Origin of the sequence: Streptomyces coryli, assembly GCF_011044975.1 — a bacterium.
Classification (GTDB): domain Bacteria; phylum Actinomycetota; class Actinomycetes; order Streptomycetales; family Streptomycetaceae; genus Streptomyces; species Streptomyces coryli.
The window spans coordinates 1-54,381 of the sequence record NZ_JAAKZV010000024.1 but is presented as its reverse complement, the minus strand read 5'-3'; the positions used below and the strand labels follow the sequence as shown (position 1 = coordinate 54,381).

The window sequence follows — 54,381 nt, the reverse complement described above, 5'->3', positions numbered from 1 at the left end:
GGCTTTGCGGGCGGCCGGGGCCGCGCGGGGGCCCGAGGCGAACGCGGCCATCGAGGCCGAGGGCCCGCCCGGCGCGACCCTCCCCGCCGAACTGCCCGCCGGCTGCGCGGCGGAGCCGTCTGCCGACGGCGCGGTCCGCATCACCGTGCCCGAGCCCGAGGTGAACGCCGCCCTGCGCGCGCTGCTCGACGCCCGGCCGCCGTGGCGCATCCGGTCGGTCAATCCGGTGCCTCCGGTCGACCCAGTCAACCCCAGCGACCCGTCCGACCCGGCACAGGGAGACCCTCGGTGATCGCCCTCCTCCGCTACGACGCCGCCCTCCTCCTCCGCTCCCAGCGCTGGTTGCCGCCGGTCCTCCTCTACGCGGTCATCGTCGGCATCGGGGTCCGCGCCGGTGACCCCGTCCTGGACTCCCTCGGCTTCGCCGCCGCCGCGCTGCTGCCGGTCACTGCGTGGCTGGTGCGTGTCTGTGTCAATGCCGAGCCGGACGCGGCGCGGGCCGTCGCGGCGGCGGCTCAGCGGCCCTGGCGGGTGCATCTGGCGGCGGTCGCGACGGGGCTGTTCGCCGCCGTCGCGCTCGGCGCGGTCGGTACGGCGGTCACCGCCGCGATCAGCGACGGTCCCGAGGGTGCCGGGCCCGTCGTACGCACCGCGGGGTCCGGGCTGATAGCTGCGACGGCGTGCGCGCTGGTCGGGACGGCGGTCGGCGCGCTGTGCAACCGGCCGCTGCTGCGCCGCCCCGGCTGGTCCGTGCCCGCCACGGCGCTGTCGGCGCTCGCGGTACTGGTGGCCGGCGGCTCGCCGGCGAACGCCGCGGTCTCCGACCTGGTCGCCGCATCGCGCCAGGGCACGATCCCAGTGCCGTGGCTGCCCCTCGCGGGCGCAGCTGCCGCCGCGGCGGTGGCGGTCGGCGTGGCTTGCGCGGCCGCCGCCCGGCGGGGTTGAGTGCCCCCATGTCCGCCACACCCACCGAAGACGAGCCCCGCGCCGACTGCGTGCACTGCGGCGAGCCCACCGAGTACCCGGCCTCTCGCAAGGGCGTCACGCTCTGTCCCGTATGCGAATGGCACGAGGCGCAGCGGACCGCCTGCTCCGGGTGATGCCCGCCTAGCTCGCCATCAGGTCCGACACCTTTACGAAGCGGTACCCCTGCGCCCGCAGCTTCGGGACGATCTTGCGTACCGCCTCCTCTGTCACCGGTGCCGCGCTGCGCGTGCAGTGCATGACCACCACCGAGCCGGGGCGGACGCCGTCGAGTACCTCCGTCGCCACCGCCTCCGCGTCCGTCGCGAAGGCGTCGCCGCTCTCGGTGTCCCACTGGACCGCTGTGATCCCGAGCGGGGCGAGCGCGCGCAGTGAGCGGTCGTTGTAGCAGCCGCCGGGGAAGCGGAAGTACGGCACGGTGTTGCGCACCCCGGCGCGCCGGAAGGCGGCACTCGCGCGTTCGACGTCGGCGCGCATCCTGTCCTGCTCCAGGCTCGGCAGGCCGAAGCACTTCGACGGGGTGAAGGCGTAGTGCGAGTAGGAGTGGTTGGCGACCTCGAAGAGGTCGTTACGGCCGATGGCGCGGGCCTGGTCCTGGTACTGCGAGGCCCAGGCGCCCGTCATGAAGATCGTCGACGGGACCTTCAGGCGCTTCAGGGTGGAGATCAGCTGCGGGTTGTCGAAGCGCTCGCCGCCCGCGGCCCGTTCGCCCTGGTCGGCGGTCATGTCGGCGTCGAAGGTGAGCGCCACGACCTTCTCGGCGCGGCCGCCGTGCCGCCACACCGGCGCGAGGGCGCGCTTCTTCGCGGCGTGGCGGGCGTGCGGGGCCTTCTGCTCGGCGGTGGTGGAGGGCGACGGCTCGTGGGTCCCGGGGGACGAGGGCGTGCCGCAGGCGGTGAGGAGCACGGCGGCGGCGGCGGTGAATACGGCGGCGAGGCGGGAAGCGCGGATCATAGGGGGAACGTAAAGTCGCACCGCAGGGCATGCGCGCCGTGGTCTTCGGATGGCCTACGCACCGGGGTGACGGTGCGTCATACGGCTTACGGCCGCGGGTTCACGACCGCTCCGCCAGCAGCCGCTCCCGGCACGCCGCCACGTCGAAGTCCGCCTCCGGGTAACGCGGGTCGAGCTCCCGCAGCTGCTCAAGCAGCAGCCGCGACACCGCCCAGTTGCGGTACCACTTGCGGTCGGCCGGGATCACGTACCACGGCGCCTGCGGCGTCGAGCAGCGCGACAGCACCTCGGCGTACGCGGCCTGGTAGTCGTCCCAGTGCTGCCGCTCCTCGATGTCGCCCGGGTTGAACTTCCAGTACTTGTCCGGGTTGTCGAGCCGGGCCAGCAGCCGCTCGTGCTGCTTGTCCTTGCTGATGTGCAGGAAGCACTTGACGACCGTGACGCCGTCGTCCGCCAGCGACTGCTCGAAGCGGTTGATCTCGTCGTAGCGGCCCGACCAGACGTCCTTCGGGACCAGCTCGTGGACGCGGACGATGAGCACGTCCTCGTAGTGCGAGCGGTCGAAGATGCCGATCTCGCCCGCCTCGGGGAGCTCTTTCCGGATGCGCCACAGGAAGTGGTGCTTGCGCTCCTCGTCCGTCGGCTGCTTGAAGGCGCGGATACGGCAGCCGGAGGGGTTGAAGAGCCCGATCACATGCTTGACGGTGCCGCCCTTGCCGGAGGTGTCTATGCCCTGCAGCACGAGCAGCAGCCGGCGGCGGTCGCCCGCGGTGGAGGCGGCGTAGAGCCGCTCCTGGAGATGGGCGAGCTCCGCGCCCATGGCGGCGATGGCCTCGCGGCCCGCGGCCTTCTTCTGCGGTCCTGCGGGGGTGGCGCGGGCATCGTACGCGGCGAGGTCGACCTGCCGGCCGGGGGCTACGCGCAGCAGCTCACGCAGGTCGTCGACCCGCGCCTTCTTGTCCTTGGCCATCGCGATCTCCTTCGCCGGCGCTGCCGCCTGGTCCGATCTTCCGTCGCACCAGGCGGCAGCGCCATCCGGGAAGGGGGCCCGGGGGCGGAGCCCCCGGATTTCTTCAGCGGCGGCCCCCGGCGGAGCCGGCTAGTGCTTCCAGGGCCCCGTCACCGCGAATGTGGTGCCGGGGTTGTAGCAGTTCACATACATCGTCTCGCCGTCCGGCGAGAAGGTGACGCCCGCGAACTCGCCCCACTCCGGGGCTTCAGGCGTGCCGATGTTCTGCGCGTTCCGCGCCATCGCGTACACCTCGCCGCCCCGCGACAGCCCGTACACATGCTGCGCCCCCTCCCCGTCCTCGCACACCATCAGGCCGCCGCTGGGCGCCAGCGCGATGTTGTCCGGCTCCTCGCCCGGCAGCTGCAGGTCGGAGTCCGGGCCGAAGACGATGACGAGGGTGAGCCGCTTGGAGCTCGGGGTGTACTTCCAGATCTGGCCGTAGTGGTCGGCGGCCGAGCCCTCCGCCGACTTGGCGAAGCTGGCGACGAAGTAGACGCTGCGCCCGCCCCAGTAGCACCCCTCGAGCTTCTGGGAATGGGTGATGCCCTTCGCACCGAAGTCCTGCAGCCGGATCGGCGTCTCCTTCGCCAGCGGGTCGGGCACGTCGACCCACTCCACGTTGTCGAAGGTGGCGCCGGTCTCCTGCACGGACGACAGGTCCGGCACCCCCGGCACCCGCATGGCCTGCAGCTTGCCGCCGGCCTGCAGCGATCCCATGCCGCCGAGCGGCTTCTTCGGCAGGAAGCGGTAGAAGAGCCCGAACGGCTTCTGGAACGCGTCCTCGGTCTCGTAGACCACGCCGTTGGACGGGTCGATGGCGATCGCCTCGTGCTGGAAGCGGCCCATGTCGGTGAGCGGCACCGCACCGCCCAGCTTGCGGGTGTCGGTCGGGTGCACCTCGAAGATGAAGCCGTGGTCCTTGGTGTAGCCGTTGGTGCCGGCCTTGTCCTCGTTCTCCTCGCAGGTCAGCCAGGTGCCCCAGAGGGACGGGCCGCCGGCGCAGTTGACCGCGGTGCCGGCGATGGCGGTGTGCTCGTCCAGGACGTTGTTACGGCTGTCCAGGTGCAGCGAGGTGCAGCCGCCCATGCCGTTCGGGTCGTAGGTAATGCCGTCGACGGCAGGGACCCGGATCTTGCCGTTGTGCCGGTTCTCGTGGTTGCGGACGAGGTGGCGGGTGCCGCGGCGGCCGCGGAGGGTCGTCATCCCGTCGAAATTGGTCGGCACCGGGCCTTCGCCGGAGCTCATCGGTTCGCCCTCGCGGGACAGAACCTTGTACTTGAACCCCTTCGGCAGGTCGAGCAGGCCGTTGGGATCCTTGATCAGATCGCCGTACCCGGTGCCGGCCGCGAAGGCGGAGCCGGCGAAGAGCTCGGAGAGGGCACCGGAGAAAGCGATACCGGCGCCCGCGGCGCCGGTACGGGCGAGCATCTGACGGCGTGTCGTTGACATCTGCAGTTCAACTCCCTGCTGGCGGACAGGAATCTGGGCTGCTTGTGTGTACCACCCAGATGAACCGCGTGTGAACTAGGCGGGCTGAAGTTTCTACGCGGGTAGCAGTCCCTGACCGTCCCTGGCCAGGGCGGTCAGCCGGGATATCGCGCGGAAGTACTTCTTTCGGTACCCACCGGCGAGCATCTCCTCGCTGAACAGCCGGTCGAAGGCGACGCCAGAGGCGAGCACGGGTATCTCCCGGTCGTACAGCCGGTCCGCGAGCACCACCAGACGCAGCGCGGTCGCCTGGTCCGGCACCTCCTTGACCCCGGTCAGGCACACGGCGCGGATGCCGTCGGTGAGCGCCCCGTACCGGCTCGGGTGCACCTCGGCGAGATGCTGCAGCAGGGCCGGGAAGGGGTCGAGGGTGGCGCCGTCGGTCGCGTGCGACGCCTTGATCACCGCTTCCTCGGCCGCCGGCGCGGGCGCGGCGGGAAGGCCCCGGTGGCGGTAGTCCTCGCCGTCGATACGGAGCGGGCGGAAGTGCGCGGACAGGCCCTGGATCTCGCGCAGGAAGTCCGCGGCCGCGAACCGGCCCTCGCCGAGCTTGCCGGGCAGCGTGTTGGAGGTCGCCGCCAGCGCCACGCCGGCCTCGACGAGCTTGCCGAGCAGCGTCGATACGAGCACGGTGTCGCCGGGGTCGTCGAGCTCGAACTCGTCGATGCACAGCAGCCGGTGGCCGCCGAGCGTCTGCACGGTCTTCTGGAAGCCGAGCGCGCCGACGAGGTTGGTCAGCTCGACGAAGGTGCCGAACGCCTTCTTCTCGGGCGGCGCGTCGGTGGCGTGCCAGAGGGAGGCGAGCAGGTGGGTCTTGCCGACGCCGTAGCCGCCGTCGAGGTAGACGCCGCGCGGGCCCTTGGGCGCCGCGGGGGCCTTGCGGAACCAGCCGCGCTTCTTGGCGGGCTCGCCGCTGCCGAGGCCCGCGGCGAAGTCCGACAGCACCTTGACCGCCTCGGCCTGGCTGGGCTGCGCGGGGTCGGGCTCGTATGTCGCGAAGCGCACGGCGTCGAAGCGCGGCGGCGGCACCATCTCCGCCACCAGCCGCTCGGGCGGGACATGCGGACGGCGCTCGCAGAGGGCCGCGGGTATGTGACCGGCGGGCTGGGACTCGGGGGACGTTGGCACGTACACATTTTACGGCGCGATCCGGAGCCCGCCGGACCCGGTCAGGACCGGCGTGGGGCATGCCACACTGCCCCCTATGCGACGTCTGTTCCCCTCTACCCCCGATCCGGCTGCCGCGGCTGAGTCTTTTACGGACCGTGAGTGGAGCCTCGACGAGCTCGCCGACGCGTATGCCTACCCGCCCGGAGAGCCCGTCTGGCTGCGGGCCAACATGGTGGCCTCGCTGGACGGCGCGGCCCACCACGGCGGCCGCTCGAAGCCGCTGTCCAGCGAGGCCGACATGCGCGTCTTCGGCGTGCTGCGGGGCCTGGCGGACGCGGTCGTGGTCGGTGCGGAAACGGTACGCCAGGAGGGTTACCGGCCCGCCCGCGCCCGCGATGCCTTCGCCGCCCGCCGGGCGGCGGCCGGGCAGACCCCGGCGCCGGCGGTGGTGGTGCTCTCGGCCGGTCTCGACCTGGACTTCACGCTGCCGCTCTTCTCCGCTCCGCTGACGCCTACGCTGCTGGTCACCGGGGCTTTGGCGCCGGAGGAGCGGGTCCGGGCGGCCCGTAAGGCAGGGGTGGAGGTGATCGTCGCCGGCGAGGCCGCGGGCGCCGATCCGGCCCGTATGAGGACGGCGCTCGCCGAGCGCGGTCTCACCCGGCTGCTGACCGAGGGCGGGCCGACGCTGCTGGGGCGGATCACGGCGGCCGGGGCGCTGGACGAGCTGTGTCTGTCCATCGCGCCGCGGGTGGTCGTGGGGGACGCGCCGCGGATCATGGGCGGCGGGGTGGCGCTGGAGACCCCGGCCGACTTCGCGCTGGAGTCGGTGCTGGAAGAGGCCGGGTTCCTCTACACCCGCTACCGTCGTCCCTGAGAAATATCTGGAATCTGTCGTTCCGCTTTGCTGGGTATGGGCAGACTAAGGCCGCAGGATCGTTTCTGAGGAGATGGGGCGCCCGTCGTGTTCACTACTGTGTTGATGATCGAGAAGCCCCTGGTTCCCGTGGACGTCGAGATGGTCACGACGCTGCACGGCGACGAACCGGTGAGCTTCGTCGTCCTGCTGCAGCCGCGGGGGGACCAGGACCGGCTGCTGCGTGCGCTCGACGACGTAGCACTCGGGGAACTGGAAGAAGCCGTGCACGAGGGGGACGAGCCGGAGGGTGACGCCGCGACCCACTCAGCGCGGATTTCGCTCGAGCACTCGCTGAAGTCGCTGCGCGACACCGGGGCCGAGGCCGTCGGCCAGATCATGGGCGGCGACCCGCTGCAGCTGCTCCGCTCGGTGGTCGAGGAGACCAACGCCGACGAAGTGATCGTGCTGACGGCCCCGCACCTGGTGGAGGAGTTCTTCCACCGGGACTGGGCGTCCCGGGCCCGGCACAAGGTCGGCGTCCCGGTGCTGAAGCTGTTCGCTCACAACGACGTGTAGCGGGAAACCTGCAGGTGACCTGGCGTGCGGCCGCACGCCAGGTCACGCATGCGAGAATCGGGCCCGACAGACCAGTCCTGTTTTTGGCCCGGCCCCGAGGAGCAGCGCGCATGGCACCGGCGATCCCCACCGACCTGGACCGCCCCCACTTCATCGGCATCGGCGGCGCGGGCATGTCGGGCATCGCCAAGATCCTCACCCAGCGCGGCGCCCGGGTCGCGGGCAGCGACTCCCGCGAGTCCGCGACGGCGGCCTCGCTGCGCGCCCTCGGCGCCACCGTCCACATCGGGCACGACGCGGCGCACCTGGCGCCGGACGCCTCGTCGATCGTCGTCTCGTCGGCGATCCGGGAGGACAACCCGGAGCTGGTGGCGGCGCGGGAGCGCGGCATTCCGGTCGTGCACCGCTCGGACGCCCTCGCCGCCGTGATGGAAGGCCTGCGCCCCATCGCGGTGGCCGGCACCCACGGCAAGACGACCACCACCTCGATGCTGGCGGTGTCGCTGCGCACCCTCGGCCTCGACCCGTCGTACGCGATCGGCGGCGACCTCGACGAGCCCGGCTCCAATGCCCACCACGGCGCCGGCGAGATCTTCGTCGCCGAGGCGGACGAGTCGGACCGCAGCTTCCACAAGTACGCGCCCGAGGTCGCGATCATCCTCAACGTGGAGCTCGACCACCACGCCAACTACGCTTCGATGGACGAGATCTACGAGTCCTTCGAGACCTTCGTGGGCCGCGTCGTCCCCGGCGGCACGCTGGTGCTGTCGGCCGACCACGAGGGCGCGCGGGTGCTGCGCGAGCGCCTGGCGCCCGGCTCGGTCCGGGTCGTCACGTACGGCGAGGCGGAGGACGCGGACGTCCGCGTCCTGTCGATCACCCCGCTGGGGCTGACGAGCCGGGTCACGGTGGCGATGGACGACGGCGACCGGGAGCTCACCTTCACGGTCTCCGTCCCCGGCCGGCACTACGCCCTGAACGCCGTCGCCGCCCTGGCCGCGGGCGCCGCCCTCGGCGTACCGGCGACCGAGCTGGCTCCGGCCCTCGCCTCGTACACCGGTGTGAAGCGCCGGCTGCAGCTCAAGGGCGAGGCGGCGGGCGTCCAGGTCATCGACTCGTACGCCCACCACCCCACCGAGATGACCGCCGACCTGGAGGCGATCCGCGGCGCGGCCGACGGCGCTCGCGTCCTGGTCCTCTTCCAGCCGCATCTCTTTTCCCGCACCCAGGAGCTCGGCAAGGAGATGGGCCAGTCGCTGGCCCTCGCCGACGCCTCGGTGGTCCTCGACATCTACCCGGCCCGCGAGGACCCGGTCCCCGGCGTGACCAGCGCGCTCATCGTCGACGCGGCGCGTGCTGAAGGCGCGGACGTGACGCATGTCGCGGAGAAGCCGGCCGCCGTCGAGGCGATTGTGGGAATGGCGAAGCCGGGCGACCTGGTTCTGACGATGGGCGCCGGGGACGTGACGGACCTCGGCCCGCAGATCTTGACCCGTCTCCAGGAGGGCTGAAGTGTCTTCTTACGACATCGACAAGCCGGAAGAGCAGTGGCGCGAGGAGCTGACCCCGGCGGAATACCAGGTCCTCCGCGAGGCGGGCACGGAGCCGGCCTTCACCGGCGAGTACACGGACACCAAGACGACCGGCGTCTACAACTGCCGCGCCTGCGGCGCCGAACTGTTCCGCTCCGACACGAAGTTCGAGAGCCACTGCGGCTGGCCGAGCTTCTACGACCCGTCGGACTCGGACGCGGTGGAGCTCATCGAGGACCGCTCGCACGGCATGGTGCGGACCGAGGTGCGCTGCGCGCGGTGCGGCTCGCACCTGGGCCATGTCTTCCGGGGCGAGGGCTATCCGACGCCTACGGACGAGCGGTACTGCATCAACTCGATCTCGCTTCAGCTGGTGCCGGACGAGGACTGATGGGACGTCGCGAGGGTGGCGATCTGGGCGCGTGACGCGTAGCCCAGTTTGCCTCTGACGTGTTCGACGTGTGAGTCCACGGTGCGTTTGGAGATGGTCAGCCGTTCCGCGATGCGGCGGTTGGAGAGGCCTTCGGCGATCAGCGCGGCGATCTCCCGTTCCCGTACGGTCAGCATGGCCCAGCCGCCGCGGGTCCGTCCTGCCCGCTCCTTCGTGGCCGCGGCGTGCGGGGCGCTGACGGCGCGGTCCACCGCCGCCTGCAGCGGCAGCGCGGCTCCGGCGGCGTACAGCTTCTCGTAGCGGCGGGTGCCGAGGGCGGTGCGTGCCGCGGCCACCGCCTCGTCGTGGGCCTGGTGCATGGCGGGGATGCCGAGCCGCGGGTCGTGGAACCTCTCCCACAGCCGGTCCGCCGCGGCGAGCAGCGGCACCGCCCGCTCGAAGCGGCCTTCGGCGGCGGCGATCCAGCCGAAGGTGTCGATGGAGAAGGCGATGCCCTGGGCGTGGTCGATCTCCATGCACATCGCGACGGCCGAGCGCAGCACGGCCGCGGCTTCGTCGTGGCGGCCGAGGCCCCACAGCGCGGCCCCGCGGATCCAGCCGACCCAGCCCTGCACCCAGCGCTCGCCCAGCGGCTCCAGGATGGGCTGGGTCTCGTCGAAGGTCGCCAGTGCCTTGTCGTACTCGCCGGCGCACAGATACGACCCGCACATCGTGCCGAGCATCCAGGCCTCGCCGCCGCGCTCGCCGAGGGTGGCGAACCGCTCGCGGGCGTCTTTGAGCTGGTCGAGCGCCCAGTCGAGTTCGCCGGTCAGGGTGTGCGCGAGGCCCTGGTTGAAGATGACGTACGCGGCGTCGAGGCGGCCGCCGCCCTCGTCGGCCGCGTCCCGCGCCTGCTGGGTCAGCTCCAGGCCGCGGGCGTGCGCGCCCGACATGAGGCTGAGGTGGCCGGCGACCCGCAGGGCGGTCGCCCGGTCCGGATGCGGTCCCGGGCACTGGGCGAGCAGCCGCTCCAGCCAGTACAGGCCCTCGTCGTGGCGGCCGGTGCACAGCCACATCCCCCACAGCGCGGAGACCAGCCGCAGGCCGGTCCCGGCCGCACCGGGTTCGGTGCGGCAGAACTCCAGAGCCGAGCGCAGGCTGGCCCGTTCGTGCCAGGCCGCCCGCATCCACGCCACCTGATCGCCGGTCAGCCAGCGGGCGTCGAACTCCTCGGCCAGCGCGAGGCAGTGGTCGCGGTGCCGGGTGCGGTACTCGAGCTCCGCGCCGCTCTCGGCCAGCCGCTCCCTGCCGTACTCACGGATGGTGTCGAGCATGCGATAGCGGGCGTCGCTGCCGTCGCCCTCGTCGTCGAGGCGGAGCACGATCGCCTTGTCCACCAGGCCGATCAGGCACTCCAGGATCTCGTCGGCGGGCAGCCGCGGGCCCGCGCACACCTCTTCGGCGGCGGTCAGCTCGAACTCGCCCGCGAAGACCGACAGCCGGATCCAGAGCAGCTGCTCCTGCTCGCTGCACAGGCCGTGGCTCCAGTCGATGGCGGTGCGCAGGGTCTGGTGCCGGGGCAGGACGCTGCGGCTGCCGCCGGACAGCAGCCGGAAGCGGTCGTCGAGCCGGGCGAGGAGCTGCTCCAGGGACAGCGCCCGCAGCCGTACCGCCGCGAGCTCGATGGCCAGCGGGATGCCGTCGAGGCGGTGGCAGAGCCGGGCGACCGGCTCGCGGTTGGCGTCGGTGAGCCCGAAGCCGCGGACCACGGCGGCCGCGCGCTCCGCGAACAGCAGCATGGCGTCGCTGGGTTCGGCGCCCGACAGGGTCTCCTCGTCGGGGTCGATCACGGGCAGCGGCATGACCTGCAGCACGCTCTCGCCTGGCGCGTCCAGCGGCTGCCGGCTGGTCGTCAGCACCCGCACCTGCGGGCAATAGCGCAGCACGGACTGCACGAACACGGCGCAGGCGTCGACGAGATGCTCGCAGGTGTCCAGGACGATGAGCAGCCGCTTGCGCCCGAAGTAGGCGATGAGCGTCTCCAGCAGGGAGCGCGTGCTGCGCTCGGACTGCTCCGGCAGCTGTACGGCCGCCGCGACCGCGTTGGCCAGCAGCTCCGGGTCGCGCAGCTCGGACAGCTCCACGAAGTACACGCCGTCGGGGCAGTGCTCGGCCACCCGCCGGGCGGTGCTGAGCGCGAGCCGGGTCTTGCCGACCCCGCCCGCGCCCATCAAGGTGACCAGCCGTTCCTGCCCCAATGCCGCCGACACTTCGGCCAGTTCGGCCTCCCGCCCGATGAAACGGGTGAGCTCGGCGGGCAGCCCCGCGCTCACGTCCGGGCTGCGGTCCGACTGCATGGGCTGTGCGAAGCCGTCCATGACTCCCCTTCGGCGGCAGGGGCGGATACGAGCCCGGAGTTCACTCTAGGTATTGCGGCTGCTGCTTGGCGTGGGGCTTCGCGAGGTGCTCCTTTGTGATCACCCGTCGTCGATTTGGGACCGATCGGGACTGTCGCGGCTCAGTTGACGCGCTCGAACGGTGTCGGAGTCGCGCCCGTCCAGCGGTAGAGGTAGGCCTCGCCCTCCTGCTTGGTGACGCCGTCCTCCTCGACGGCGCGCCCCTCGGCGACGTAATAGCGGCCGTCGCCCAGGGCGTCGAAGCCGTAGTTGCCGTGGAACTCCCAGCCGCGGACGCCGGTGGCCGGGTCGTGCAGGCCGGCCTTGCGGAGGGTGAGGAGCTTGCCGGTCTCCGGCTGCTGCTGGCCCTTGATCTCGCCGCGGCGCGGCTCGGCGGAGCCGTCGACGGTGAAGAAGGAGTAGTTGGGGAAGCCCGCCTTCTTGCCCTGGTAGACCGCCATGATCCAGTTCCGGGTGTACGGGTCGTACTGGAGGTTCTGCACGCCGTACGTGGTGTTGCCCGTATACGCGAAGTACTTGCCGTCGTAGCGCTTCGGGCCGCTGCGGTGCGGGTCGGCCTGGGAGAGCGGGCGCTCGTACGCGGCCCAGTCGCTCACGTCGTACGACAGGACCACCTGGTGGTCGTTGTCGGTGCGGGTGGTGTTGGAGTAGACGCCGTAGGCGACCATCAGCTTCTGCTCGCCGCCCCGCTTGCCGAATTCCGGGCCGAAGGAGACGCCGTCGATGCCGCTGCAGCCGTAGCGGTGGTCGGGGGTGTCGGCGGTGTCGCCGTCGAAGACGCCGTTGCCGTCCATGTCCGCGGTGAAGTCCTTGCCGACCTCGCCGAGGTGGACGGCGGTCATGACGCCGTCGGTCTCGGCGTTCATGCCGATCCGGTTGATCTTCGACACGTCGAAAATCGCGATGTAGAAGGCCTCTTCCGCCTTGTATTCGAGCGAGCCGTAGACCCGGCCGTCGCGGTCGTTGAGGTCGATGTCGCCGAGGTGTCCGGTGAGCCCCTCGACGGTGCCGAGGACCTTGCCGTCGAGGTCGGTCTTGACCAGCATCTGGGTGAACGACCAGTAGACGAAGCCGCGTTCCTTGTCCACGGTCACGCCCTGGACGTGGCTGGTCGGCCAGGCGCCGCCGTGGATGTGGGACGGGAGGGAGCTGCTTCCGGAGTCGGCGGCCACACCGGGGGCGGGGGCGGTGAGGAGGAGGGCCGGGATCGTGATCCCGGCGATGACAGCCGCTCTGGCCGTTCCAACGAGCTTGCCGCGCATGCGAGGTCCTTTCAGGAGGTCACGGGGTCGCGACGTCACGGGATCACGGGTTTATTGAGCGCCAGCAAAGCGGGACTGTCGTCCCGGAGAACTAGTTCGTTCAAGCCGCAGTTGGCCAGGTAGGGGAAGGCCCGGCGGTAGTCGCCCAGCGGCATGCCCAGCAGCCGGCACAGCGCGAGCCGGATCGCGGTCGAGTGGGCCACGATGAGGACCCGGCCCTCCCGGTGTTCGGCGCGCAGATCGGCGAGGAAGGCGAGATAGCGCTCGGCGGCCGCCGCCGGGTCCTCGCCCTCGGGGAAGTGGTTCGCCACCGGGTCGGCCTCGAAGGCCTTGAGCTCGCCCGGCAGCCGCTGCCGCATCTCGCCGCGGGTCAGCCCCTCGGCGATGCCGAAGTCCAGCTCGCGCAGCCGGGGATCGAGGCGCAGCGGCAGCCCGGCCCGGGTGGCGCTCTCCCCGGCGGTCTCCCGGCAGCGCAGCATCGGGGAGGACCAGACCGCCGCCAGCTCCGCCTGCCCCGCCCAGGCGGCGAGGTTACGGGCCTGGGCGCGGCCGTTGTCGGTGAGGTCGATGTCGGTGACGCCGGCGTAGCGGTTCTCGGCGTGCCACACGCTCTCCCCGTGCCGGACGAGGTAGACGGTCAAGGTCATCGGGTGGTCGTCCCCCAGATCGGGCGGTGGAGCTCCCGCAGCCGCAGGAACTCCGCGTAGCGGTCGGCCGCGGCAGGGCTGTGCTTCGGGTCCGGCTCATAGGTATCGGCGATCCGCACGTGCCGGGCCACCGCGGTCGGGAAGTCCGGCTCGCGGCCGGTGGCGACCATGCCGGTCAGCCAGGCGCCGCGGGCCCCGATCTCGGTATCGGCGGGGATGGCCACCGGCACCCCGGTGAGGTCGGCGATCAGCCGGGTCCAGTAGCCGCTGCCGGCGCCGCCGCCGCTCAGCGTCAGCAGGCCGGGGGTGGTGGGGGCGGCCGCCAGGCAGTCGCGGATGGCCATGGTGACGCCTTCCACGACCGCGCGCGCCACGTCCTCGCGGCCGCTGTCCAGGGAGAGCCCTGAGAGGGAGCCGCGGGCGGCCGGGTCGAAGAACGGGGCGCGTTCGCCGGCGGGGGAGAGGTAGGGGAGGAAGCGCACCCCGGCCGTGTGCTCCGCGCCCCGCTCGGCCAGGCTCATCAGCTCGCCGGCCGAGGCGAGGCCGAGCAGCCGGGCGCCCCAGTCGAGCATGTCGCCGCCGCTCATGGTGGGGAAGGCGCGCAGGTAGTGGCCGGGCACGCCGAGGGTGACGGTGATGCCCACCGGGTCGTCCGTGGCCACGGAATCGGCGGAGTCCACCACGATCTCGGTGGCCAGGGTGGTGCCGAGGATGGTGCAGGCCCGGCCCGCACTGACCGCACCCGAGCCGATGGCGGTGGCGCAGATGTCGTACGGGGCCAGCACCACCGGGATGCCCGCGGGCAGCCCGGTCTCGGCGGTGGCGGCGGCGCTGAGCTGCGTCACGCGGTGGTCGTCGTCGCGGACGGCGGGGAGCAGGTCGCGGGCCCACTCCAGCCCGTAGAGCTCGAACAGCCGGTCCGACACGGTGCGTTGCCGCAGGTCCAGAAACGGCGCCGAGGCCTCCGACTCGTCCACGGCCGCCTCGCCGGTCAGCTTCAGGAAGAGCCAGCCGCCGCAGGTCAGCAGATGCCGGGAGCGGGCCGGGCGGTCCGGGTCGTGCTCGCGCATCCAGGCGAGGACGGCGTTGGGCATTCCGGTGGACAGCCGGGATCCGCAGATCCGGAAGGCCTCCGCCACGGTGCCGTCCCGCTCCCACTCGCTGACCAGGGAGGCGGCCCGGCCGTCGTTCCACAGCACGGCGTTGCCGGTGGGGCGGCCCCGGTCGTCGACCAGCCAGGCCCCGTCGCCCTGCCCGGTCACGGCGACCAGGCCGGGCGGCTCGGGGAGGGCGGCGACGACCTCGCGGACGGCGCCGGCGACCGCGTCCCAGACCTGGTCCATGTCCTGCTCGGACCAACCGGGTCGGGGCCGCAGCACCTGGGTCGGGCGGCTGGCGGCCGTCAGCTCCGCGCCGTCCGGCCCGTATCCGACGACCTTCACCTTGGTGGTGCCGGCGTCGATGGCTATCGATGTCATGTGCCTCAGCCCCTTCCGTGGGCCTGTCGCGACCGGCGGGCGGCGGAGTCCAGGGCGACGGCGACGAGGAGCACCGCGCCGGTGATGATGAAGCGGTACGAGGAGTCGAGGTTGAGCAGGGTGAGCCCGCTGGAGATCGACTGGATGACCAGGACGCCGAGGAGGGCGGCGAAGGCCGAGCCGCGGCCGCCGAAGAGGCTGGTGCCGCCGATCACGGCGGCGGCGATCGCGTTGAGGTTGACGTCCGCGGTGCCGGTGCTCTGATTCGCCGCGGCCAGCCGGGCGGCGGCCAGCACACCGCCCAGCGCGGCCAGCGTGGAGCACATGATGAACGCCGAGGTGTAGACCGCTTTTACGTTGATGCCCGCCCTGCGGGCCGCCTCCGCGTTGCCGCCGACCGCGTACAGCGCCCGGCCGAACTTCGTCTTGGTGAAGACGTAGTGCACGATCAGCACCAGCGCGACGAAGAGCATGAACATCCAGGGCACGCCGCGGGTGCGGTTCAGGTAGTAGACCGCGAACAGCAGCCCCGCCGCCAGCAGCAGCGCCTGCACCGACAGCCACTGCAGCGAGACCGACGAGAGCCCGGCGGCGCGCCGGCTGCGGGCCCGTATCCAGCCGGTGGCCAGGAAGCCGCCGGCCGCCGCCACCGCGAAGGCGTAGGCCAGCGCGTCGGGGACGAACCACAGTTGCGCGAACTTCACCAGCCCGGAGTCGTACGGGAGATTGATGGCGTTCTCGCCGCGCAGCAGCCACAACTGGGTGCCGAGGAAGCCCAGCAGCCCGCCTAGGGTGACGACGAAGCTGGGCACGCCGAAGCGGTTCAGCACCTGCCCGTAGAGCCAGCCGATCGCCGCGCCCGCGCCGACCGCCGCCAGGATCGTCAGCCCCAGCGACTGCTCGTGCCGGACCATGACCACGCCGGTGGTGGCGGCGGCGACGCCGCTCACCGAGCCCACCGACAGGTCGATCTGGCCGACCAGCAGCACGCAGACGATGCCCAGCGCGATGACGCCCAGGGACACCATGTCGAAGGCCAGATTGACCAGGTTGGTGCTGGACAGGAACGTCTGGTTCAGCGCCTGGAAGATGGTCCAGATCACCACGATGCCGGCGACCACGGGCAGCATCCCGAGGTCCCCGCCCTTGGCCCGGCGGATCGCGGCGCGGATGCTGTCGGCGAACCCCTGCGGTGTCACCAGGCGCTCGTCCTGCAGGTCGGCGGCGGCCGCCGCCACCGGGGTCTCGAGGGAAGTCACGGCGCCTCCTGCTCGGTCGGCCGGCCCGTGGCGTGGCGGGCGGCCCGCTGCGATACGACGTTGTCGGCCGCGCCGGTGATGGCGGCGACGATCTCTTCGGACGAGACGTCGCGGGCGTCGAACACACCGTTGTTGCGGCCGAGCCGGAGCACGGCCACGCGGTCGGCGACGGCGCGGACGTCGTCCATGTTGTGGCTGATCATGACGACACCGAGCCCGTTGCTCTTCAGCCGCTCGATCAGATTGAGCACCTCGGCCGTCTGCGCCACGCCCAGCGCGGCGGTCGGCTCGTCGAGCAGGATGATCTCCGGATCGCCCAGCAGCGCCCGGGTGATCGCCACCGTCTGCCGCTGGCCGCCGGAGAGCGCGGCCACCGGGATGCTGAGCGTCGGGATACGGGCCGACAGCTCGCGCAGCAGCTCCCAGGAGCGCTTCTCCATCCTGACGTCGTCCAGCATCCAGGGCCGCAGCTCCTGGCCCAGGAAGAGATTCGCCTTGACGTCGAGGTTCTCGCACAGCGCCAGGTCCTGGTAGACGGTGGCGATGCCCAGGGCGTGCGCCGCGGCCGGGGAGGCGGGCGCGACGTCCTTGCCGTGGATGGAGATGGTGCCCGCGTCCGGGGCGTACACCCCGGAGAGGATCTTGACGAGCGTGGACTTGCCGGCGCCGTTGTCGCCGACCACGGCCACCACCTCACCGGCGGCGACATCGAGGTCGATGCCGGTGAGCGCGGCGACGGCGCCGAACTGCTTGCTGACGCCTCTCAAGGACAGGACGGGCGCGGTCACTTGATACCCAGCTGCTTGCAGTCGGCGGCGTACTTGCGGGTGCAGACGTCCTTGACCTTCAGCACGCCCTCCGGGCCGAAGATGACCTTCTTGAGGTTCTCCTGGGTCACGACGGTCGGCTCGAACAGCTGCGCCGGGGTCTTGAAGAGCGTGGTGTCGGGCTTGGGCTTCTTGCCCTGCATCAGCTGGTGCGCGACCTCGGCCGCCGCCTCCGCCACGATCCTGATCGGCTTGGAGATGGTGTTGTACTGATCGCCCGCGATGACGCGCTGGACCGCGGCCAGTTCGGCGTCGTTGCCGGTGATCGGCGGGACCTTCTTCTCGGCGGCCTTGAAGGCGGCGATCGACCCGCCGCCGGTGCCGTCATTGGCGGCCACGACGCCGACGATACGGTCGTCGTGCTGCGCGATCTTCCCGCTCACCCACTGCTGCGCCTTCTCCGGGGACCACTTCGGGGTGTCGTACTCGGCCAGCAGCTTGAACCCGCTGTCGTCGACGGCCTTGTGCACGCCCTTCTTGATCAGCCCGGCGGCGGCGTCCGTGGGGGAGCCGTTGACCTGCAGCAGGCCGCCCTTGGCCTTGGTCTTCTTGAGATGGTCGACCAGCGACTGGCCGATGGACGAGCCGATCGCCTCGTTGTCGAACGAGACGTAGAAATCGGCCGCCTTCTTGGGGATCGGACGGTCGTACGCGACCACCTTGACGCCCTGGGACTGGGCGGTCTGCACGATGGTGGCCGCGGAGTCCGAGTCGACCGGGTCGAGGACGATGACCTTGGCGCCCTGCGCCATCGCGGAGTTGGCCTGCTGCTGTTGCAGCGACGCGTCGCTGTTGGCGTTCTGGTAGACCACCTTGCAGTCCGCGCACAGCTGGCCCATCCGCTTCTTGAACAGCGGGGCGTCGTACTGCTCGTAGCGGGTGGAGGCGAGGTCGGGCATCAGGAACGCGACCTTGCCGGCCGCGTCCTTGCCGCCGCCCTTGGCGCCGGAATCGCTCGTGCCGGGCTCTTCGGCGCACGCCGTGAGCGCGCCCACGGCGAGGATGCCGGTAAGAGCAAAACTGGCCAGTTTCCTCATGTTCCACACTCCTTGCTCGCGGGGGCCGCTCCAGGCAACGCACACGAAACAAGGGTGTTTCAATAGTGTCAACTGGCCTCAAAAACTGCACAGTCGGCCCGCCCATTCCCCCACCGGAAATGTTCGCTCAGCAGGAGTTGCCGCTTCAGAAGGCATGACGAACAGGGTTGATCCGCTGAATACCAGGATGTTCACTTCACAGAAAAGGAACAGGAGACTTCATGGAGGCAGAGATCCCCCGGCCGGCCGACATGAGCGGACGTAAGCCTCGTGAGCGGCGGGAGCGGATCAAAGGCCGCGTCGTGGACGAAGGGTTCGTACGGATCGAGCAGCTGGCCGACGAGCTCGGCGTGACGCCCATGACCATCCGGCGGGACCTCGACTATCTGCAGAGCCGGGGATGGCTGCGGAAGGTCCGCGGCGGCGCGACGGCCCAGCCCTCGACCGCGTTCCACGGCGACGTCCGGCACCGCACCCAGGCCATGGTGGCGGAGAAGAACGCGCTCGCCCGCGCCGCCCTGCCCCTGGTCAGGACCGGGCAGTCGGTCATCGTCGACGACAGCACCACCGCGCTGGCGCTCACCCGCCTCCTCGCCCAGCGCGCGCCGCTGACCGTGATCACCAACTTCGTGCCCGTCACGCAGGCGCTCGCCGGCAGCCCCGGGGTCGAGCTGATCTCGCTGGGCGGCACCTACTACCCCGCGTACGACGCCTTCCTCGGGCTGCGCACCGTGGACGCCGTGACCAGCCTCTACGCCGACACGCTCTTCGCCTCCACGACCGCGATCACCCGCGGCCAGTGCTACCACCAGTCGCAGGAGACGGTGGCGGTGAAGCGGGCCCTGATGGACGCCGCCGCCCGCAGGATCCTGCTGGTCGACCACACCAAGTTCCGCCGCCGCGGGCTGTATCAGCTCGCCCCGGTCAGCGCCTTCGACCTCGTCATCGTCGACTCCGGCATCCCGGCGTCCGACCTCGACGCCCTCCAGGCCGACGGGGTGGAGGTGCTGGTCGCGGAAGCGGAGTAGCGGGTGGGGCATATGAGGCCGTCAACTGCCCCTTTTCGACGCGGTCTTGAGTGTTCCTGGCTGGATCGGGATACTCGGCGAGTTGCCCGGTCGGGGTGCGACCCACCTCTGGCTTGGCATGTGCATGTCCCAGCAACCTCCGGATGCACCGGAACCGCCGGTGATCCACCCCCCATAGGAGGAACTGAAGTTGAGGCATCGAATATCCAGAGCGCGGCTCACCGCCGCCACCGCGGCCGCAGTCGCACTTCTCGCCGGCAGCCTGACACTGGCGGACGCCAATGCCGCCACCGGTGCTCCGGAAGCCAAAACCCTCAAGTCCGTCAAGGCCGATCTGACGGACAGCGCCGTCTCCGGCACCTCCCGCGCCATCGACAAGACCACCGGCAAGGTCGTCGTCACCGCCGACCGTACGGTCAAGGGCGAGGCGCTCGCGAAGCTGAAGAAGCAGGTCGCCGCGCAGGACGGCAAGGCCGTCCTCAAGCGGACGGCGGGCAAGTTCGAGATGTTCATCGCCGGCGGCGACGCCATCTACACCGGCGGATCGCGCTGTTCGCTCGGGTTCAACGTGACCAAGGGCGGCCAGCCGTACTTCCTGACCGCGGGTCACTGCGTGGAGCTCGGCGGCACCGACTGGTCCGAGAGCTCGGGCGGCCCCGTCATCGGCACATCCGAGGCGGCGACCTTCCCGGGCAATGACCGCGCCCTGATCAAGTACACGGGCGACACCGCGCACCCCAGCGCCGTGAACCTCTACAACGGCTCCACCCAGGAGATCACCGGCGCCCGGGCGGCGGTCGTCGGCGAGACTGTGCAGCGCAGCGGCAGCACCACCCAGGTGCACGACGGCACCGTCAAGGCACTCGACGTCTCCGTCACCTACCCGCAGGGCACCGTCAACGGCCTGATCCAGACCGACGTCTGCGCCGAGCCCGGCGACAGCGGCGGCGCGCTCTTCGCGGGCGGCGACGCGCTCGGCCTGACCTCCGGCGGCAGCGGCAACTGCTCCAGCGGCGGCGAGACGTTCTTCGAGCCGGTCGTGGCCGCGCTCGAGGAGTACGGCGCCACCATCCCGTAATCCCGCGGGAAACGCACTGGAGCGCTGGAGTCCCCCGGACTCCAGCGCTCCTTGGTGCTACTGCCCGGCGAGGCCCGTATGCGCCACGCCCCGCACGATCTGCCGCTGGAAGAGCGTGAAGATCACCAGCAGTGGCAGCGCGGCCAGCACCAGCGACGCCATGATCTGCGCGTAGCGGACGCCGAAGCTGGACTGGACGTTGGTGAGGCCGACCGGCAGCGTCATGCCGTTCGGGTCGGTGGTCACCAGGAACGGCCACAGGAAGTTGTTCCAGCTCATGATGAACACGAAGATGGCGACCGCCGCCAGCACCGGCCGGGACAGCGGCAGCACGATGGTGAAGAACACCCGCCAGCGCCCGGCCCCGTCCACGAAGGCCGACTCCTCCAGCTCGCGCGGCACCGCCTCGAAGAACTTCACCAGGATGAACACCATCGCCGGCTCCGCCACCTGCGGCAGGATCACCCCCCAGTACGTGTCGACCAGGCCCAGCTGCACCATCTCCACGAACAGCGGCGCCATCAGCACCTGCGGTGGCACCATGATCCCGGCCAGCACGAGGCCGTAGAGCAGCTTCTTGCCGCGGAATTGGGTCCGGGTGAAGCCGTACGCGGCCATCGCGCAGCTCAGCACGGTCAGCAGCGTCGTCATCACCGAGATGAAGGCGGAGTTGAGGAACCAGCGCTGCAGATCCCCGGTCTCCCAGACCTTCGCGTACGCCTCGAAGGTGATCTCCGAGCCGATCCAGGCGAGGGGCGTCTGCGTCGTCTCGGCCTCGGGCTTCAGCGATGTGGCCACCGCCCAGGCGAGCGGCAGCAGCCATACGAGCGTCAGCAGCAGCGCGACGGCCAGCAGCGCCAGCCGGCCGGGGGTCCAGCGCGTCTTGCGGCTGCCGGTGTCGCGGGTCGAAAGGGCACTCAGCACACTCATCGGGCGGCCTCCTCGGCACGTCGCCGGGACAGCCACGGGCGCATCAGGGACACGATCAGGATCATGGCGAAGAAGATGTACGAGACGGCGGAGGCGTAGCCGATCCGGTAGCCGGTGAAGCCCTGCTGGTAGACGTACTGCAGCACCACCCGGGTCGAGTCGTCGGGGCCGCCGCCGGTCATCAGGTACACCTGGTCGAAGATCTTCAGCGAGGCCAGCAGCTGCAGCACCAGCACCAGCACCGTGGTGCGGCGCAGCATCGGCAGCGTGATGTGCTTCAGCCGCTGCCAGGGGCCGGCGCCGTCCAGCTCCGCGGCTTCGTAGAGGTGGGCGGGGATGGACTGCAGCGCGGCCAGGTAGAGCAGGAAGTTGAAGCCGACCGTCCACCAGACCGTGGTCGCGGCGATCGACAGCATCGCGTACCGCTCGTCGGTCAGCCAGCCGATGTCCGGGTGCAGGCCGAAGACGGCGAACAGCTGGTCGGCGAGGCCGAACTCCGGCTGGTAGATCATGTTCAGGAAGAGCAGGCACACCACGCCGGACGGCAGCATGAAGGGCGCGAACCAGCTCAGCCGCCACAGCCACTGCACCACCTTCAGCTCGTTGGCGAGCAGCGCCAGCAGCAGGCCGAGGAGCACCAGCGGGATGGTGGACAGGACGGTGAACCAGACGGTGTTCCACAGCGAGGCCCACACGTCCGGGTCGGACAGCGCCTCGGTGTAGTTGTCGAGGCCCGTAAAGGTCGAGCCGCGTGCGGTGATGTCCGCGTCGGTGAAGCTCATCCACAGCCCGGACAGCAGCGGCCAGAGCAGGAAGCCCGCGTATATCAGCAGGAACGGGGCGACGAACAGCAGCCCGTGCTCCGTCCAGGGGCGGCGGATCCCGGCCGGGGCGGCGGCGGGTGCGCGCGCCGGTGCCGCGGTCGATGCGGGGGTGGTGGCTGCCGTGGTCATGACTCGGCTCCCGGAAGGGGGTTGGGGGTGTCGAGGAGCTGCCGCAGCCGCTTCCTCGCCTCGGCGACGGCGCCCCGCGGACTGCGGGTGCCGGTGAGCACTCCGGAGAAGACCCCGCCCAGCTCGATCCACATGCGGGAGGCGGAGCCGGCGAACCAGGCGGGGTCGTCGAGGACGACGTCGTCGATCACGCCGCGGTACTCCGACTGCGGCTTGAGCTTGACGTACGCCGGGTCGTCCAGGACCGGGGTGTAGGCCGGCACATGGCCGCCCTTCGCCCAGTCCACCGAGTGCTTGAGCATCCAGGCGGCCAGCGTGTGCGCGGCCCGGTCGGGGGCGCCGCCGCGGCCCTCCTGGTGCGGCAGCACGAAGGCATGGCAGTCGGCGAATGTCTTCGGCGGGCCGAAGAGGCCGGGGGTGCGGGTCATGGAGAACTTCATCTTGGCGGTCTTGAAGGTGGACACCTCCCACTCGCCGTTGAGGAGGAAGCCGAACTTGCCGCCGCTGAACTGCCCGATCGAGCCGGGGTAGTCGGCGCGGCGCAGCATCAGCCCCTCCTCGCCGAGCCGGGCGAGGTAGTCGAGCACCTTCAGCGCCTTGGCGTCGTCCAGCTCGATCCGCTTGCCGTCGGCGGACAGCACCCGGCCGCCGCTCTGGGCGTAGAAGGTGGCGAACAGCCGCCACGGCCCGACGACGTCCGGGCCCAGCGTCTCGGTGATCAGCGCCGGGCCGCCGGTGACCTTCTTGACCGCCCGCAGCGCGGCGGTGAAGTCCCCGGTGGACTCGATCGGCTTCAGCCTGCCGTCGCCGTCGAGCAGCCCGGCCTTCTCGCAGAGCTCCGTCTGGTAGTAGAGGACCATCGGGTGGGTGTCGAGCGGGATGGCGTACTGCTTGCCGCCGAACTGCCCGCGCTCCCACATCTCCTTGGTGAAGTCCTCCGGCTTCACCCCGAGTTCGGCGAGCAGGTCGAGATCGAACGGGTCGAGCAGCTTGCCGGGTGCGAAGCCCGGCACCCGGGCCAGGTGCATCGCGGCTATCTCGGGCGCCCGGCCGCCGGCGCCCGCCATGCCGAGCTTGGTGTAGTACGGCGCGCCCCACTCCAGCACGGTGGCCTGGAGGTCGATGCCGCGGTGTCCGGCGGCGAAGGCGTCCAGCATCGCCGTCATATTGACGCCGTCGCCGCCGCCGTAGAGATGCCAGAAGCGCAGCCGGGTCTTGTCGGACGCGACCGTGTCGTACGGGGCCGAGCAGCCGGCGGCGAGCGGGGACAGCGCGCCGGCGGCGGCCAGCGCGCCCGCGCCGGCGAGCGCGCGGCGCCGGGTCAGGGGAGGTCGTGGTTCCATAGCGGCTCGTTTCTCAGGGGGGACGGCCTCAGGCGAGGCGGATCATGGTCCAGGACAGCGGCTCGAGTTCGGCGGTCAGCCCGTCGGCGCCGAGGGCCGCGCCCTCGCCGGGATGGGGGGTGACGCGCTCCGGGTCTTCGAGGGTGTTGCGGGCGTCGGGGTCGGCGTCGCTGAGCACGGAGTGCTCTTCGATACGGGTCAGGGCCAGGCCCGCGTCGAGGGCGACCCGCAGCGGCAGCGTCTCCGACTGGCTGCGGTTCACCGCGAAGACGGTCACCGCGCCCGACTCCGGGTCGCGGACCGCGGTCGTATGCAGCAGCGGCACCTCGCCGTACTTCTTCGTCCGGTACGTCGGCGAGTCCGCCCGTACATCGAGCACCTCCCCGCGCCCGTGCCGGGAGGCCTGCGCGAACGGGAAGAAGGTGGTCTGCCGCCAGGCCGGGCCGCCCGGCTCGGTCATGATCGGCGCGATGACGTTGACCAGCTGGGCCAGGCAGGCGGCGGTGACCCGGTCGGCGTGCCGCAGCAGGGTGATGAGGAGCGAGCCGAAGACGACGGCGTCGGTGACGGTGTAGTGGTCCTCCAGCAGCCGCGGGGCTTCGGGCCAGTCGAGCGGCTCGGCTTCGATCTGCTCGTGGAAGCGGTGCTGGTACCAGACGTTCCACTCGTCGAAGGAGAGCTGGATGCGCTTGTCCGACTTCAGCTTGGCGCCGACGTGGTCGCAGGTGGCGACGACGTTCTCGATGAAGGAGTCCATGTCGGCGGCGGAGGCGAGGAAGGAGTCGCGGTCGCCGTCCTTCTCCTCGTAGTAGGCGTGCAGCGAGATGTGGTCGACGAGGTCGTACGTCTCGGTGAGGACCTCGGCCTCCCAGGCGCCGAAGGTGGGCATGCCCTGGTTGGAGGAGCCGCAGGCGACGAGGGTCAGCTCAGGGTCGTACTGGCGCATGGCGCGGGCGGTCTCGGCGGCCAGCCGGCCGTATTCGGCGGCGGTCTTGTGGCCGGTCTGCCAGGGGCCGTCCAGTTCGTTGCCGAGGCACCACATGCGGACGCCGAACGGCTCCTTGTCGCCGTGCCCGATGCGACGCTCTGCGAGGGCGGAGCCGGCGGGGTGGTTGGCGTATTCGAGGAGCTCGAGGGCCTCGGCGACGCCGCGGGTGCCGAGGTTGAGGGCGAGCATCGGCTCGGCGTCGGGGCCCAGCTTCTTCAGGAAGGCCATGAACTCGCTCAGCCCGAAGGCGTTCGGCTCGGTGGTGCGCCAGGCGAGGTCGAGGCGGCGCGGGCGGTCCGCCACCGGCCCGACCGAGTCCTCCCAGCGGAAGTTGGAGACGAAGTTGCCGCCCGGATAGCGGATCGCGGTGACGCCGAGCTCGCGGACCAGGGCGAGCACGTCCTGGCGCAGGCCCGCGGCGTCTGCCTCGGGGTGACCGGGCTCGTGGATGCCCGTATAGACGCAGCGGCCGAGGTGCTCGACGAAGGAGCCGAAGAGCCGGGGGTGCACCTGGCCGACCGTGAAGGCGGGGTGCAGGGCGAAACGGGCGGTGGGGGAGGGCATGCGGGTCCTCTCACGGCTTGCTGATGTCCGAGATACCGAACACTGATCAAGACTTCGAACGGAAGGTAGGTGTGCGCGAAAGGCACGTCAACGGCTCGCGCAGAATTCGAAAGGCTTTCGACGGGTGCGGGGAGCGTTGACGGTGCCAGGTGGCAGCCGTAGGTTCACGCCAGCACTTCGAACGGTGTCCGATATTTCGAACTCAGGCTTGGGGAAAGGGACTTCTCATGCCCATCAGCAGACGAGGCGTCATCGCGGCCACGGCCGGCGGCCTGGCCGCCGCAGGACTCGCCGCCCCCGCACAGGCACAGTCACAGGCACAAAAAACAAAGCCGACCCGCAGACCCTTCGGCAAGCTGGCCGACGGCACCCGCGTGGACCTCTGGACCCTCGAGAACGGCGGCACCAAGCTCGGCGTCCTCTCCTACGGCGGCATCGTGCACCGCCTGGAGCTCCCCGACGCCCGCGGCCGGTACGCCAACGTCTCCCTCGGCTGCGCGGACGTCGACGGCTACGTCAACGCCGGGACCTACTTCGGCGCGCTCATCGGCCGCTACGGCAACCGCATCGCCGGCGGCCGCTTCACCCTCGACGGCACCACCTACCAACTGCCCCAGAACGACGGCGAGAACAGCCTGCACGGCGGCACGCAGGGCTTCGACAAGCGCGTCTGGGACGTCGAGCCGTTCAGCCGCGGCAGCGACGTCGGCCTGATCCTGCGCTACGTCAGCGCCGACGGCGAAATGGGCTACCCGGGCACCCTGCGCACCCGCGTCGACTACACCCTCACCGCGGCGGGCGACTTCCGCATCGACTACCGGGCCACCACGTCCAAGCCGACGATCGTGAACCTCACCAGCCACACGTACTTCAACCTCGCGGGCGAGGGCACCGGCGACATCTACGGCCATCAGATGAAGCTTGCCGCCGCCCGCTACACCCCGGTCAACAAGACCCTGATCCCCACCGGCGAGCTCGCCCCGGTCGCCGGCACCCCCTTCGACTTCCGGGCGGGCAAGGCGATCGGCAAGGACATCCGCGTCGCCCACCAGCAGCAGCTCTACGGCCAGGGCATCGACCACAACTTCGTCCTCGACAAGGGCAGCACCCGCGCCCCCGAGCGCTTCGTCACCGTCAGCGAGCCGCGCTCCGGCCGCACGATGACCATCGCCACCACGGAGCCCGGCGTGCAGTGCTACACGGGAAACTTCCTCGACGGCACGATCACCGGCACCTCCGGCAGCGTCTACCGCCAGGGCGACGGTTTCTGCCTGGAGACCCAGCACTTCCCGGACTCCCCGAACCAGCCGAACTTCCCGTCGACGGTGCTGCGCCCGGGGGATACGTACCGGACCACCACGGTGCACTCCTTCGGCGTCAGCTGATCCCGCGGACCGCTCCGCCCCGCCGGCTTCCTGACGAGCCGACGGGGCGGAGCTCTGTCATGCGCCCTTGATCCGCAGGAACGTGACGGAGTGCGCCGGGAAGGTGTACGCGAAGTTCTCCGCGACCCCGTCGAACTCCGACGTCTCCGGCTTCACCGGCCGCGCGTCCGCCGTGTTCTCCGCCGCCGGGTCCGCGGCCAGCGTGGTGACCTCCGCCGTGGCCTCGGGGCTGCTGCCCGCGCCCAGCGCCACCTTCGTACGGGCCGCGCTCTCCTGTGCGTTGACCACCTTGACGATCAGGTCGCCGGTGGCCTTGTCCCTGGTGACGACCTGCCGGAAGGGCTCGGCCTGCTTGTCGTCGGTGAACTCGCCCCACTTCTCGCCGTCGAGATACAGCGCCACGGACCGGCCGCGCACCTTCGCCTCGACGTCGTATGTGCGCCCCGTCTCGATCTTCGTGGCGTCCTGGAGCATCGTCTCCTTGCCGCCCGACACGTGCCGCTCGACGCCGGACGCGGTGTTGCCCCAGCCGCCGAGGTTCCACCAGTACAGATTCCCGGTGTCCTTGACGCCGAAGGCGACGAGGAAGCCCTCCTTGCCGGACTTCTTGGTGGCCTTCACCTTCAGGTCGTAGTCGTGCCAGCCGGTGTCGCCGGCGGTGACCAGGGTGTTCTCGGCGGCCTCGTCGGACTGGACGTACGCCCCGTCCTGGACCGCCCACGACCCGGCGCCGGTGGCCTGCGTCCACTTGCCGTCGCCGGCGGCGAAGTCGTCGGCGAGCAGCTCGCCGCCGTCCGCGCCCGTCACCCGCACATCGTCGTACGCCGCGCTGGTGGCCCAGGTGGACAGCCCGACCGCGCCGGTGATCGGGCCGGAGGTGGCCGGTGTCCCTGAGGCTTTCGAGGGCACGACCTGATCGCCGGTGCTGGTCATGAAGAGCTTCTGCATCTCGTAGTTCGCCGAGCCCCAGGATCTGGTGTTGTCGAACCAGATCATGTCCGGCTCCCACTGCACCGTGCCCTCGCCGGCCAGCAGCGGGGCGTACGAGGCGAGCTTGACGACGTCCGCGTTGCGTTCGAGCCCAGTCATGTACGCGGCCTCGGCCAGGGCGTTGCCGAACGTATTGCCCTGGGAGGCGTACTCACCGAGGAACACCTTCGGGCCGTTGCGATCGTAGGAGTCGTAGCGGTTGTTGTTCTCCAGGAACCACCGCGGGCTGTTGTAGTAGTGCTCATCGACCATCGCCACGTCGTTGTCCCGGTTGAGCTGCCACGCCCGGTCGAAGACGGTGCCGGAGTCGTCGGGGCCGGAATTCGAGACCACCGTGATGTCCGGGTGCTTCGCCTCGATGGCGGCCCGGAACTCCTTGAAGCGGGCCATGAACTCGTCCGGCAGGTTCTCCTCGTTCCCCACCCCGAGGTGGGTGAGGCCGAACGGCTCCGGGTGCCCCATCTCCGCGCGCTTGGCGCCCCATTCGCTGGTCGCGGGCCCGTTCGCGAACTCGATCAGATCGAGGGTGTCCTGGATGTGCCGCTTCAGCAGCTCCGGGTCGTCGGTCGCCTTGTTCTGCCCGCAGCCGGTGACCAGCGCGGGCACGACCGGCAGCGGCATGGCACCGATGTCCTCGGCGAACTGGAAGTACTCGTAGTAGCCGAGGCCGTAGCTCTGGTTGTAGCCCCAGAAGTTGGCGTTGGTGGCGCGGGTCTCGACCGGGCCGATGGTGTCCTTCCACTGATACGACCGCTTGCGCTCCCAGCCCGAGCCCTCGTCGTATCCCTGGTGGCTGCCGGTGTTGACCAGGCAGCCGCCGGGGAAGCGGAGGAAGCCGGGGTCCAGCGCCTCGACCTTCTCGGCGAGGTCCTTGCGGAGCCCGTTCGCGCGGCCCTTGTACGTGTCGCGCGGGAAGAGCGACACCATGTCGACGGCGGCCGGGGTGCCGCCCGCCTTCACGGTGAGACGGCCGGTGGCCGAGGTGCGGTCCGCGGTGAACGCGGCCTCGTACTTGGCCCACTTGCCACTCGCGGTGACCTTTTGGGCGGCGCCGAGCGCGCCGTCGCCGTCGGCGAGCGAGATCTCCAGCGGCGCGTCGCCGTCGGCGCGGGCCCAGAGCGAGAAGTCGTAGGTCTTGCCCTCCTCGACGGCGATCCCGGTCCTGAATCCGCCGTTGGTCGCCGAGGCGCCGGCGCCGAGCGCCAGATAGTGCCGGTTACGGGCGTTGAGCCGCCCGTCGTCGTCCCGCACCTCGGCGGTGCCGCCGGTATCCCAGCCGGTCTTCGGGGTGTAGCCGGGGTTGTCGGCGGCCTCGTACTCGAAGGAGCGGTTCTGCACCAGCTCGGCGTAAATGCCGCCGTCCGCGGCCTGGTTGATGTCCTCGAAGAAGACCCCGTACATCGAGTCGTCGATCGTCGCGCCGCTGCCCGCCGTCTCCACGTCGATCGTGTAGTCGGTGGGCTCGGCGGCCGCTCCGGGGGCGGGGGCGAGCAGCGTACCGGCGAGCAGAGCGCTCAGCGCGCTCAGGGCGAGCCCGAGCCGGCGGCGTCTGGGTGGCATGTGGGGGAGCCTCTCGTTCGAGATGCCGGACAATGGTCAGTACTTCGAACGGCACCGTAGAGAAGGCGAGTTGACGCGTCAATGACATGCGCAGGGTGGGGCTAGCCGCAGCACGGATCGGCCGGAAGGCACCAGGGATCTTGGCAGCCGTTTTGGCGAGGCTGTTCCCGACCGATCAACCGGCAGGGGAGAGATCATGGCCCGTACGACCGTCCGCCGCACCACCGCATCCGTCCTGACCGCCGCCGCGCTCGTCGCGGCCGTCGCGCCGAGCGCGGGGGCGTTGGCCCCGGACCGTGGCGAGGATCCGGTGCAGCAGGGGCTGGAGCGGCTCGTGGACGAGCACGATGTTCCGGGCGCCCTCGCATACGACGGGCGCACCACTCGCACCGCCGGGACCGCCGAGCTCGGCACCGACAGGCCGATGCCCGGACCGGACGACAGCTTCCGGATCGCCAGCGTCACCAAGTCGTTCACCGCCACCGCCGTCATGCGGCTGGTGGCCAAGGGCGAGCTCGGGCTCGATGACCGTGCGGGCCGCTACGTACCGCAGCTCAAGGGCAGCGACATCACCGTCCGCCAGCTGCTCAAGCAGCGCACCGGCCTCGCCGAGTACGCGACCCGGCCCGACTGGAACCGCCCCGAGCCGTACACACCCGAGGAGTTCCTCGAGCTGTCGCTGCGCCAGGGCCCCGACTTCGCGCCGGACGCCGACTGGGGCTACTCCAACACCAACTACCTCGTCCTCGGCATGATCATCGGCAAGGTCTCCGGCACCGACTTCCGCACCTACATCGAGCGCCACATCCTGCAGCCGCTCGGCCTCGACCACACATACTGGCCCGGCCGCGACGAACTCACCCTGCGCGGCCCGCACGCCCGCAACTACGGCATCCATCCCGCACACCCCGAGGACGGCCGCACCGACGTCACCGAACTCCCCGGATACCTCTTCGGACCCTCGGGCGGCCTGGTCTCCACCCCGCGCGACCTCGACGCCTTCTGGGACGGCCTCTTCCGCGGCCGGCTGCTGCCGAAGTGGGCGGTGCGGCAGATGACCCACGACGCCACCGAGGTCGGCGGTCAGGGCCCGTACCCCGTGGGCAGCAAGTACGGCTACGGCCTCGTGGGCATCCCGCTGAGCTGCGGCGGCACCCACTGGGGCCACGAGGGCGACCTGCCCGGCGACTCGGTGCTCAGCGGCCGTACGGCGGGCGGCCGCACGGTCACCGTCTACGGCACCACCAATGTGTCGCCGGACGAGGCGGCGGTACGCGAGCTCCTGGCGACGGCGGACGCGGCGTTCTGCAAGCGGCGGTGAAAGCCGGGCGGCCGGCCTGCTCAAGAGCAGGCCGGCCGCCGTGCGTTCCCGTCAGAGACGGGTCACTTCAGGTCGAACCGGTCCAGGTTCATGACCTTGTCCCACGCCTTCACGAAGTCCTGCGCGAACTTCTCCTTGCCGTCATCGCTCGCGTAGACCTCCGCGAGCGCCCGCAGCTCCGAGTTCGAGCCGAAGATCAGGTCGACCCGGGTGCCGGTCCACTTCACCTGGCCGGAGGCGTCGCGGCCCTCGAAGGTGGTCGCGTCCTCGGCGGTGGGCTGCCAGGTGACGTCCATGTCCAGCAGGTTGGTGAAGAAGTCGTTCGTCAGCGACTCCGGCTGCTGGGTGAAGGCGCCGAACTTCGAGCCCTGGTGGTTGGCACCCAGCACCCGCAGGCCGCCGACGAGCGCGGTCATCTCCGGCGCGCTCAGCGTGAGCAGGTTCGCCTTGTCCAGCAGCAGGAACTCCGCCGGCAGCCGGTTGCCCTTGCCGACCCAGTTGCGGAAGCCGTCCGCGGACGGCTCCATCGCGGCGAACGACTCGACGTCCGTCTGCTCCTGCGAGGCGTCCGTACGACCCGGGGCGAACGGGACCTTGATGTCGAGGCCCGCGTTCTTCGCCGCCTGCTCGACGCCCGCCGCACCGGCGAGGACGATCAGGTCGGCGAGCGAGATCTGCTTGCCGCCCGGCGCCGCGGAGTTGAAGCCCTGCTGGGTGCTTTCCAGCTTGCGCAGCACCGTGGCCAGCTCGTCCGGGTTGTTGACCTCCCAGCCGTTCTGCGGCTGCAGGCGGATACGGGCGCCGTTGGCGCCGCCGCGCTTGTCGCTGCCGCGGAAGGAGGACGCCGCCGCCCAGGCCGTCGTCACCAGCTGCGAGACGGTCAGGCCCGAGGACAGCACCTGCTGCTTGAGGTCCGCGACCTCGGCGTCACCGACCAGCGGGTGGGACACGGCCGGGACCGGGTCCTGCCACAGCAGCTCCTCGTCCGGCACCTCCGGGCCGAGGTAGCGCACGACCGGGCCCATGTCGCGGTGGGTGAGCTTGTACCAGGCACGGGCGAACGCGTCCGCGAACTCGGCCGGGTTGTCCTTGAAGCGGCGCGAGATCGGCTCGTAGACCGGGTCGAAGCGCAGCGACAGGTCGGTGGTCAGCATCGTCGGCTGGCGGCGCTTGGACGCGTCGTCCGGCGCCTCCGGGTCCGGTACGGTGCCGGCCCCGGCGCCGTCCTTCGGCCGCCACTGGTTGGCGCCCGCCGGGCTCTGGAACAGCTCCCACTCGTAGCCGAAGAGGACGTCCCAGAAGGTGTTGTCCCACTTGGTCGGGGTCGGCGTCCAGGTGACCTCGAGCCCTGAGGTGATCGCGTCCCGGCCCTTGCCGGAGCCGAAGTCGTTCTTCCAGCCCAGGCCCATCTGCTCGATCGGGGCGCCCTCGGGCTCGACGCCGACGAGGTCGGCGTCGCCCGCCCCGTGGGTCTTGCCGAAGGTGTGGCCGCCGGCGATCAGGGCGACGGTCTCCTCGTCGTTCATCGCCATCCGGCGGAACGTCTCGCGGATGTCGCGGGCCGCGGCGATCGGGTCCGGGGTGCCGTTCGGGCCCTCCGGGTTGACGTAGATCAGGCCCATCTGGACCGCGCCGAGCGGGTTCTCCAGCTCACGGTCGCCGGAGTAGCGCTCGTCGCCGAGCCAGGTCTGCTCCGGGCCCCAGTAGACGTCCTCCTCCGGCTCCCAGGTGTCCGCGCGGCCGCCGCCGAAGCCGAAGGTGTCGAAGCCCATCGACTCCAGCGCCACATTGCCGGCGAGGATCATCAGGTCGGCCCAGGAGAGGTTCTGGCCGTACTTCTTCTTCACCGGCCAGAGCAGCCTGCGGGCCTTGTCCAGGTTGCCGTTGTCCGGCCAGCTGTTCAGCGGCGCGAAGCGCTGCTGGCCGTTGCCCGCACCGCCGCGGCCGTCGCTGATCCGGTACGTGCCGGCGCTGTGCCAGGCCATCCGGATGATCAGCGGGCCGTAGTGGCCGAAGTCGGCCGGCCACCAGTCGTGGGAGGTGGTCAGCGCCTCCTCGATGTCCCGCTTGACGGCGGGCAGGTCGAGGGACTGGAAGGCCTCGGCGTAGTCGAAGTCCGCGTCATAGGGGTTCGTGACGGGCTGGTTCTTCGCGAGGATCTTGAGGTTCAGCTGGTTCGGCCACCAGCCGTGATTGCCGCCCACGGCGTTCTGGGTGGGGTGCGGGGCGCGGGCGTGCACGACCGGGCAGCGGCCCTCGCTCTCCAGGCTGTCGTCGGCGACGAGTGGCTGGTCCTGCTGCTCCGACATCTATTCCTCCGGGGGCGTCATCGAAGAAGGCACGTAGTGCCTTACTCAACCCCCAAAGCAAGAACAAGTCAAAGATCCGACACGGTCAAATTTAGCCGATCGCAGGCGACTTCAGCCCGCCCTGCAGCAGCGCCCGGTCGACCTGCGCAGGTGACAGAGCGTGCTCGATTCCGAGGATGGCGGCGCCCACCGCGGCGGCGTTCTCGCCGGTGCGGCTCGGCTCGATCCGCAGCACGTGGGTGGCGAGCGGATGCGAGCGCCGGTAGACCGCCTCGCGGACGCCGGCGAGCAGCTGGTCGTGGACCGCGGCGAGGGCGCCGCCGACCACCACCGTCTCGGGGTTGAAGAAGTTGACCAGCCCCGACAGCACCTCGCCGACGGCCCGCCCGGCCTCGCGCACCATCCGTACGGCGTCGCGGTTGCCCTCCTGGACGAGGCGTACGACATCGAGGCCCGAGCGCGCCTCGAGCCCCAGCTCCGTCAGCCGTTCGGCGAGCGCCGCGCCGCCCGCGATCGCCTCCAGGCAGCCGGAGTTGCCGCATCGGCACAGCTCCTCGCGCTCGCCGACCCGGATGTGCCCGATGTCGCCGGCCGAGCCCTGGGCGCCGCGGTGCAGCCGGCCGTCGGCGATGATGCCGCAGCCGATGCCGGTGCCGACCTTCAGGTAGAGCAGATAGCGGGTGCCGGGGAAGGCCTGGCGCTGCTCGGCCAGGGCCATCACGTTGACGTCGTTGTCGACCAGGGCGCGGACCCCGTAGTGCTCGGCGAAGTACTCCGGGATCGGGAACTGATGCCAGCCCGGCATGATCGGCGGGTCCACGGGGCGGCCGGTGGAGAACTCCACCGGGCCCGGCACCCCGACCCCGATCGCCCGCAGGGTGTGCTGCCCGCGGCCGGTCTCCGCCAGCAGCGTCCGCAGCGTGCGGTCCACATGCGCCAGCACCGCCCGCGGCCCGTCCGCGATCTTCAGCGGGTCCTCCCGTACGGCCAGCAGGGAGCCGCCGATGTCCAGCAGCGCCACCCGGCAGTGCGAGGCGCCCAGGTCGACCCCCGCCACGGCGTGCTCCCGGGTGCGCAGGCTGAGCCGGCGCGGCGGGCGGCCGCCGGTGGAGCCGGCGTCGGCGGTCTCGTCGACGAAGCCGTGCGCGATGAGCGCGTCGACGCGCTGCGAGACGGTGGAGCGGGCGAGGCCGGTCAGCCGGGCGATCTCGGCGCGGGTGGCGGCGGAGCCGGCGCTGATCAGCGCCAGCACGTCGCCCGGCGACTGAACTGGTGGCGAGGTCACGGCAGTCACCCTAAGGACGACTTCTGCGGCCAGCAAGACCACCTTTGTTCGGCGATCATCCTAACTCCCGGCGCAAAAGTCCAAATGCCCGCGCTGCTTCGGCCCTTGACGGTTCAAAGAAGGCTCGGGACATTGCACTGCATGCTGAAGATGCAGGGCGTGTCCAAGAGCTTCCTCGGCGTACGAGTGCTGCATGGGGTGTCGCTCGACCTGGAACCGGGCGAGGTGCACGCGCTGGTGGGGGAGAACGGCGCCGGCAAGTCGACGCTGATGAAGGTCCTCGCGGGCGAGTACGCGCCGGACGAGGGGATCATCGAACTCGACGGCACCACCGTCTCCTTCTCCCACCCCGGCCAGGCCCAGGCGGCCGGAATCGGGCTGATCCACCAGGAGTTGGCGCTGCTGCCGCACCGGACGGTCGCCGAGAACGTCTTCCTCGGCCGCGAGCCGGTGCGCCGCGGCCTGGTCGACCGGCGCGCCATGGAGGCCCGTACCGCCGAGCTGCTCGCCGAGCTCGACGAGACCGGGATCGCGCCCGACACCCTGATCAAGGACCTGTCCGTGGCCCGGCAGCAGACCGTGGAGATCGTCAAGGCGCTGGCGGCGAGCGACGTCCGCGTACTTGTCATGGACGAGCCGACCGCGCCGCTCGCCGACCACGAAGTCGAGCTGCTGCACGGCCTGGTGCGCCGCCTCGCCGGGCGCGGCATCGGCATCCTCTACATCTCGCACCGGCTGCGCGAGGTCTTCGACCTGTCGCAGCGCATCACCGTGCTCAAGGACGGCCGCAAGGTCGCCACCCTCGCCACGGACGGGACCACCGCCGACGAGGTGGTGCGCGCGATGGTCGGGCGCGAGCTCGGCTCGTACTACCCGCCGCGGGCGGAAGCCGAGGAGGTCGGCGAGCCGCTGCTCACCGTCGCCGGGGGCGGCAACGAGCGCCTCAAAGACGTCGAGTTGAGCCTCCGCGCGGGTGAAGTGGTCGGCATCGCCGGGCTGCAGGGCTCCGGGCGGACCTCGTTGGTACGGGCCCTGTTCGGCGCCGCGCCGTTCACCACCGGGACGATGACTCCGTTACGCCCCACCAGCCCCCGCCGGGCGATCCGCGCCGGGATCGCGCTGGTCACCGAGGACCGCAAGGCGGAGGGGCTGGCGCTGCGGCAGTCCGTACGCGACAACGCCCTGCTCGTCACGCGGGCCGTCCCCGGCCGCGGCACCCGCGACATCGGCGGGTTACTGGAACGGGTCCGGCTGCGCTCCCGCGGCGAGGACCAGGAGGTGAAGTACCTCTCCGGCGGCAATCAGCAGAAGGTCGTCATCGCCAAATGGCTCGCCGCCCGCCCGAAGGTGCTGCTCTTCGACGAGCCCACCCGCGGCGTCGACGTCGGCGCCAAGGCCGCCATCCACACCCTCGTCCGCGAACTCGCCCGCGAGGGCATGGCCGTGCTGATCGTCTCCTCGGAGCTGCCCGAGCTGATCGGGATGAGCGACCGGATCCTCGTCATGGCGGGCGGCCGGCTCGCCGGTGAACTCCCCGCGGGCGCGGGCGAGGAGCAGATCATGCGGCTGGCCACCAGCGAGACGGCCTCGGCGAAGGGGGCCGCAGCATGACGGCGATACGTACGGAGGCGGCCCCGAAGCCCGCCCGGCGGTTCACCCGGCGCCGGCGGCTGCGATTCAACGACCCGGTGGTGGGCGTATGGCTCGCGGCCGCCGCGGTCACGCTGCTCGGCTGGATCGTGGTCGCCATCGACGGCGGCAACCTGCTCTCGCGTACCGGAGTTACGGGCATCCTGCAGAACTCCGTAGCGCTGGGGCTGGTCGCGGTCGGCCAGTCGGCGGTGATCCTCACCGGCTCGCTGGACCTCTCGGTGGCGTATCTGATCAGCATCGGGACGCTGGTCGCCGCGGAGACGATGCAGGACGGCAGCGTGTTCACGGCGGTGCTCGCGGTGCTGGGGCTGTCGGCGGCGGTGGGTCTGGCGAACGGCCTGATCGTCACCGGGCTGAAGGTCAATGCCTTCATCGCGACCCTGGGGATGGCGTTCATCCTGCGCGGCTGGATCGAGGACAACTACACCGGCCCGGCCGGGAAGGTCCCCGACTCCTTCCAGCGGCTCGGCTACGACCGGATCGGGCCGGTCCCGGTGTCGGTCTTCCTGCTCGCGGGCGTGGCGGTCGCGTTGTGGCTGATCACCAAACGGACCCGCCTGGGCCACCACATGTACGCCACCGGCGGCGATGAGCACGCGGCCCGGCTCTCGGGCGTACGGACCAAGCGCACCGTCGTCGCCGCGCACGTGCTGTGCTCGCTGTGCGTCGGCGCCGCCGCGCTCTTCCTCGCCGCGCGCTTGGGCGCGGGCGCGCCCTGGGCGGGGACGGAGGCGCGCTACGACCTGGAGTCGATCGCCGCCGTCGTGCTCGGCGGCACGGCCCTCGCCGGGGGCCGCGGCGGCGTGGCCGGGACGCTCGGCGGGGTGCTGGTGCTGTCGGTCCTGGACAGCGTCTTCAACCAGCTGTCCGTCGACCCGTTCTTCAAGAACGTCGTCCGCGGCGTCGTCATCATCGCGGCGGTCGCGATCTACGCGAGACCGCGCCGTACGACCCCGAGGAGGCAGCCCGCATGAGCACCGCGACCGCCGTCCTCACCGGCGCCGGCCGGCGCCTCGGCACCGGAGCGCCCGTCTACGCGCTCCTCGTCGTCCTGCTCGCCGCGCTGGCGATCACCGAGCCCGGGTTCTACGAGCCGGACAGCTTCCTGGCCTTCATCAAGCGCGCCGCCCCGCTGGTGATCCTCGCCGCGGGCCAGTACCTCGTCATCGTCTCCGGCGGCTTCGACCTCTCCGTCGGCGCCGTCGTCACCGCCGGGGTGGTCGCGGCCGCCGAGTTCTACGGCTCGTTCCCGGACGCGCCGTGGGTGCTCGTCACCGCCGGGCTGCTGGCCGCCGGGGCAGTGGTCGGGCTGGTCAACGGGCTGATCACCACGAGGCTCCGGGTGCCGTCCTTCATCACCACCCTCGGCATGATGCTCATCCTCGAAGGCGCCGTCTTCTACTGGACCGGCGGCTCTCCCCAGGGCACCTTGCCGGAGGCATTCCGCGCCTTCGGCCGCGGCACCGCGGGCGGCTGGCTGCCGTGGGCGGTGCTCGCCTGCCTCGCCGTCGGCGCCGCCGCCTGGTGGCTGATGCGCTCCGACTTCGGCCGTACGCTCATCGCCACCGGCGACAGCGAGCGGGCCGCCGCGCTCGCGGGGGTGCGGGTGCCGCGCGTGCGTACCCTCGCCTTCCTCGGCTCCGGCGTCGCCGCCGCGCTGGCCGCCGTGCTCGTCGCCGGTTTCTCCGGGGTGTCCGCGCAGGCGGGCCGTGGCCTGGAATTCGAGGCCATCACCGCCGTCGTGCTCGGCGGCGTGATCCTCGGCGGCGGCCGCGGCTCCGTGGTCGCCGCGATGGCCGGCGCCTTCTCGCTCCAGGCCCTCTTCACGCTGCTCAACCTCCAGGGCGTCTCCGGCGCGCTGGAGTCCACCGTCCAGGGATTCATCGTCATCGCCGCCGTCGGCCTCGGCGCCGCCGACTACGGACGGCTGCGCCGCCGTCGTACCCCCGAGGAGTCCGCATGAGCCGTACCCGCAGACGCGTCCTGCCGCTTGCCGCCGCCGTGTTGGCGGGCGTGCTGGTGGCGTCCTGTTCCTCCGACAAGCCGGCCGATTCGGCGGACGGTGGTCCGTCCGCAGCCAAGGAGAGCGACAGCAAGCAGTCGAAGTTCTTCGACCAGGGTGATTACGAGCGCCAGCTCGCCCTCGCGAAGGCCACCCCGGAGGGCCCGCAGGACAAGCCCTGGGAGCAGATGCTCGAGCCCGAGATGCAGGACACCGCCAAGTACAAGAAGAAGGGCTCCGGCGGCATCAACCTCTGCTTCTCCAACGCCGGCGTCTTCAACCCCTGGCGCCAGGTCGGCCTGAAGAACATGAAGGCCGAGGTGAAACTCCACAAGGAGATCGCCGACTTCACCGTCCTGGACGCCCAGGGCAAGGACGACAAGCAGATCTCCGACATCCAGGAGCTCTCCGGCAAGAACTGCGACGCCCTGATCGTCTCCCCGAACACCACCGCCACCCTCACCCCGGCCGTCAAGCAGGCCTGCGGCAAGGTCCCGGTGATCGTCTTCGACCGCGGCGTGCAGACCGACTGCGCGGTCACCTTCATCAGCCCGGTCGGCGGGTACGCGTACGGGGCCGCCGCCGCGGACTTCCTCACCGAGAAGGTGAAGAAGAAGGGCAAGATCGTCGCCCTGCGCATCTCGCCCGGCGTCGACGTGCTCGAGACCCGCTGGTCCGCCGCGAAGATCGCCTTCGACAAGGCCGGACTCGACGTGGCCGAGGTCAAGTTCACCGACGGCGACCCGTCCAAGACCAAGTCCATCGTCTCCGACGCCATCTCCCGGCACGGCGACATCGACGGCGTGTGGATGGACTCCGGCGCCACCTCCGTAGCGGCGGTCGAGGCCTTCGAGGACGCGGGCAAGGACGTGCCGCCGATCACCGGCGAGGACCAGCAGGACTTCCTGCAGGCCTGGAAGGACAAGAAGCTCACGGCCATCGCGCCGACGTACCCCACCTTCCAGTGGCGCACGCCGGTGATCGCCGCGCTGCAGATCCTCGAGGGCAAGCAGGTGCCCAAGACGTGGACACTGCCGCAGCCGACCGTCACGCAGCAGAACCTGGACGAGTATCTGCAGGACGGCATGCCGCCGCTGCACTACGCGATGTGCGGCTGCGCCGACCTGCCGGGCTACCCCGGGGCGTGGGGCAAGAAATGACGTTCGCCATCGGCGCCAATCCCTGGATCTGGCACTCCCCGGTCACCGAGCAGGCCCTGGCCGAGGTGCTGCCGCGGCTGGCCGGCTGGGGCTTCGACTGCGCGGAGCTGCCGCTGGAGGACCCGGGCGACTGGGAGCCGAAGGCGGCCGCGCGGCTGCTCGACACCAACGGCCTCGCGCCCGCGGCCGTGATCGCGGTGCTGGGCCCGGGCCGTGATCTCGTACGCGCCGAGCCGGCCGCGGTCCGTACCACGCAGGACTACCTGCGCCGGTGCGTGGACGCGGCCGCCGAGCTCGGCGCCCCGGCGGTCGCCGGGCCCGTCTACGCCGCCGTCGGCCGTACCTGGCGGATGGCCGGCGGCGAGCGGGCGGCGGCGTACGCCGAGTGGCGCGAGCACCTCGCGCCGGTCGCGGCGCACGCCGCCGCGGCCGGGGTGCGGATCGCGGTGGAGCCGCTGAACCGCTATGAGACCAGCCTGTTCAACACGGTCGAGCAGACGCTGACCGCGATGGAGGGACTGCCTTCCGACACCGTCGGCATCGCCCTCGACACGTACCACCAGAACATCGAGGAACGCTCGCTGCCGGACGCGGTGCGGGCGGCAGCGGGCCGTATCGCACACGTCCAGGTGTGCGCGAACGACCGCGGCACGCCCGGCGCCGATCACCTCGACTGGCCCGGCTTCGTCGGGGCGCTGGGCGAGGCCGGTTACGAAGGCCCGCTCTGCATCGAGTCGTTCACCGCCCACAACGCCACCATCGCGGTCGCCGCCTCCGTCTGGCGGCCGCTCGCCGCATCGCAGGACGCCATCGCCACGGAAGGCCTCGCCTTCCTGCGCGGGCTCAACTGACGTACACAACCGGCACGTATGCACCGGAGAGGACCGCTGAATGCATTGTCATGTCCGCGTCTTACTGAGATCCCTCACCGCGCTCGCAGCCGCGCTGCTGCTCGCGCTCACCGCACTCCCCGCCAACGCCGCCCCCAAGGCGGAGTTCAAGGCCCTGCTCTTCACCAGGGCCGTCGGCTACGTCCACGACTCGATCCCGGCCGGCATCCAGATGATGAAGGAGGAGGCGGCGGAGAACGACTTCGAGCTCGTCCAGACCGACGACCCGACCGTCTTCAACGACGCCGAACTCGCCCAGTACGACGTCATCATCATGCTGCAGAACTCCGGCATGGTCTGGGACACCGACGCCCAGCGCAAGGCCATGCAGGACTACGTCGGCAGCGGCAAGGGCGTCGTCGCCGTCCACAACACCCTCGACATGGGCATCGAGGCGGAATTCCCATGGTGGGACGACACCATCAACGGCGGCGCCCACATGCCCTCCCACTCCCCGGGCGTGCTGCAGGGCACCGCCAAGGTCGCCGACCACGACCACCCCTCCACCAAGGGGCTGCCGGAGCGCTGGGAGCGCCCGGAGGAGTGGTACAACTTCGACGAGAATCCGCGCGGCAAGGTGCACGTCCTCGCCACCGCCGACGAGACCACCTACGACCCGGGCGGCGACGCCATGGGCGCCGACCACCCGATCTCCTGGTGCCGCAACGCCGCGGGCGGCAAGGTCTGGGCCACCGCGATGGGCCACGACAAGGCCTCGTACACCGAGGAGTACTTCCGCGACCACGTCGTCGGCGGCATCAAGTGGGCGGCGGGCGCCGCCCCCGGCGACTGCGGCGGCACCGTCTGGAACGGCTACGAGAAGGTCGCCCTCGACGACGACACCGCCGACCCGATGGAGCTCGACGTCGCCGCCGACGGCAAGGTCTACTACGTCCAGCGCGCCGGCGAGGTGCAGATCTTCGACCCGGCCACGCACCAGACCACGACCGCCGGCAAGCTCGACGTCTATACGGGCGGCGAGGACGGCCTGGTCGGCATGGAGCTCGATCCGGACTTCGCGGAGAACAACTGGATCTACCTCTATTACGCCCCCGCCGGAAGCACCGAGGACGTGAACCGGCTGTCCCGCTTCACCATCAAGGACGGCAAGCTGGACACCGCCAGCGAGAAGAAGCTCCTCGACGTCCCGGCCTACCGCGACCGCACCTTCCCCGAGCCGGGCCACACCGGCGGCTCGGTGGAGTTCGGCCCGAACCGCACCCTCTACCTGGGCACGGGCGACGACGTGCCGCCGAACCTCGACCCCAACTGGCAGGGCTACGCGCCGCTCGACTGGCGCGAGGGCAAGCAGATGCTGGACGCCGCCCGTACCGCGGGCAACACCAACGATCTGCGCGGCAAGATCCTGCGTATCAAGCCCAAGGACGAGGGCGGTTACTCCGTCCCGGACGGCAACCTCTTCAGCGCGGGCACGGACAAGACCCGGCCCGAGATCTACGCGATGGGCTTCCGCAACCCGTTCCGCTTCACGGTCGACCCGAAGACCGGGTACGTGCACGCCTCCGACTACGGGCCCGACCGCGGCGCCCCGGCGACCGACCGGGGGCCCGAGGGTCTGGTCGAGTACAACGTCATCAAGAAGGCGGGCAACTACGGCTGGCCGTTCTGCCACGGCGACAACCAGCCGTACGCGCCCTTCAACCCCGACACGGGCGAGATCGGCGCGAAGTTCGACTGCGCCAGTCCCACCAACCCGTCGCCGAACAACACCGGTCTGAAGGAGCTGCCGAAGATCGAGCTGCCCGAGGTCTGGTACGGCTACGGCACGTCGGAGAAGTTCCCCGAGATGGGGGAGGGCGGCTCGGCGCCGATGAGCGGCCCCGTCTACAACTTCGACCCGGACAACAAGTCGGAGACCAAGTTCCCGGCGTACTTCGACGGCGCGAACTTCTTCTACGAGTGGTCCAGGAACTATGTGAAGGAGATGCGCTTCGACAAGGACGAGAAGCTGCTGAAGATCAATGACTTCATGGACTCGGTGAAGTTCAACAAGCCGATGGACATGACCTTCGGGCCCGACGGCTCGATGTACGTCCTGGAGTGGGGCAGCGAATTCGGCGGCGGGAACAGCGACTCCGGCCTCTACCGGATCGACTACGCGCAGGGGAAGCGCACCCCGGTGGTGAAGGCCACGGCGTCGGCGACCAACGGCCCGGTGCCGCTGAAGGTGGACTTCTCCAGCGAGGGGACGTCGGACCCGGATGGCGACTCGCTCACATACGAGTGGGACTTCGACGGGAACGGCACCTTCGACTCGACCGAGGCCAACCCCAGCCACACGTACGAGACGAAGGGCGACTTCACCGCCCAGCTGAAGGTCACCGACTCCAGCGGCAAGTCCGGCTTCGCCAACGTGCCCATCACGGCGGGCAACATCGCCCCGAAGGTGACCATCGAGACCCCGGTCGACGGCAAGGCGATCACCTTCGGCGACAAGGTCCCGTACAAGGTGACGGTGACGGATCCGGAGGACGGCACGGTCGACTGCTCCAAGGTCCTCGTCAACCCGGCCCTCGGCCATGACGACCACGAGCACCCGACCACCGACCTGCCGGGGTGTGAGGGCACGGTCGACACGGGCGATCTGGGCGGCCACCCGGAGGGCGCGGACCTGACCTATGTCCTCAACGCCCGCTACACGGACGGCGGCGGGGGCGAGGGCGTCAGCAAGCTGACCGGTTACGGGAAGGCGGTGCTGCAGCCCAAGCACAAGCAGGCCGAGTACCGCGACGACCAGTCCGGCACCCGCATCGTCTCCCAGGCGGGCGCGGAGAACGGCAAGCGCATCGGCGACATCAGCGACGGCGACTGGATCGCCTTCGCGCCGATGTCGACGGAGGGCATGGCGAAGGTCAGCTACAAGCTGTCCTCCCCGGTCGGAAACGGGGCGATCGAGCTCCGGGCGAACGCGCCGGACGGGCCGGTCCTGGCGACTACCCCGGTGCCGAACACCGGCGGCTGGGACACGTACCAGGAGACTCCGGCGGTCGACCTCGCAGCCAGGGAGGGGGTGAAGAAGCTCTACCTGAGATTCACCACGCCGCAGAACAACTCCTTCGACGTGGACGCGATGACCCTCAGCTGACCGGCGGCGGCCGCAGCGCGTCCAGGGTCAGGCGCTGGAGCGACGGCTCCAGTGCCTCCCGGCCCGGCATCGTCGCGCTGCGGAAACCGTGCGCGTGCAGCTGGGAGATGAACCACCAGGCGCCGGCCTCGGGTTCGAGGTCGGCCCTGATGCTGCCCGCCTCCTGCCCGCGCCGCAGGACGTCGGCGAAGGCGGCGGCGACCGTGTGCAGGGCCCGGTGGGTGGCGTCACCCGTCGGGCCCTCCGCGCCGTGCGCCACCGCGTCGGCGAACAGGGCGCCGAGCGCGCCCCGCGCGTGCAGCCGGTCGAAGTGGGCGGGGGCGAGCCAGTGGGCGAGGACGTCCGGCACCGGGCGGCCGTCCTCCGCGGTGCGGCGCAACTGGTCGCCGACGGTGGTGGCGGCGTGCTGCAGCACCTCGCCGAAGAGGGCCGCCTTCGTGCCGAAGTTCTGGAACACCACCGGCTCGCTGACGCCGACCTGTCGCGCTATCTCCGCGACCTTGGTGCGCTGGTAACCGCGGGCGGCGAAGGCCTCGGTGGCGGCCGCGAGGATCGAGGCGCGGCGCTCCGGCGCGGTCATGCGGGCGCGGCGGGTGGTGGGGGACTGGCTCACATATCCCAGGCTAGCCGGGATGTTGTCCGCGTACTTAGTCGCGGCTAAGCTCGGAGGCATGGACTTAGTCGTGACTAAGTAAGGAGCCGAAGATGCCACATGGACGCATGCCATTACGCGGCAAGGCCGACCCGGAGGCGCCCGGTGCGCTCGGTCACCCGGGGGCGTACGAAGTCCTCAGCAAGGTCCTCTTCCTGGGCCGCAGGCGGCGGTTGTACGGGCAGCTCGTCGCCCTCGCCGGGGTCGGGGCCGGCGACCGGGTGCTGGACATCGGCTGCGGCCCCGGCTATCTGACCCGGCTGGCCGCGCGGTCCGCGGGGCCGCGGGGCGCGGCGGTCGGCATCGATCCCTCGGAGGAGATGACGCGTTACGCCGCCCGGCACACGAAGGAGCCCAACTGCACTTTCCGCAAAGGGCTCGGCGAGGACCTCGACCTCGCCGACGACTCCTTCGACGCCGTCGTCACCAGCCTCGCCGTGCATCACATCCCGGAGGACAAGCGGGAGCGGGCGGTGGCGGAGATGTACCGCGTGCTGCGGCCCGGCGGCCGCGTCCTGATCGCCGACTTCCGGCCGCACCGGCAGTACGTCGAGACCGCGGGCTTCGCGGAGCTCACGGAGGGCGGCGTGCGGCCGTTCCTGCACTACGTACGCGGGGTGAAGCCGCCCGCCGCGGCCTGACCGGCGCCCGTACCAACGCCGCACCAACGCCTCGCCAAACCCGCCCCGGCAGCCTGGCGGCGCCAGGCTCGGGTGAAGGGGGACGCGGATGCGTGCGGGACAGGATCATCAGGCGCGGGAGCACTACGGGGACCGGATCTTCCACGGCGGGACCGCCGGTGAGCTCGCCCGGCTGGAGGCGCTGGCCGCGGCGTTCGACCCGGCCAGCCGGCGGTGGCTGGCCGCGCTCGGGGTCGGGCACGGGTGGCGGTGCCTCGATGTCGGGGCCGGGCCCGGCAGCCTGACCCGGTGGCTGGCCGGGCAGGTCGGGGAGGACGGCGAGGTGGTGGCGGTGGACCGCGACACCCGGTTCCTGGAGCGGATCAGCCATCCCCGGCTGCGGGTGGTCCAGGCCGACCTCACCGTCGAGGACCCGCCCCTGCCCGGCGGTTACGACCTGGTGCACGCCCGCTTCGTGCTGATGCACCTGCGGGAGCGCGAGGAGCTGCTCGACCGGCTGGTGTCGTATCTGCGGCCCGGCGGCTTCCTGCTGGTCAGCGATGCCGCGGACCTCGCCTCGCAGTCGTCGCCCGACCACGCCTTCCGGCGCACCATGACCGGCATGTGGCAGGCGCTGGCCGCCACCATCGGCACCGACGGGCAGTGGGGCCGGCAGTATCCGGCCGCGCTGGCGCGGCGCGGGCTGCGGGTGCTGGGGATGGCGGCGGAGCTGCCGGTGGTGTCGGCGGCGTCGCCGCTCGGGGTGTTCTGGGGGCTGACGTTCCGGGAATGCCGGGCGGCGATCAGCGCGCATACGGACGTGCGGGACGAGACCGTGGACCGGGCGCTGGAGTATCTCGGTGAACCGGACACCCGGGATCTGTCGATGGCGATGATCGGGGGATGGGGGCGGCGGCCGGGATGAGGGGACGCCCCCGGAATGCGAGTGCGCAGGGGGCTTTCGATCCCTGTCGAATGTTATGGCCCGGCCGGGGCTGAGCCCCTAGCGTCCTGAGACGTGCTGGATATACGGCTCCTGGGGCCGGTCGAGGTCCGGCGCGACGGGGGAGATGCCGGGCTCGGCGGCGAGCAGCAGCGGAGCGTCCTGGCCGCGCTGGCGCTGCGGCCTGGCCGGGTGGTCTCCGCGGCGCGCCTCATCCACCTGCTGTGGGGCGAGTCCCCGGCGGACTGCGCCGGGACCACGCTGCGCTGGCATGTGCACCGGCTGCGGCAGGCGCTGGGCGCCGCGGTCGTGACCCGGAAACCCGGCTACCTGCTGCGGCCCGATGCCGCCCGCGTCGACGCGGCGGACTTCGAGGCGCATCTCGCCGCCGCCCGCGGCGCGGCGCCGGAGCAGGCCGCGGTCCGGCTGCGGGAGGGGCTCGGGCTGTGGCGCGGCCCTGCACTGGCGGACGTACGCGGGCTGGAGGCGGAGGCGGCCGAGCTCGAGGAGCGGCGGCTGGCGGCGCTGGAGCTGTGCGTGGACGCCGAGTTGACGCTCGGCCGGCACGCCGAGCTGGTCGCCGAGCTGTCCGGGCTGCTCGCCGCGCAGCCGCTGCGCGAGCGCACCCGGGCGCAGCTGATGGTGGCGCTGCACCGCTGCGGGCGGCGGGCGGAGGCCCTCACGGTCTTCCGCGACGGGCGGCTGCAGCTGGTCGAGGAGCTCGGGGTGGAGCCGGGGGAGGAGCTGCAGCGGGTGCACCGGGAGGTGCTGGCCGGGGCCTCCGGGGCGCCGCCCGTACCCGGGGCCGCGATGCCGCCGCCGCTGATCGGCTGCACGCAACTGCCCGCCGATATCGGGGACTTCACCGGCCGCAGGGACCAGCTCGCCGAGGTGGTGCGGCGGCTGCGCGCGGAGCCCGCCGCCCCGCGCAGCGTCGTCGTGTCGGGGCCGGCCGGCGTCGGCAAGACCACTCTCGCCGTGCACGCCGCGCATCTGCTGCGGGACGCGTATCCCGACGGGCAGCTCTTCGTGAACCTGCGCGGCTGCGGGCCCGCCCCCGCCGAACCGGCCGCGGTGCTCGGCCGGTTCCTGCGCTACCTCGGCGTGCAGCCCGGCGCCGTACCCGAGGACCCGGAGGAGCGGCAGGAGCTCTACCGCGCCGTGCTCGCCCGCCGCCGGGTCCTCGTCGTCCTCGACAACGCCGCCACCGAGAGCCAGGCCGACGAGCTGCTGCCCGGCGGCCCCGGCTGCGGGGTGCTGGTGACCAGCCGGCGGCGGCTGGCGCTGCCGGGCGCGCGGCCGCTGGACCTGGCGACGCTGGACGGGCGGGAGGCGGTGGCGTTCCTGAGCGGCCTGGTCGGCGACGACCGGGTCACGGCCGAGCCGGAGTTCGCAGGGCGGCTGGCCGCACACTGCGGCCACCTGCCGCTGGCGCTGCGGATCGCCGCCGCGCGGCTCGTCGTCCGCCCGCACTGGACGGTACGGGACCTGGCCGAGCGGATGGCCGACGAGCGGCACCGGCTCGACGAACTCGCCCACGGCGACCTGGAGGTGCGCGCTTCCGTCCGGCTCGGGCACCGCTTCCTCGACCCGGCCGCCGCCCGCGCCTTCACCCTCCTCGGGCTGCTGCACACCCCGGACTTCGCGCCGTGGCCGGTGGCCGCGCTGCTCGGCACCCTGCCCAGCGGCGCGGAGGAGGTGCTCGACCGGCTCGCCGACGCCCGGCTCGTGGAGGTCGCGAGCCGGGACGGCGCGGGCCAGAGCCGGTACCGCTGCCACGACCTGGTGCGGCTCTACGCCCGGGAGCGGGCCGGTGCGCTCCCGGCGGCGGAGCGGCGGGAGGCGCTCGGCCGGCTCTTCGCCGCGGCGCTCTGGCTGACCCGCAGGACCGCCGAGGCCACCGGCCACGTCGACCGCACCGCCTTCCAGGGCACCGGCCCGACCTGGCCAATGCCCGCCGTGCTCGGGTCAGGACCGCGGGCCTGGCTGGACGCCGAATGGCCGGTACTGACCGCGCTCGTCGGCCACGCCGCCGCCCTCGGCATGGCAGGCGCCGCCTGGGAGCTCACCGCGGCGCTGACCCCGGGTCTGGAAGCCCGGGCGCAGTTCGGCGAGTTGGAGCTGTGCGCCGAGCGCGCGCTCGCGGCCAGCCGGGCCGGCGGCGACCGCCTGGGCGAGGCGGTGGCGCTGCGGACCCTGGCGCGGGCGTACGGCGGCACCGGGCGCTCCACCGAGGGCGAGCGCTGCCGCCAGGACTCACTGACGATCCTCCGCGAGCTCGGCCTGGAGGGTCAGCCGACCTCCTTCACCTCCGCCGCCGCCGGGTCCAGCACCCGCGCCAGAAACAGCCGCGTGCGCTGATGCTGCGGGTCGGTGACCACCTGCTCCGCCGGGCCCTCCTCCACGATCTGCCCGTCGTCCATGAAGATGACCCGGTCCGCGACTTCACGCGCGAAGCTCATCTCATGAGTGACCACGAGCATCGTCATGCCCTCGTCCGCGAGCTTGCGCATCACCGCGAGGACGTCGCCCACCAGCTCCGGGTCGAGCGCCGACGTGGGCTCGTCGAAGAGCATCAGCTCCGGGCCCATCGACAGCGCCCGCGCGATCGCCGCGCGCTGCTGCTGGCCGCCGGAGAGCTGCGCCGGATACGCCGACTCCTTGTCGCCCAGGCCGACTCCGGCCAGGTGCGCGCGAGCCAGCCGCTCCGCCTCCGCCTTGCCACGGCCGAGGACGCGGCGCTGGGAGATGGTCAGGTTGCCGAGCACGGTCAGATGCGGGAAGAGGTTGAAGGCCTGGAAGACCATGCCGATGCGGCGGCGCATGCGGTCGATGTCCACATCCGGGTCGGTGACCTCCGTACCCGACACGGTGACCTTGCCCGCGGTCGGCTGCTCCAGCAGGTTCACGCACCGCAGCAGCGTCGACTTCCCCGACCCCGACGGGCCGATGACGCACACCACTTCGCCGCGCCGCACGGTCAGGTCGATGCCCTTGAGCACCTCGAGGTCGCCGAAGGACTTGTGCAGCCCGGCCACTTCGATGGCGGGTCCCTCCGGGGGCGCATCCGTAGTCACTTGGCCCTCGCCGCCTTCGCCTCCAGCCGCCGGACCAGATGGCCCAGCGGGATGGTGATGATGAGGTAGCACAGCCCGGCGACCAGGATCGGCGTCAGGCTGCGGTAGTCGTTGAGCGCGTCCTTGCCGAACTTCGACAGCTCCTGCTCCTCCAGCGCGAGCCCGAGGACGTAGACGAGGGACGAGTCCTTCGTCAGCAGGATCAGCTCGTTCGCCAGCGGCGGCAGCACGATGCGGAACGCCTGCGGGATGACGATCGAGATCATCGCCCGCCCGTGCGACATCCCCAGCGAACGGGCCGCCTCCACCTGCCCCTTGGGCACCGCCTGGATGCCGGCGCGGATGGTCTCCGCCATATACGCGGCGCCGACCAGGCCGAGCGCCAGCATCACCGTGACCAGCTTGTCGACCCGCACCTGGAACGCCAGCGGCACGCCGTATCCGAGCGCGATGAAGACGAGCAGCGCGGGCACGCCGCGGAAGAACTCGATGTAGACCGTGGCCAGCCAGCGGTTCGGCGGCACCGACGACAGCTTCATCAGCGCCAGCAGCAGGCCGAGCGCGAGCCCGAAGGCGAAGCCAAGACCCGTGTAGATGACCGTGTTGACCAGCGCCGTCGTGATGATCTCCGGGAACTGGGCCTTGGCCACCTCGACGTCGAAGAACGCACGCCGGATCTCGCCCCAGTCGGCGGTGAGCGCGAGCACGGCGGCCACCAGGAGCAGCACGCCGTACTGCGCCCCCCGCATCGTCCGTGCCCGCTTGCGGGGGGTCATGCTCACTGCGCGTTCGCTTCCTCGCCGAACCACTTCTTGTAGATCTTGTCGTAGGTGCCGTCCGCCTTCGCGTCGGAGAGGACGTCGTTGACGACCTTGCGCAGCTCCTTGTTGCCCTTCTTCAGGCCGATGCCGTACTGCTCGCCGGTGTCGAACTCGGTGGACACCTCGTACTTGGGGTTGGCCTTCACCCAGTCGTAGAGAACCCCGTTGTCATTGATGGCGGCCTGTACTTCGCCGGTCTCAAGGCCCGTCAGCATGAGGCCGAGGTCCTCATAGTCGATGAGCGTGGCGCCCTTGGCCTTGTCGCGGGCGTACTTCTGGCCGGTGGTGTCCTGCTGCACCCCCAGCTTCTTGCCCTTGAGCGGGGCCAGCGAGTCGATGCCCGAGCCCTTCTTCGTCACCAGCGCCTGGGTGGCCTCGAAGTACGGGGCGGAGAAGTCGAACTTCTCCTTGCGCTCGGGCGTGATGGTCATGCCCGCCGCCGAGAGGTCGCACTTGCCGGCCGTGTAGACCTCGCCGGACTCGATGCCCTCGAAGGGCGTGTCCACGACCTCCTGCTTCACCTTCAGCTTCTTCGCCACCAGGTCCACGAGGTCGATGTCGAAGCCGACGATTTTCTTCGTCTTCTTGTCCTTGTATTCAAAGGGCTCGTACGGCAGCCCGGTGCAGTTGAGGAGTTTCCCGTCCTCGACGAGCGACACATCGCCGCTCTTGCCCTGCGACTCGGTGCTGGAGCAGCCGGCGAGGACGAGGGCCGCCGAGCATATGGCGGCGGCGAGCGGCAGGGAGATGGTGCGGGTTGGCACGATGCCTCCAAGGCGGTGAGGCGGGCGAACGTACGTCCCGGTCGGCGGCGGTTGCCGCGCTGTGCCGGGCATCCTGCCACCGGGCGGGCCCGGTGTCGTGGTCAAGGTCATTGCGGGCCGGTAACGACGCCGCGACCTGCGGCGGCACACGGCGCATACTGGACGTATGGGTACTGACGCCGGGCAGCAGGAGTTCGTGCGCATGGCGCCCGGGCTCGGCGGCATGGTGCTCTCGGCCGTCGGCTATCGCCAGCACGGAGCGCAGCCGGCCGTGCACCGCGGGCTGCCGTCCCCGTATCTGACGCTGATCTTCTCCCTGGACGGGCCGGTCACCGGTGGGCTGACGCCCGAGCAGAGCGACGGGTTCGCCACCGACATCGTCATCGGCGGGCTGCACGACGCGCCCACCTATGTGCGCCAGCCCGACCGGCAGACCGGCGTGCAGCTCGCGGTGCATCCGCTGGCGGCGCGGGCGCTGTTCGGGATGCCGGCGGCGGCGCTCTCCGGGCAGGTCGTCGTCCCCGACGGGCGGGAGGTGCTCGGCCGGGCCGGCGGCGAGGTGCAGGAGCGGCTGCGCGAGGAGGAGCGCTGGGAGCAGCGCTTCGACACCCTGCGGGGGTATCTGCGGCGCCAGGTCGCGACCGCCCGTCCGGACGCCGTCCGCCCCGAGGTCGCCGAGGCCTGGGCCTGGCTGGCCCGGCACGGCGGCGCGGGCTCGGTCGGCGGCCTCGCGAAGCATGTCGCGCTCAGTGAGCGGCGGCTCACCGCCCTCTTCCGCGCCGAGACCGGCATCAGCCCGAAGCAGGCGGCCCGCCTGATGCGCTTCGAGCGGGCGAAGGAGCGGGTCGTACGGGCCGTGGTGGCCGGCGTCCCGCCCGACCTGGCCCGGGTGGCCGCCGACTGTGGCTATTACGACCACTCCCACCTGGTGCGGGACTTCCGCCAGTACACGGGGGTGAGTCCCACCGGCTGGCTGGCCGAAGAGTGCCGGAATATCCAAGCCGGGGGGCACCTCAACGGCACAGAGTGAGTCTCATGGACACCAATGAGAAGCAGACTCAGCAGAAGACCCGCGAGCCCAGCGTCTGGCCCACCCTGTGCGCCACCGACGCCCCCGCCCTGATCGACTTCCTCGTCGACACGATCGGCTTCACCCGCACCGCGGTCTACGAGGACGATGGCGTGGTCGCCCACGCCCAGCTCGACTGGCCGGAGGGCGGCGGCATCATGCTCGGCTCGCACCGCCCCGGCCACGACTGGACCCTGCCACCCGGGTCTGCGGGCCTCTACGTGGTCACCAGCCAGGTCGACGCCCTCTACGAGCGCGTAAAGGCCGCCGACGTAAAAATCTTCCGCGACATCCAGGACCAGCCGTACGGCAGCCGCGAGTTCTCCCTGGAGGACCCGGAGGGCAACAAGTGGTCCTTCGGCACCTACCCGGGCGAGCCGGCGGCCTGAGCCTTCGACCGGCTATGAGCAGGGAGCGGTCTCCGCGGGGCGGCCTCGCACGAGGATGCGTGCGCCGGCCTCGTTGACCTGGCGGACCTGCACGGAACCGCAAGCGCACTGGGTCCACACGGTCAGTCCTTCGTGGGTGCAGTGGCGCGACAGCGTCGTGAAGGGCTGGGCGTCGGCCCAGCCGCAGTACGGGCAGTTGCCCATCTATCGGCTCTCCAAGCTCGCTTTCGTACTTTCCGGTTGACCGGCTACCCCCTCAGGATGGGGAATCACAGCCGTTCAGGTCCAGGTTGGATCTATTGACCGTATTGTGAAGGAGGGCCTTAATGATTGACCTGCGCCGCCTGCGTGTCCTGCGGGCCGTTGCCTATTACGGCACCGTCACCGCGGCGGCGGAGTCGCTCCGGCTCACCCCCTCGGCCGCATCGCAGCAGATCAAGCAGCTCGGCCAGGACCTGGGCGTGCCACTGCTCGAGCCGGTCGGCCGCCGGGTGCGGCTCACCGCGGCGGCCCGCAGCCTGCTCACCCATGCGGACGCCATCGAGGCACGCTGGCAGCGGGCGCACGCGGAGCTGCTGGGCATGGACGGCGAGCCCGCCGGACTGCTGCGGATGGCCGGCTTCCCGACCGCGCTGTGCCGGCTGCTGGCGCCGGTGGCCGGGGAGTTGTCGGCCCACTATCCGCGGCTCGACATACGGCTGCGCGAGGCCGAGCCGCGGGACGCCTTCGACCTGCTCTTCGACGACGAGACGGACATAGCCGTGGTCGAGGCGCTGCCGGACGGGCCGGCCACCGGCGATCAGCGCTTCGACCAGCGGCTGCTGCTGGACGACCCGTTCGACCTGCTGGTGCCCGCCGACCACGGTCTGGCCGGGCTCCCCGAGGTGGACCTGGTGGCGGTGGCCGCGGAGAAATGGATCATCGGCGTGCCCGGCAGCTCCTCGCGGCAGCACGTCCTGGCGGCGTGCAGCGCCGCCGGCTTCAGCCCCAACGTCACGCACGAGGCCTGCGACTGGAGCGCGGTCACCACCCTGGTGTCGTACGGCCTCGGCGTAGCCCTCGTGCCGCGCCTGGCCCAACTGCCGCCGCAGCGCGACATGGACCGCATCCCGGTCTCCGGCACCCCGGCGCCGAGCCGCCGCTTCCTCACCTGCACCCGTCGCGGCGCGGCGGCGGGCCCGGCGGTCGCCGAGGCGCTGCGGGCGCTGCATGCCCGCGAGGATCTGGCGGCGGTGATGGAGCCGGTGGGGCCGTAGCGGCTTCGGCGACCAGGTGGTGGTCGGGGGAGCGGTGGCAGGCCGGGTCCGTACGGGAGGCGTCGCCGGTCAGGGCGTAGGCCTGGCAGCGGCAGCCGCCGAAGTCCTGCTCGCGCAGGTCGCAGGAGCGGCAGGGGTCGGGCATCCAGGCCGTGCCGCGGTAGCGGGTGAAGGCCGGGGAGTGCTGCCAGATCCAGTTCAGGTCGTGGTCGCGGACGTTGGGCGGGGTCAGGCCGGGGAGCGTGGCGGCGGCCGGGCAGGGGAGGGCGGTGCCGTCGGGGGTGACCGTGAGGGAGACCGCGCCCCAGCCGCCCATGCAGGGCTTCGCCTCGCCGGTGAAGTAGTCGGGGAGGACCCAGATGAGGTCGGTGCGGCCGGCCAGTTCGGTGCGAAGAGCCGCCACCTCGGCCCGGGCGCGCTCCAGTTGGGCGCGGGTGGGGAGCAGGGCGCGGCGGTTGTGCAGCGCCCAGCCATAGTACTGGGCGTTCGCCAGCTCGATCCGGTCCGCGCCCCAGTCCACGGCCAGGCGGACCAGGTCGCCGACCGCGTCCAGATTGCCGCGGTGGAGGACGACGTTGACGCCGAGCGGCAGGCCCGCCGCGCGGACCAGCCGCGCGGCGCGGGTCTTCTCCGCGAACGAGCCGCGGCGCCCCGCGATCCGGTCCGAGGCCTGCGGGGCGGCGTGTTGTACGGAGAGCTGGACACTGCGCAGGCCGGCGTCGGCGAGCGCGGCCAGGCGGGGTTCTGTCAGGCCGGTGCCGCTGGTGACCAGCTGGGTGTAGATGCCTTCGTGTTCCGCCGTGGCCACGATTTGTTCCAGGTCGCGGCGGAGCAGCGGCTCGCCGCCGGAGAGATGAGTCTGGACGACGCCGAGGGCGGCCGCCTGGCGCAGCACGGACTGCCAGGCGGCGGTGTCCAGTTCGCGGGAACGGCGGGTCAGCTCAAGCGGGTTGGAGCAGTATCCGCAGTGCAGCGGGCAGGCGTGGGTGAGCTCGGCGAGCAGGGCCCAGGGTGCGGTCACTTCAGCAGGCCCTCCTGCCGGAGCCGACTGAGGAAATCCGTTACGTCCCCGGCCACCGGCGCGCCCGGGTGCCTGGCCGCCAGCTCGGCGGCCAGCTCGTCGCCCGTACGGCCGCCGTCGCACAGCCGCAGCACCTCGGCGGCGCTGCCGCGCAGCACCACCACCCGCTCGGGCAGGAGCAGCAGGTCCCCGCCCCGTACCGGATCGGCGCGCAGCACCGTCCCCGCGGGCAGCCGCGGCCGCCAGCCGGCGGTCACGGGCGGTCCCCTCCGTCCACGGCGTCCAGCAGCGACCACAGCACATCGCACTTGAAGGCGAGGGCGTCCACCGCCAGTTGCCGCTCCTCCGGTGTGCGCGCCCACTCCAGCACCAGCGCGAGCGCCTCCGCGCTGTCGCGGCTGCCCTGGCCGACGCGGGTGCGGAAGTACTCCAGGCCTTCGCGGTCGATCCAGTCGTAGTGCCGCTCGAAGGCGGCGATACGGGCCGTCATGATGCCGGGGGCCGACAGCTCGGTGAGCGAGGCGGCCACGGCTTCGAGGGGGCTGCGCAGCCGGCAGAAGTTGACGTAGCCGTCGACCGCGAGCCGCACGCCGGGGAGTACACCGTCGCCGCTGAGCAGCAACTCCCGTTCCAGGCCCACCGCCTCGCCGAGCCGCAGCCAGCGCTCGATGCCGCCCTCGCCGTCCGCCGCGCCGTCGTGGTCCTGGATGCGCCGCAGCCAGGAGCGGCGCAGCGCGGGGGTGGTGAGCTTCGCCGTGATGTGCGCGTCCTTGACCGGGATGTGGCGCTGGTAGTGGAAGCGGTTGAGGACCCAGCGGCGCAGCTCCGCGGGGGTGAGCGTGCCGTCGTGCATGCGGATGTTGAACGGGTGCCGGTCGTGGTAGCGCTCGCGGGCCACCGTCCGCAGCCGGTCTTCCAGGGTCGCCGTCGGGATCACAGCTGGAGCACCATTCCGTCGTGCGCCACCTCGAGCCCGTGCGCGTCGAGCAGCTGGTGCTCGGCGGCGCCGGGGGCGGTGAGCGGGTTCGTGTTGTTGAGGTGGGTGTAGAGGCGGCGGGGTACGTCCAGGGCCGCCAGCCGCTCCGCCGTGCCGCCGGGACCGGTGATCGGCAGGTGGCCCATCGCGGTGGCGGTGCGCTCGGTGAAGCCGGCCCGTACCGGCTCCTGGTCGTCCCAGAAGGTGCCGTCCATCAGCACGCAGTCCGCCGCCGCGGCCGCGCCGTCGAGCCACTCCGGCCAGACGCCGAGGGCGGGGGCGTAGAGGAGGCGGCGGCCGGTGGCGCGGTCTACGGCGTCGAGGGCGCTGACCCAGTTGCCCGCCTGCTTGGCGTCGGCGGCGTAGCGCGGGCGCTTGCCGGAGACGCCGATGGCGCTGATCTCGACCGAAGAGCCGGGGGCGAGGGGCTGCGGGGCGG

At 71.4% G+C, this 54,381-nt stretch carries 48 protein-coding genes and 1 pseudogene; 23 read left to right on the top strand and 26 right to left on the bottom strand.

Annotation, left to right across the window (positions count from 1 at the left end):
• The 3 genes and pseudogenes from G5C51_RS08715 to G5C51_RS08705 form a co-directional block, all read left to right on the top strand.
• A pseudogene (locus G5C51_RS08715) lies at positions 1 to 292 on the top strand (hypothetical protein); the annotation flags it as partial.
• Positions 289 to 945, top strand: a complete 657-nt coding sequence (locus G5C51_RS08710) for an ABC transporter (protein WP_165234437.1) — start codon at positions 289 to 291, stop codon at positions 943 to 945. The pseudogene G5C51_RS08715 and the gene G5C51_RS08710, both read left to right, overlap by 4 nt.
• Positions 946 to 953: 8 nt before the next feature.
• Positions 954 to 1,100, top strand: a complete 147-nt coding sequence (locus G5C51_RS08705; RefSeq protein ID WP_165234434.1) for a hypothetical protein — start codon at positions 954 to 956, stop codon at positions 1,098 to 1,100.
• 7 nt (positions 1,101 to 1,107) lie between these two features.
• On the opposite strand, the gene G5C51_RS08700 is transcribed toward G5C51_RS08705, so the two are convergent.
• From G5C51_RS08700 to zapE, 4 genes are all read right to left on the bottom strand, one after another.
• Entirely contained in the window at positions 1,108 to 1,938 is an 831-nt protein-coding gene (locus G5C51_RS08700; protein WP_165234431.1) for a polysaccharide deacetylase family protein, read from the bottom strand.
• A gap of 100 nt (positions 1,939 to 2,038) precedes the next feature.
• Entirely contained in the window at positions 2,039 to 2,908 is an 870-nt protein-coding gene (locus tag G5C51_RS08695; RefSeq protein ID WP_165234428.1) for a PPK2 family polyphosphate kinase, read from the bottom strand.
• Positions 2,909 to 3,037: 129 nt separating this feature from the next.
• Positions 3,038 to 4,399 (bottom strand): alkaline phosphatase PhoX, encoded by a 1,362-nt coding sequence (locus G5C51_RS08690; protein ID WP_165234425.1) that lies wholly within the window; start codon positions 4,397 to 4,399, stop codon positions 3,038 to 3,040.
• A gap of 93 nt (positions 4,400 to 4,492) precedes the next feature.
• Positions 4,493 to 5,566 (bottom strand): cell division protein ZapE, encoded by a 1,074-nt coding sequence (gene zapE / locus G5C51_RS08685; RefSeq protein WP_338118066.1) that lies wholly within the window; start codon positions 5,564 to 5,566, stop codon positions 4,493 to 4,495.
• A gap of 76 nt (positions 5,567 to 5,642) precedes the next feature.
• On the opposite strand from zapE, the gene G5C51_RS08680 reads away from it, so the two are divergent.
• The 4 genes from G5C51_RS08680 to msrB all read left to right on the top strand — a co-directional run bounded on the left by G5C51_RS08680 (position 5,643) and on the right by msrB (position 8,903).
• Positions 5,643 to 6,422, top strand: coding sequence for a pyrimidine reductase family protein (locus tag G5C51_RS08680; protein ID WP_165234422.1), 780 nt, complete (start codon positions 5,643 to 5,645; stop codon positions 6,420 to 6,422).
• An 87-nt stretch (positions 6,423 to 6,509) separates the two neighbouring features.
• Positions 6,510 to 6,980, top strand: coding sequence for an indole-3-glycerol phosphate synthase (locus G5C51_RS08675; protein ID WP_165234419.1), 471 nt, complete (start codon positions 6,510 to 6,512; stop codon positions 6,978 to 6,980).
• Between the two features lie 110 nt (positions 6,981 to 7,090).
• Positions 7,091 to 8,491, top strand: a complete 1,401-nt coding sequence (gene murC, locus G5C51_RS08670; protein WP_165234416.1) for a UDP-N-acetylmuramate--L-alanine ligase — start codon at positions 7,091 to 7,093, stop codon at positions 8,489 to 8,491.
• Position 8,492: 1 nt separating this feature from the next.
• Positions 8,493 to 8,903, top strand: a complete 411-nt coding sequence (msrB, locus tag G5C51_RS08665) for a peptide-methionine (R)-S-oxide reductase MsrB (protein ID WP_165234413.1) — start codon at positions 8,493 to 8,495, stop codon at positions 8,901 to 8,903.
• On the opposite strand, the gene G5C51_RS08660 is transcribed toward msrB, so the two are convergent.
• From G5C51_RS08660 to G5C51_RS08630, 7 genes are all read right to left on the bottom strand, one after another.
• Positions 8,879 to 11,260, bottom strand: a complete 2,382-nt coding sequence (locus tag G5C51_RS08660; protein WP_165234410.1) for an ATP-binding protein — start codon at positions 11,258 to 11,260, stop codon at positions 8,879 to 8,881. The genes msrB and G5C51_RS08660 overlap by 25 nt on opposite strands.
• 140 nt (positions 11,261 to 11,400) lie before the next feature.
• Entirely contained in the window at positions 11,401 to 12,561 is a 1,161-nt protein-coding gene (locus G5C51_RS08655; RefSeq protein ID WP_165234407.1) for a hypothetical protein, read from the bottom strand.
• A gap of 35 nt (positions 12,562 to 12,596) precedes the next feature.
• Positions 12,597 to 13,208, bottom strand: coding sequence for a histidine phosphatase family protein (locus G5C51_RS08650; protein WP_165234404.1), 612 nt, complete (start codon positions 13,206 to 13,208; stop codon positions 12,597 to 12,599).
• The gene (locus tag G5C51_RS08645) at positions 13,205 to 14,686 is read right to left on the bottom strand and encodes an FGGY-family carbohydrate kinase (RefSeq protein WP_165234400.1); all 1,482 of its coding nucleotides are present in this window, start codon (positions 14,684 to 14,686) and stop codon (positions 13,205 to 13,207) included. The genes G5C51_RS08650 and G5C51_RS08645 overlap by 4 nt, the downstream gene beginning before the upstream one ends.
• A gap of 5 nt (positions 14,687 to 14,691) precedes the next feature.
• A complete protein-coding gene (locus tag G5C51_RS08640; RefSeq protein WP_165234397.1) occupies positions 14,692 to 15,945 on the bottom strand; it encodes an ABC transporter permease subunit in 1,254 nt (417 codons plus the stop codon).
• Positions 15,942 to 16,733 carry an ATP-binding cassette domain-containing protein gene (locus G5C51_RS08635; RefSeq protein ID WP_338118065.1) on the bottom strand — a complete coding sequence of 264 codons (792 nt, stop codon included), beginning with the start codon at positions 16,731 to 16,733 and terminating at the stop codon, positions 15,942 to 15,944. Before G5C51_RS08635 ends, G5C51_RS08640 begins: the two co-directional genes overlap by 4 nt.
• Complete coding sequence (locus tag G5C51_RS08630; RefSeq protein WP_165234394.1) at positions 16,730 to 17,809, bottom strand: ABC transporter substrate-binding protein; 1,080 nt, start codon at positions 17,807 to 17,809, stop codon at positions 16,730 to 16,732. Before G5C51_RS08630 ends, G5C51_RS08635 begins: the two co-directional genes overlap by 4 nt.
• A 251-nt stretch (positions 17,810 to 18,060) precedes the next feature.
• Between G5C51_RS08630 and G5C51_RS08625 the strand changes: the two genes are divergently transcribed.
• Together G5C51_RS08625 and G5C51_RS08620 are read left to right on the top strand one after the other, a co-directional pair.
• A complete protein-coding gene (locus G5C51_RS08625; protein ID WP_165234443.1) occupies positions 18,061 to 18,837 on the top strand; it encodes a DeoR/GlpR family DNA-binding transcription regulator in 777 nt (258 codons plus the stop codon).
• A 190-nt stretch (positions 18,838 to 19,027) separates the two neighbouring features.
• The gene (locus G5C51_RS08620; RefSeq protein ID WP_165234390.1) at positions 19,028 to 19,915 is read left to right on the top strand and encodes a S1 family peptidase; all 888 of its coding nucleotides are present in this window, start codon (positions 19,028 to 19,030) and stop codon (positions 19,913 to 19,915) included.
• 57 nt (positions 19,916 to 19,972) lie between these two features.
• Here G5C51_RS08620 and G5C51_RS08615 read toward each other — a convergent pair whose 3' ends face one another.
• Genes G5C51_RS08615 through arfA form a run of 4 tightly spaced genes read right to left on the bottom strand, consistent with a single transcriptional unit; the run spans position 19,973 to position 24,693 of the window.
• Positions 19,973 to 20,845, bottom strand: a complete 873-nt coding sequence (locus G5C51_RS08615) for a carbohydrate ABC transporter permease (protein WP_165234387.1) — start codon at positions 20,843 to 20,845, stop codon at positions 19,973 to 19,975.
• The gene (locus G5C51_RS08610) at positions 20,842 to 21,798 is read right to left on the bottom strand and encodes a carbohydrate ABC transporter permease (protein ID WP_165234384.1); all 957 of its coding nucleotides are present in this window, start codon (positions 21,796 to 21,798) and stop codon (positions 20,842 to 20,844) included. The genes G5C51_RS08615 and G5C51_RS08610 overlap by 4 nt, the downstream gene beginning before the upstream one ends.
• On the bottom strand, positions 21,795 to 23,141 hold the full coding sequence (locus tag G5C51_RS08605) for an extracellular solute-binding protein (protein ID WP_165234381.1): 1,347 nt from the start codon (positions 23,139 to 23,141) through the stop codon (positions 21,795 to 21,797). The genes G5C51_RS08610 and G5C51_RS08605 overlap by 4 nt, the downstream gene beginning before the upstream one ends.
• A 28-nt stretch (positions 23,142 to 23,169) precedes the next feature.
• Positions 23,170 to 24,693, bottom strand: coding sequence for an arabinosylfuranosidase ArfA (arfA, locus tag G5C51_RS08600; RefSeq protein WP_165234378.1), 1,524 nt, complete (start codon positions 24,691 to 24,693; stop codon positions 23,170 to 23,172).
• 227 nt (positions 24,694 to 24,920) lie between these two features.
• Here arfA and G5C51_RS08595 point away from each other — a divergent pair, with 227 nt between their 5' ends.
• Positions 24,921 to 26,078, top strand: a complete 1,158-nt coding sequence (locus G5C51_RS08595; protein ID WP_165234375.1) for an aldose epimerase family protein — start codon at positions 24,921 to 24,923, stop codon at positions 26,076 to 26,078.
• A 57-nt stretch (positions 26,079 to 26,135) separates the two neighbouring features.
• Here G5C51_RS08595 and G5C51_RS08590 read toward each other — a convergent pair whose 3' ends face one another.
• The gene (locus tag G5C51_RS08590; RefSeq protein WP_165234373.1) at positions 26,136 to 28,628 is read right to left on the bottom strand and encodes an alpha-L-arabinofuranosidase C-terminal domain-containing protein; all 2,493 of its coding nucleotides are present in this window, start codon (positions 28,626 to 28,628) and stop codon (positions 26,136 to 26,138) included.
• 196 nt (positions 28,629 to 28,824) lie between these two features.
• Between G5C51_RS08590 and G5C51_RS08585 the strand changes: the two genes are divergently transcribed.
• Entirely contained in the window at positions 28,825 to 29,949 is a 1,125-nt protein-coding gene (locus G5C51_RS08585; protein ID WP_165234370.1) for a serine hydrolase domain-containing protein, read from the top strand.
• A gap of 62 nt (positions 29,950 to 30,011) precedes the next feature.
• Here the strand turns inward: G5C51_RS08585 and katG are convergent, their stop codons facing one another.
• Positions 30,012 to 32,258 (bottom strand): catalase/peroxidase HPI, encoded by a 2,247-nt coding sequence (gene katG / locus G5C51_RS08580; protein ID WP_165234367.1) that lies wholly within the window; start codon positions 32,256 to 32,258, stop codon positions 30,012 to 30,014.
• A 91-nt stretch (positions 32,259 to 32,349) separates the two neighbouring features.
• Positions 32,350 to 33,543 (bottom strand): ROK family transcriptional regulator, encoded by a 1,194-nt coding sequence (locus tag G5C51_RS08575; RefSeq protein ID WP_338118064.1) that lies wholly within the window; start codon positions 33,541 to 33,543, stop codon positions 32,350 to 32,352.
• A 141-nt stretch (positions 33,544 to 33,684) separates the two neighbouring features.
• Between G5C51_RS08575 and G5C51_RS08570 the strand changes: the two genes are divergently transcribed.
• The 6 genes from G5C51_RS08570 to G5C51_RS08545 are packed head-to-tail and all read left to right on the top strand — an operon-like array spanning position 33,685 to position 42,354.
• Positions 33,685 to 35,154 carry a sugar ABC transporter ATP-binding protein gene (locus G5C51_RS08570; protein WP_165234361.1) on the top strand — a complete coding sequence of 490 codons (1,470 nt, stop codon included), beginning with the start codon at positions 33,685 to 33,687 and terminating at the stop codon, positions 35,152 to 35,154.
• Complete coding sequence (locus tag G5C51_RS08565; protein ID WP_165234358.1) at positions 35,151 to 36,170, top strand: ABC transporter permease; 1,020 nt, start codon at positions 35,151 to 35,153, stop codon at positions 36,168 to 36,170. The genes G5C51_RS08570 and G5C51_RS08565 overlap by 4 nt, the downstream gene beginning before the upstream one ends.
• Positions 36,167 to 37,159, top strand: coding sequence for an ABC transporter permease (locus G5C51_RS08560; RefSeq protein ID WP_165234355.1), 993 nt, complete (start codon positions 36,167 to 36,169; stop codon positions 37,157 to 37,159). The genes G5C51_RS08565 and G5C51_RS08560 overlap by 4 nt, the downstream gene beginning before the upstream one ends.
• Complete coding sequence (locus tag G5C51_RS08555) at positions 37,156 to 38,358, top strand: substrate-binding domain-containing protein (protein ID WP_165234352.1); 1,203 nt, start codon at positions 37,156 to 37,158, stop codon at positions 38,356 to 38,358. The genes G5C51_RS08560 and G5C51_RS08555 overlap by 4 nt, the downstream gene beginning before the upstream one ends.
• Positions 38,355 to 39,209, top strand: coding sequence for a sugar phosphate isomerase/epimerase family protein (locus G5C51_RS08550; RefSeq protein WP_165234349.1), 855 nt, complete (start codon positions 38,355 to 38,357; stop codon positions 39,207 to 39,209). Before G5C51_RS08555 ends, G5C51_RS08550 begins: the two co-directional genes overlap by 4 nt.
• Before the next feature lie 40 nt (positions 39,210 to 39,249).
• Positions 39,250 to 42,354 carry a ThuA domain-containing protein gene (locus tag G5C51_RS08545; RefSeq protein WP_165234344.1) on the top strand — a complete coding sequence of 1,035 codons (3,105 nt, stop codon included), beginning with the start codon at positions 39,250 to 39,252 and terminating at the stop codon, positions 42,352 to 42,354.
• Here G5C51_RS08545 and G5C51_RS08540 read toward each other — a convergent pair.
• Positions 42,347 to 42,967 (bottom strand): TetR family transcriptional regulator, encoded by a 621-nt coding sequence (locus G5C51_RS08540; RefSeq protein WP_165234341.1) that lies wholly within the window; start codon positions 42,965 to 42,967, stop codon positions 42,347 to 42,349. The genes G5C51_RS08545 and G5C51_RS08540 overlap by 8 nt on opposite strands.
• A 92-nt stretch (positions 42,968 to 43,059) precedes the next feature.
• Here G5C51_RS08540 and G5C51_RS08535 point away from each other — a divergent pair, with 92 nt between their 5' ends.
• The 3 genes from G5C51_RS08535 (at position 43,060) to G5C51_RS08525 (ending at position 46,930) form a co-directional block, all read left to right on the top strand.
• Positions 43,060 to 43,647 (top strand): class I SAM-dependent methyltransferase, encoded by a 588-nt coding sequence (locus G5C51_RS08535; protein WP_206313606.1) that lies wholly within the window; start codon positions 43,060 to 43,062, stop codon positions 43,645 to 43,647.
• 88 nt (positions 43,648 to 43,735) lie between these two features.
• A complete protein-coding gene (locus tag G5C51_RS08530) occupies positions 43,736 to 44,551 on the top strand; it encodes a class I SAM-dependent methyltransferase (protein ID WP_165234338.1) in 816 nt (271 codons plus the stop codon).
• Between the two features lie 93 nt (positions 44,552 to 44,644).
• Positions 44,645 to 46,930 carry a BTAD domain-containing putative transcriptional regulator gene (locus G5C51_RS08525; RefSeq protein ID WP_165234335.1) on the top strand — a complete coding sequence of 762 codons (2,286 nt, stop codon included), beginning with the start codon at positions 44,645 to 44,647 and terminating at the stop codon, positions 46,928 to 46,930.
• On the opposite strand, the gene G5C51_RS08520 is transcribed toward G5C51_RS08525, so the two are convergent.
• The 3 genes from G5C51_RS08520 to G5C51_RS08510 are packed head-to-tail and all read right to left on the bottom strand — an operon-like array spanning position 46,861 to position 49,231.
• On the bottom strand, positions 46,861 to 47,646 hold the full coding sequence (locus G5C51_RS08520) for an ATP-binding cassette domain-containing protein (protein WP_165234333.1): 786 nt from the start codon (positions 47,644 to 47,646) through the stop codon (positions 46,861 to 46,863). The genes G5C51_RS08525 and G5C51_RS08520 overlap by 70 nt on opposite strands.
• On the bottom strand, positions 47,643 to 48,422 hold the full coding sequence (locus G5C51_RS08515; RefSeq protein ID WP_206313609.1) for an amino acid ABC transporter permease: 780 nt from the start codon (positions 48,420 to 48,422) through the stop codon (positions 47,643 to 47,645). The genes G5C51_RS08520 and G5C51_RS08515 overlap by 4 nt, the downstream gene beginning before the upstream one ends.
• Positions 48,423 to 48,424: 2 nt before the next feature.
• Positions 48,425 to 49,231, bottom strand: coding sequence for an ABC transporter substrate-binding protein (locus G5C51_RS08510; RefSeq protein ID WP_338118063.1), 807 nt, complete (start codon positions 49,229 to 49,231; stop codon positions 48,425 to 48,427).
• Between the two features lie 166 nt (positions 49,232 to 49,397).
• On the opposite strand from G5C51_RS08510, the gene G5C51_RS08505 reads away from it, so the two are divergent.
• The 3 genes from G5C51_RS08505 to G5C51_RS08490 all read left to right on the top strand — a co-directional run bounded on the left by G5C51_RS08505 (position 49,398) and on the right by G5C51_RS08490 (position 51,945).
• The gene (locus G5C51_RS08505; RefSeq protein WP_165234324.1) at positions 49,398 to 50,261 is read left to right on the top strand and encodes an AraC family transcriptional regulator; all 864 of its coding nucleotides are present in this window, start codon (positions 49,398 to 49,400) and stop codon (positions 50,259 to 50,261) included.
• 5 nt (positions 50,262 to 50,266) lie between these two features.
• On the top strand, positions 50,267 to 50,689 hold the full coding sequence (locus G5C51_RS08500) for a VOC family protein (protein WP_165234321.1): 423 nt from the start codon (positions 50,267 to 50,269) through the stop codon (positions 50,687 to 50,689).
• Positions 50,690 to 51,015: 326 nt separating this feature from the next.
• Positions 51,016 to 51,945 (top strand): LysR family transcriptional regulator, encoded by a 930-nt coding sequence (locus tag G5C51_RS08490; protein ID WP_165234314.1) that lies wholly within the window; start codon positions 51,016 to 51,018, stop codon positions 51,943 to 51,945.
• Here G5C51_RS08490 and pqqE read toward each other — a convergent pair.
• The 4 genes from pqqE to G5C51_RS08475 all read right to left on the bottom strand — a co-directional run.
• A complete protein-coding gene (pqqE, locus tag G5C51_RS08485) occupies positions 51,836 to 52,966 on the bottom strand; it encodes a pyrroloquinoline quinone biosynthesis protein PqqE (protein WP_338118062.1) in 1,131 nt (376 codons plus the stop codon). The genes G5C51_RS08490 and pqqE overlap by 110 nt on opposite strands.
• Positions 52,963 to 53,223: a pyrroloquinoline quinone biosynthesis peptide chaperone PqqD gene (gene pqqD / locus G5C51_RS42905; protein ID WP_338118061.1), complete on the bottom strand. Its 261-nt coding sequence runs from the start codon at positions 53,221 to 53,223 to the stop codon at positions 52,963 to 52,965. The genes pqqE and pqqD overlap by 4 nt, the downstream gene beginning before the upstream one ends.
• Entirely contained in the window at positions 53,220 to 53,903 is a 684-nt protein-coding gene (gene pqqC / locus G5C51_RS08480; protein ID WP_165234308.1) for a pyrroloquinoline-quinone synthase PqqC, read from the bottom strand. The genes pqqD and pqqC overlap by 4 nt, the downstream gene beginning before the upstream one ends.
• On the bottom strand, positions 53,900 to 54,381 hold a 482-nt coding region (locus G5C51_RS08475; RefSeq protein WP_240929484.1), incomplete at its 5' end, for an MBL fold metallo-hydrolase. The genes pqqC and G5C51_RS08475, both read right to left, overlap by 4 nt.

Excerpts from the sequence above, each read along its gene's own strand:
- G5C51_RS08550 (WP_165234349.1), top strand. The coding sequence starts at position 38,355 with ATGACGTTCGCCATCGGCGCCAATCCCTGGATCTGGCACTCCCCGGTC.
- G5C51_RS08505 (WP_165234324.1), top strand. The coding sequence starts at position 49,398 with ATGGGTACTGACGCCGGGCAGCAGGAGTTCGTGCGCATGGCGCCCGGG.
- G5C51_RS08655 (WP_165234407.1), bottom strand. The coding sequence starts at position 12,561 with ATGCGCGGCAAGCTCGTTGGAACGGCCAGAGCGGCTGTCATCGCCGGG.
- murC (WP_165234416.1), top strand. The coding sequence starts at position 7,091 with ATGGCACCGGCGATCCCCACCGACCTGGACCGCCCCCACTTCATCGGC.
- G5C51_RS08630 (WP_165234394.1), bottom strand. The coding sequence starts at position 17,809 with ATGAGGAAACTGGCCAGTTTTGCTCTTACCGGCATCCTCGCCGTGGGC.
- G5C51_RS08490 (WP_165234314.1), top strand. The coding sequence starts at position 51,016 with ATGATTGACCTGCGCCGCCTGCGTGTCCTGCGGGCCGTTGCCTATTAC.
- G5C51_RS08605 (WP_165234381.1), bottom strand. The coding sequence starts at position 23,141 with ATGGAACCACGACCTCCCCTGACCCGGCGCCGCGCGCTCGCCGGCGCG.
- G5C51_RS08660 (WP_165234410.1), bottom strand. The coding sequence starts at position 11,260 with ATGGACGGCTTCGCACAGCCCATGCAGTCGGACCGCAGCCCGGACGTG.
- G5C51_RS08535 (WP_206313606.1), top strand. The coding sequence starts at position 43,060 with ATGCCACATGGACGCATGCCATTACGCGGCAAGGCCGACCCGGAGGCG.
- katG (WP_165234367.1), bottom strand. The coding sequence starts at position 32,258 with ATGTCGGAGCAGCAGGACCAGCCACTCGTCGCCGACGACAGCCTGGAG.
- G5C51_RS08690 (WP_165234425.1), bottom strand. The coding sequence starts at position 4,399 with ATGTCAACGACACGCCGTCAGATGCTCGCCCGTACCGGCGCCGCGGGC.
- G5C51_RS08680 (WP_165234422.1), top strand. The coding sequence starts at position 5,643 with ATGCGACGTCTGTTCCCCTCTACCCCCGATCCGGCTGCCGCGGCTGAG.
- G5C51_RS08530 (WP_165234338.1), top strand. The coding sequence starts at position 43,736 with ATGCGTGCGGGACAGGATCATCAGGCGCGGGAGCACTACGGGGACCGG.
- G5C51_RS08595 (WP_165234375.1), top strand. The coding sequence starts at position 24,921 with ATGCCCATCAGCAGACGAGGCGTCATCGCGGCCACGGCCGGCGGCCTG.
- G5C51_RS08515 (WP_206313609.1), bottom strand. The coding sequence starts at position 48,422 with ATGACCCCCCGCAAGCGGGCACGGACGATGCGGGGGGCGCAGTACGGC.
- G5C51_RS08565 (WP_165234358.1), top strand. The coding sequence starts at position 35,151 with ATGACGGCGATACGTACGGAGGCGGCCCCGAAGCCCGCCCGGCGGTTC.
- G5C51_RS08545 (WP_165234344.1), top strand. The coding sequence starts at position 39,250 with ATGCATTGTCATGTCCGCGTCTTACTGAGATCCCTCACCGCGCTCGCA.
- G5C51_RS08615 (WP_165234387.1), bottom strand. The coding sequence starts at position 20,845 with ATGAGTGTGCTGAGTGCCCTTTCGACCCGCGACACCGGCAGCCGCAAG.
- G5C51_RS08560 (WP_165234355.1), top strand. The coding sequence starts at position 36,167 with ATGAGCACCGCGACCGCCGTCCTCACCGGCGCCGGCCGGCGCCTCGGC.
- G5C51_RS08555 (WP_165234352.1), top strand. The coding sequence starts at position 37,156 with ATGAGCCGTACCCGCAGACGCGTCCTGCCGCTTGCCGCCGCCGTGTTG.
- G5C51_RS08625 (WP_165234443.1), top strand. The coding sequence starts at position 18,061 with ATGAGCGGACGTAAGCCTCGTGAGCGGCGGGAGCGGATCAAAGGCCGC.
- G5C51_RS08700 (WP_165234431.1), bottom strand. The coding sequence starts at position 1,938 with ATGATCCGCGCTTCCCGCCTCGCCGCCGTATTCACCGCCGCCGCCGCC.
- G5C51_RS08650 (WP_165234404.1), bottom strand. The coding sequence starts at position 13,208 with ATGACCTTGACCGTCTACCTCGTCCGGCACGGGGAGAGCGTGTGGCAC.
- G5C51_RS08585 (WP_165234370.1), top strand. The coding sequence starts at position 28,825 with ATGGCCCGTACGACCGTCCGCCGCACCACCGCATCCGTCCTGACCGCC.
- G5C51_RS08705 (WP_165234434.1), top strand. The coding sequence starts at position 954 with ATGTCCGCCACACCCACCGAAGACGAGCCCCGCGCCGACTGCGTGCAC.
- G5C51_RS08590 (WP_165234373.1), bottom strand. The coding sequence starts at position 28,628 with ATGCCACCCAGACGCCGCCGGCTCGGGCTCGCCCTGAGCGCGCTGAGC.
- G5C51_RS08610 (WP_165234384.1), bottom strand. The coding sequence starts at position 21,798 with ATGACCACGGCAGCCACCACCCCCGCATCGACCGCGGCACCGGCGCGC.
- arfA (WP_165234378.1), bottom strand. The coding sequence starts at position 24,693 with ATGCCCTCCCCCACCGCCCGTTTCGCCCTGCACCCCGCCTTCACGGTC.
- G5C51_RS08645 (WP_165234400.1), bottom strand. The coding sequence starts at position 14,686 with ATGACATCGATAGCCATCGACGCCGGCACCACCAAGGTGAAGGTCGTC.
- G5C51_RS08695 (WP_165234428.1), bottom strand. The coding sequence starts at position 2,908 with ATGGCCAAGGACAAGAAGGCGCGGGTCGACGACCTGCGTGAGCTGCTG.
- G5C51_RS08570 (WP_165234361.1), top strand. The coding sequence starts at position 33,685 with ATGCTGAAGATGCAGGGCGTGTCCAAGAGCTTCCTCGGCGTACGAGTG.
- G5C51_RS08500 (WP_165234321.1), top strand. The coding sequence starts at position 50,267 with ATGGACACCAATGAGAAGCAGACTCAGCAGAAGACCCGCGAGCCCAGC.